This is a genomic window from Plantactinospora sp. DSM 117369 (assembly GCF_053764795.1).
In genome coordinates, this window is sequence record NZ_CM132446.1 from 9278821 (window position 1) to 9334964 (window position 56144).

Annotated in this window: 55 protein-coding genes, 1 pseudogene and 1 riboswitch (2 of these 57 only partly in view); of the genes and pseudogenes, 19 read left to right on the forward strand and 37 right to left on the reverse strand. The window is 72.9% G+C overall.

All coding sequences use genetic code 11. The features are described 5' to 3' along the window. Window positions 1–1302, reverse strand: the 5' portion of a protein-coding gene (locus ACSMXO_RS39785; protein ID WP_455415895.1) for a glycosyltransferase. The gene continues 717 nt to the left of window position 1, outside the view; the window shows 1302 of its 2019 coding nt (coding positions 1–1302); it begins with the start codon at window positions 1300–1302; the stop codon falls past the left edge of the window. A 155-nt stretch (window positions 1303–1457) separates the two neighbouring features. Here ACSMXO_RS39785 and ACSMXO_RS39790 point away from each other — a divergent pair, with 155 nt between their 5' ends. After that, window positions 1458–3110, forward strand: a complete 1653-nt coding sequence (locus tag ACSMXO_RS39790) for a glycosyltransferase (protein WP_455415896.1) — start codon at window positions 1458–1460, stop codon at window positions 3108–3110. Between the two features lie 78 nt (window positions 3111–3188). Here the strand turns inward: ACSMXO_RS39790 and ACSMXO_RS39795 are convergent, their stop codons facing one another. Beyond that, entirely contained in the window at window positions 3189–3956 is a 768-nt protein-coding gene (locus ACSMXO_RS39795) for an SDR family oxidoreductase (RefSeq protein ID WP_455415897.1), read from the reverse strand. A 134-nt stretch (window positions 3957–4090) separates the two neighbouring features. On the opposite strand from ACSMXO_RS39795, the gene ACSMXO_RS39800 reads away from it, so the two are divergent. Both ACSMXO_RS39800 and ACSMXO_RS39805 read left to right on the forward strand, forming a co-directional pair. Beyond that, a complete protein-coding gene (locus tag ACSMXO_RS39800; RefSeq protein WP_455415898.1) occupies window positions 4091–4264 on the forward strand; it encodes a hypothetical protein in 174 nt (57 codons plus the stop codon). Next, window positions 4261–5184, forward strand: coding sequence for an RNA polymerase sigma-70 factor (locus ACSMXO_RS39805; protein ID WP_346257175.1), 924 nt, complete (start codon window positions 4261–4263; stop codon window positions 5182–5184). Before ACSMXO_RS39800 ends, ACSMXO_RS39805 begins: the two co-directional genes overlap by 4 nt. A gap of 174 nt (window positions 5185–5358) precedes the next feature. Here ACSMXO_RS39805 and ACSMXO_RS39810 read toward each other — a convergent pair whose 3' ends face one another. Further along, window positions 5359–6462, reverse strand: coding sequence for an NAD(P)/FAD-dependent oxidoreductase (locus tag ACSMXO_RS39810; RefSeq protein WP_346257174.1), 1104 nt, complete (start codon window positions 6460–6462; stop codon window positions 5359–5361). Between the two features lie 87 nt (window positions 6463–6549). Here ACSMXO_RS39810 and ACSMXO_RS39815 point away from each other — a divergent pair, with 87 nt between their 5' ends. Continuing rightward, complete coding sequence (locus ACSMXO_RS39815; RefSeq protein WP_346257173.1) at window positions 6550–6921, forward strand: winged helix-turn-helix transcriptional regulator; 372 nt, start codon at window positions 6550–6552, stop codon at window positions 6919–6921. On the opposite strand, the gene ACSMXO_RS39820 is transcribed toward ACSMXO_RS39815, so the two are convergent. The 5 genes from ACSMXO_RS39820 to ACSMXO_RS39840 form a co-directional block, all read right to left on the reverse strand. Continuing rightward, the gene (locus ACSMXO_RS39820; RefSeq protein WP_455415899.1) at window positions 6918–9248 is read right to left on the reverse strand and encodes a bifunctional glycosyltransferase/CDP-glycerol:glycerophosphate glycerophosphotransferase; all 2331 of its coding nucleotides are present in this window, start codon (window positions 9246–9248) and stop codon (window positions 6918–6920) included. The two genes, ACSMXO_RS39815 and ACSMXO_RS39820, sit on opposite strands and share 4 nt — an antisense overlap. Window positions 9249–9332: 84 nt before the next feature. Then, entirely contained in the window at window positions 9333–11486 is a 2154-nt protein-coding gene (locus ACSMXO_RS39825) for a DUF5941 domain-containing protein (protein WP_455419415.1), read from the reverse strand. Continuing rightward, the gene (locus tag ACSMXO_RS39830; protein WP_455419416.1) at window positions 11486–12220 is read right to left on the reverse strand and encodes an ABC transporter ATP-binding protein; all 735 of its coding nucleotides are present in this window, start codon (window positions 12218–12220) and stop codon (window positions 11486–11488) included. Before ACSMXO_RS39830 ends, ACSMXO_RS39825 begins: the two co-directional genes overlap by 1 nt. Window positions 12221–12231: 11 nt before the next feature. Beyond that, complete coding sequence (locus ACSMXO_RS39835) at window positions 12232–13059, reverse strand: ABC transporter permease (RefSeq protein ID WP_455415900.1); 828 nt, start codon at window positions 13057–13059, stop codon at window positions 12232–12234. 231 nt (window positions 13060–13290) lie between these two features. Beyond that, window positions 13291–14661, reverse strand: coding sequence for an L-serine ammonia-lyase (locus ACSMXO_RS39840; protein WP_346257169.1), 1371 nt, complete (start codon window positions 14659–14661; stop codon window positions 13291–13293). A gap of 330 nt (window positions 14662–14991) precedes the next feature. On the opposite strand from ACSMXO_RS39840, the gene ACSMXO_RS39845 reads away from it, so the two are divergent. Beyond that, window positions 14992–15198 (forward strand): PspC domain-containing protein, encoded by a 207-nt coding sequence (locus ACSMXO_RS39845; protein WP_331205850.1) that lies wholly within the window; start codon window positions 14992–14994, stop codon window positions 15196–15198. Between the two features lie 50 nt (window positions 15199–15248). Here ACSMXO_RS39845 and ACSMXO_RS39850 read toward each other — a convergent pair whose 3' ends face one another. Together ACSMXO_RS39850 and ACSMXO_RS39855 are read right to left on the reverse strand one after the other, a co-directional pair. Continuing rightward, entirely contained in the window at window positions 15249–16145 is an 897-nt protein-coding gene (locus ACSMXO_RS39850; protein ID WP_455415901.1) for a hypothetical protein, read from the reverse strand. Continuing rightward, window positions 16142–16960: a DUF4230 domain-containing protein gene (locus tag ACSMXO_RS39855; RefSeq protein WP_455415902.1), complete on the reverse strand. Its 819-nt coding sequence runs from the start codon at window positions 16958–16960 to the stop codon at window positions 16142–16144. The genes ACSMXO_RS39850 and ACSMXO_RS39855 overlap by 4 nt, the downstream gene beginning before the upstream one ends. Before the next feature lie 157 nt (window positions 16961–17117). After that, a riboswitch (ZMP/ZTP riboswitch) is annotated at window positions 17118–17205 on the forward strand. 24 nt (window positions 17206–17229) lie between these two features. On the opposite strand from ACSMXO_RS39855, the gene ACSMXO_RS39860 reads away from it, so the two are divergent. From ACSMXO_RS39860 to ACSMXO_RS39875, 4 genes are all read left to right on the forward strand, one after another. Beyond that, window positions 17230–18129 carry a bifunctional 5,10-methylenetetrahydrofolate dehydrogenase/5,10-methenyltetrahydrofolate cyclohydrolase gene (locus tag ACSMXO_RS39860; RefSeq protein WP_455415903.1) on the forward strand — a complete coding sequence of 300 codons (900 nt, stop codon included), beginning with the start codon at window positions 17230–17232 and terminating at the stop codon, window positions 18127–18129. A gap of 78 nt (window positions 18130–18207) precedes the next feature. Then, entirely contained in the window at window positions 18208–18711 is a 504-nt protein-coding gene (locus ACSMXO_RS39865; RefSeq protein WP_346257164.1) for an RNA polymerase sigma factor, read from the forward strand. After that, window positions 18704–20149 (forward strand): extracellular solute-binding protein, encoded by a 1446-nt coding sequence (locus ACSMXO_RS39870; RefSeq protein WP_455415904.1) that lies wholly within the window; start codon window positions 18704–18706, stop codon window positions 20147–20149. The genes ACSMXO_RS39865 and ACSMXO_RS39870 overlap by 8 nt, the downstream gene beginning before the upstream one ends. Window positions 20150–20362: 213 nt before the next feature. Continuing rightward, window positions 20363–21523: an endo-1,4-beta-xylanase gene (locus ACSMXO_RS39875; RefSeq protein ID WP_455415905.1), complete on the forward strand. Its 1161-nt coding sequence runs from the start codon at window positions 20363–20365 to the stop codon at window positions 21521–21523. Here the strand turns inward: ACSMXO_RS39875 and ACSMXO_RS39880 are convergent. From ACSMXO_RS39880 to pdxH, 11 genes and pseudogenes are all read right to left on the reverse strand, one after another. Continuing rightward, window positions 21520–21855, reverse strand: coding sequence for a hypothetical protein (locus tag ACSMXO_RS39880; protein ID WP_455415906.1), 336 nt, complete (start codon window positions 21853–21855; stop codon window positions 21520–21522). The two genes, ACSMXO_RS39875 and ACSMXO_RS39880, sit on opposite strands and share 4 nt — an antisense overlap. Beyond that, window positions 21852–22256 (reverse strand): DUF1622 domain-containing protein, encoded by a 405-nt coding sequence (locus ACSMXO_RS39885; RefSeq protein WP_455415907.1) that lies wholly within the window; start codon window positions 22254–22256, stop codon window positions 21852–21854. Before ACSMXO_RS39885 ends, ACSMXO_RS39880 begins: the two co-directional genes overlap by 4 nt. An 11-nt stretch (window positions 22257–22267) precedes the next feature. Next, window positions 22268–23038, reverse strand: coding sequence for a DUF427 domain-containing protein (locus ACSMXO_RS39890; protein ID WP_346257159.1), 771 nt, complete (start codon window positions 23036–23038; stop codon window positions 22268–22270). A 28-nt stretch (window positions 23039–23066) separates the two neighbouring features. Further along, window positions 23067–23846 (reverse strand): glucose 1-dehydrogenase, encoded by a 780-nt coding sequence (locus ACSMXO_RS39895; RefSeq protein WP_346257158.1) that lies wholly within the window; start codon window positions 23844–23846, stop codon window positions 23067–23069. After that, complete coding sequence (locus tag ACSMXO_RS39900; RefSeq protein ID WP_455415908.1) at window positions 23843–25645, reverse strand: glycoside hydrolase family 15 protein; 1803 nt, start codon at window positions 25643–25645, stop codon at window positions 23843–23845. The genes ACSMXO_RS39895 and ACSMXO_RS39900 overlap by 4 nt, the downstream gene beginning before the upstream one ends. Before the next feature lie 168 nt (window positions 25646–25813). After that, entirely contained in the window at window positions 25814–26998 is a 1185-nt protein-coding gene (locus tag ACSMXO_RS39905; protein WP_455415909.1) for an acyl-CoA dehydrogenase family protein, read from the reverse strand. 40 nt (window positions 26999–27038) lie between these two features. Then, window positions 27039–27338, reverse strand: a complete 300-nt coding sequence (locus tag ACSMXO_RS39910; protein WP_346257155.1) for a type II toxin-antitoxin system VapB family antitoxin — start codon at window positions 27336–27338, stop codon at window positions 27039–27041. Between the two features lie 193 nt (window positions 27339–27531). Continuing rightward, window positions 27532–28155, reverse strand: coding sequence for a nitroreductase family protein (locus ACSMXO_RS39915; protein ID WP_455415910.1), 624 nt, complete (start codon window positions 28153–28155; stop codon window positions 27532–27534). A 28-nt stretch (window positions 28156–28183) separates the two neighbouring features. After that, on the reverse strand, window positions 28184–29122 hold the full coding sequence (locus tag ACSMXO_RS39920; RefSeq protein ID WP_455415911.1) for an aldose 1-epimerase family protein: 939 nt from the start codon (window positions 29120–29122) through the stop codon (window positions 28184–28186). Between the two features lie 178 nt (window positions 29123–29300). Then, a pseudogene (locus ACSMXO_RS39925) lies at window positions 29301–30539 on the reverse strand (MFS transporter); the annotation flags it as partial. A gap of 149 nt (window positions 30540–30688) precedes the next feature. Further along, window positions 30689–31342 (reverse strand): pyridoxamine 5'-phosphate oxidase, encoded by a 654-nt coding sequence (gene pdxH / locus ACSMXO_RS39930; protein WP_455415912.1) that lies wholly within the window; start codon window positions 31340–31342, stop codon window positions 30689–30691. 246 nt (window positions 31343–31588) lie between these two features. On the opposite strand from pdxH, the gene ACSMXO_RS39935 reads away from it, so the two are divergent. From ACSMXO_RS39935 to ACSMXO_RS39950, 4 genes are all read left to right on the forward strand, one after another. Beyond that, on the forward strand, window positions 31589–32695 hold the full coding sequence (locus ACSMXO_RS39935) for a citrate synthase 2 (RefSeq protein ID WP_346257151.1): 1107 nt from the start codon (window positions 31589–31591) through the stop codon (window positions 32693–32695). Window positions 32696–32918: 223 nt separating this feature from the next. Further along, complete coding sequence (gene serC, locus ACSMXO_RS39940; RefSeq protein WP_455415913.1) at window positions 32919–34046, forward strand: phosphoserine transaminase; 1128 nt, start codon at window positions 32919–32921, stop codon at window positions 34044–34046. Window positions 34047–34235: 189 nt separating this feature from the next. Then, window positions 34236–35309, forward strand: coding sequence for a septation protein SepH (gene sepH, locus ACSMXO_RS39945; RefSeq protein ID WP_346257149.1), 1074 nt, complete (start codon window positions 34236–34238; stop codon window positions 35307–35309). Between the two features lie 44 nt (window positions 35310–35353). Beyond that, on the forward strand, window positions 35354–35734 hold the full coding sequence (locus ACSMXO_RS39950; protein ID WP_455415914.1) for a hypothetical protein: 381 nt from the start codon (window positions 35354–35356) through the stop codon (window positions 35732–35734). A gap of 104 nt (window positions 35735–35838) precedes the next feature. Here the strand turns inward: ACSMXO_RS39950 and ACSMXO_RS39955 are convergent, their stop codons facing one another. The 6 genes from ACSMXO_RS39955 to ACSMXO_RS39980 form a co-directional block, all read right to left on the reverse strand. Beyond that, on the reverse strand, window positions 35839–36480 hold the full coding sequence (locus ACSMXO_RS39955) for a 2'-5' RNA ligase family protein (RefSeq protein ID WP_455415915.1): 642 nt from the start codon (window positions 36478–36480) through the stop codon (window positions 35839–35841). Window positions 36481–36519: 39 nt separating this feature from the next. Beyond that, a complete protein-coding gene (locus tag ACSMXO_RS39960; protein ID WP_455415916.1) occupies window positions 36520–37029 on the reverse strand; it encodes a hypothetical protein in 510 nt (169 codons plus the stop codon). A gap of 151 nt (window positions 37030–37180) precedes the next feature. Then, a complete protein-coding gene (locus ACSMXO_RS39965; protein WP_455415917.1) occupies window positions 37181–38059 on the reverse strand; it encodes a maleylpyruvate isomerase N-terminal domain-containing protein in 879 nt (292 codons plus the stop codon). A gap of 105 nt (window positions 38060–38164) precedes the next feature. Next, window positions 38165–39451, reverse strand: coding sequence for an MFS transporter (locus ACSMXO_RS39970; protein ID WP_346257144.1), 1287 nt, complete (start codon window positions 39449–39451; stop codon window positions 38165–38167). A gap of 104 nt (window positions 39452–39555) precedes the next feature. After that, on the reverse strand, window positions 39556–40005 hold the full coding sequence (locus ACSMXO_RS39975; RefSeq protein ID WP_318398805.1) for a MarR family winged helix-turn-helix transcriptional regulator: 450 nt from the start codon (window positions 40003–40005) through the stop codon (window positions 39556–39558). Window positions 40006–40091: 86 nt separating this feature from the next. Continuing rightward, window positions 40092–41561 carry an NCS2 family permease gene (locus ACSMXO_RS39980; protein ID WP_455419417.1) on the reverse strand — a complete coding sequence of 490 codons (1470 nt, stop codon included), beginning with the start codon at window positions 41559–41561 and terminating at the stop codon, window positions 40092–40094. A 171-nt stretch (window positions 41562–41732) separates the two neighbouring features. Between ACSMXO_RS39980 and ACSMXO_RS39985 the strand changes: the two genes are divergently transcribed. Further along, a complete protein-coding gene (locus tag ACSMXO_RS39985; protein WP_346257330.1) occupies window positions 41733–41936 on the forward strand; it encodes a DUF2530 domain-containing protein in 204 nt (67 codons plus the stop codon). A gap of 27 nt (window positions 41937–41963) precedes the next feature. On the opposite strand, the gene ACSMXO_RS39990 is transcribed toward ACSMXO_RS39985, so the two are convergent. Continuing rightward, the gene (locus ACSMXO_RS39990; RefSeq protein ID WP_455415918.1) at window positions 41964–42785 is read right to left on the reverse strand and encodes a DUF3027 domain-containing protein; all 822 of its coding nucleotides are present in this window, start codon (window positions 42783–42785) and stop codon (window positions 41964–41966) included. 118 nt (window positions 42786–42903) lie between these two features. Between ACSMXO_RS39990 and ACSMXO_RS39995 the strand changes: the two genes are divergently transcribed. Together ACSMXO_RS39995 and ACSMXO_RS40000 are read left to right on the forward strand one after the other, a co-directional pair. Then, complete coding sequence (locus tag ACSMXO_RS39995; protein ID WP_455415919.1) at window positions 42904–44550, forward strand: MFS transporter; 1647 nt, start codon at window positions 42904–42906, stop codon at window positions 44548–44550. After that, complete coding sequence (locus ACSMXO_RS40000; protein WP_455415920.1) at window positions 44550–45194, forward strand: futalosine hydrolase; 645 nt, start codon at window positions 44550–44552, stop codon at window positions 45192–45194. Before ACSMXO_RS39995 ends, ACSMXO_RS40000 begins: the two co-directional genes overlap by 1 nt. A 64-nt stretch (window positions 45195–45258) precedes the next feature. On the opposite strand, the gene ACSMXO_RS40005 is transcribed toward ACSMXO_RS40000, so the two are convergent. Continuing rightward, window positions 45259–46062 carry a GNAT family N-acetyltransferase gene (locus tag ACSMXO_RS40005; protein WP_455415921.1) on the reverse strand — a complete coding sequence of 268 codons (804 nt, stop codon included), beginning with the start codon at window positions 46060–46062 and terminating at the stop codon, window positions 45259–45261. A 494-nt stretch (window positions 46063–46556) separates the two neighbouring features. On the opposite strand from ACSMXO_RS40005, the gene ACSMXO_RS40010 reads away from it, so the two are divergent. Next, the gene (locus tag ACSMXO_RS40010; protein ID WP_455415922.1) at window positions 46557–47399 is read left to right on the forward strand and encodes a 1,4-dihydroxy-6-naphthoate synthase; all 843 of its coding nucleotides are present in this window, start codon (window positions 46557–46559) and stop codon (window positions 47397–47399) included. On the opposite strand, the gene ACSMXO_RS40015 is transcribed toward ACSMXO_RS40010, so the two are convergent. Both ACSMXO_RS40015 and ACSMXO_RS40020 read right to left on the reverse strand, forming a co-directional pair. Next, window positions 47360–47746 (reverse strand): cold-shock protein, encoded by a 387-nt coding sequence (locus ACSMXO_RS40015; RefSeq protein ID WP_101368382.1) that lies wholly within the window; start codon window positions 47744–47746, stop codon window positions 47360–47362. The genes ACSMXO_RS40010 and ACSMXO_RS40015 overlap by 40 nt on opposite strands. Window positions 47747–47782: 36 nt before the next feature. After that, window positions 47783–48367: an HAD family hydrolase gene (locus ACSMXO_RS40020; RefSeq protein ID WP_455419418.1), complete on the reverse strand. Its 585-nt coding sequence runs from the start codon at window positions 48365–48367 to the stop codon at window positions 47783–47785. 128 nt (window positions 48368–48495) lie between these two features. Here ACSMXO_RS40020 and ACSMXO_RS40025 point away from each other — a divergent pair, with 128 nt between their 5' ends. Then, entirely contained in the window at window positions 48496–50955 is a 2460-nt protein-coding gene (locus ACSMXO_RS40025) for a helicase-associated domain-containing protein (protein WP_455415923.1), read from the forward strand. A gap of 15 nt (window positions 50956–50970) precedes the next feature. Here ACSMXO_RS40025 and ACSMXO_RS40030 read toward each other — a convergent pair whose 3' ends face one another. Together ACSMXO_RS40030 and ACSMXO_RS40035 are read right to left on the reverse strand one after the other, a co-directional pair. Further along, a complete protein-coding gene (locus ACSMXO_RS40030; protein ID WP_455415924.1) occupies window positions 50971–51225 on the reverse strand; it encodes a hypothetical protein in 255 nt (84 codons plus the stop codon). 88 nt (window positions 51226–51313) lie between these two features. Then, complete coding sequence (locus ACSMXO_RS40035; protein ID WP_455415925.1) at window positions 51314–52195, reverse strand: L,D-transpeptidase family protein; 882 nt, start codon at window positions 52193–52195, stop codon at window positions 51314–51316. Between the two features lie 150 nt (window positions 52196–52345). Here ACSMXO_RS40035 and ACSMXO_RS40040 point away from each other — a divergent pair, with 150 nt between their 5' ends. Then, a complete protein-coding gene (locus ACSMXO_RS40040) occupies window positions 52346–54025 on the forward strand; it encodes a DNA repair helicase XPB (protein ID WP_455415926.1) in 1680 nt (559 codons plus the stop codon). A 14-nt stretch (window positions 54026–54039) separates the two neighbouring features. Here ACSMXO_RS40040 and ACSMXO_RS40045 read toward each other — a convergent pair whose 3' ends face one another. The 4 genes from ACSMXO_RS40045 to ligD form a co-directional block, all read right to left on the reverse strand. Beyond that, window positions 54040–54408, reverse strand: a complete 369-nt coding sequence (locus ACSMXO_RS40045; protein ID WP_455415927.1) for a hypothetical protein — start codon at window positions 54406–54408, stop codon at window positions 54040–54042. A 13-nt stretch (window positions 54409–54421) separates the two neighbouring features. Continuing rightward, complete coding sequence (locus tag ACSMXO_RS40050) at window positions 54422–55177, reverse strand: WXG100 family type VII secretion target (protein WP_455415928.1); 756 nt, start codon at window positions 55175–55177, stop codon at window positions 54422–54424. A gap of 29 nt (window positions 55178–55206) precedes the next feature. Next, window positions 55207–55509, reverse strand: a complete 303-nt coding sequence (locus ACSMXO_RS40055) for a hypothetical protein (RefSeq protein WP_455415929.1) — start codon at window positions 55507–55509, stop codon at window positions 55207–55209. Between the two features lie 70 nt (window positions 55510–55579). Then, window positions 55580–56144 carry the 3' portion of a non-homologous end-joining DNA ligase gene (gene ligD / locus ACSMXO_RS40060; RefSeq protein WP_455415930.1) on the reverse strand. 353 nt of this gene lie beyond the right edge of the window, so only the last 565 of its 918 coding nucleotides appear in the window; the start codon falls outside the window, past its right edge; its stop codon occupies window positions 55580–55582.

Sequence of the window (56144 nt, forward strand, 5' to 3'; positions counted from 1 at the left end):
CAGCCGACGGGTCACCAGCAGCACCGAGACCGGCGGCAACGCGCCGAGGCCGGCAAAGGTGGCCGCCGCCAGCCGGGGCAGCGCGAAGCCCCGGGCGTGCCGGCGCAGTACCGCCCGGCGCTGGCGTACCGCCCGGGCCTCCCACTCCAGGTCGGTCTCCGGGTCGGGCCGGCCGGTCGGGCGGTCCGGCAGCGGGGCACGGAAGAGTTCGACCACCTCGTCGGCCAACTGCGCCCGGCAGGAGACCGGCAGGCCGGGTGCCCGGACCAGTACGCCGGCCAGCGCGAGGTGCAGCAGCAGGGCGGCCTCGGCCCGGGGCCGCAGCCCGGGCACCGCGCAGTCGAGCAGCCCGATCCCGGCCAGCGCCGACCGGGTCCGCTCGGTCAGCCACGGCCGGTCGAGCCGACCCTCACAGTCCAGCCCGTCCGGTCCCCGGATCCGCCAACTCCCGCCGTCCGGCCCCGGGGAGAAGTTCAGCTCGGCCCGGGGCGCGTCCGGCCCGAACGGCCCGTACCGGCCGACCGGGACGGCGTGTTCGGCGTCGAGCAGTACCGGCCCGGTCCGGCCGCCGTCCTCGGTGTCCGGCACGCCCAACCGGTCGACGGTCAGCCGGGCCCGGTACGCCGTACCGGCCGGGTCCCCGGCCACCGACGGGCTGGCGCCGTCCGGCCGGAGCACCAGGTCGTACGGCCGGACGGCCGGGTTGCCGGGCAGTTCCCCCGCGACGACGGCGAGGGTGGGTCCGGCGCCCAGCCAGCCGGGGAAGACATCCTGGGCGGTCACCTCCGGGCTGCCCGGGGTCGGCAGTGGACGGATCGGGGTGAGCAGCGGCAGCACGGCGGCCAGCACCGAGCGGAGCGGTACGGACCAGCGCAGCTCGATCTCGGCCGCCACCCGGCCCCGGTCGTGCCGGGGCAGCGTGATCCGCTGGGCGAGCAGGTGCGGCACCGGCCCCAGCCGGCCGGACCAGCCGCGCTGCGGGATCTCCCAGTCCTGCACGACGATGCTGATCCGGCGTACCCGAGTCAGCCCGACCGGGTGGTCGAGCAGGTGCCGCAGCCAGGTCACGGACCGGGCGGCGACGGCCATCCGGCCGACGAACATCCGGTGCCAGGCCGGTCCGGCACCGGCCGCCCGGTCCGCCGCCGGGCCCTGCCGGGGCACCCGGCTCGACGCGGGCGGGCCGGGTATCTCGGTCAGCCGGGAGCCGAGCGTGACCAGCGGCCACCGTCGCCGGCCGTCGGGTTCGCCGACGGCCACCCGCCAGCGGAGGTACTTCTCCGGGTCGTCCCTGCCTGGCACGCCGATCCCTTCGTCGGCCGACCACCGACGCCAACCTACGTGGCGCTATCGCGAAGGCACTTACGGTAGTCGACCGCGCGACTGATTTCGACCGAAACCCGCCACGCGGCGCGCAGATATCAGCTCTCGGCAACCGGATAGTTACACTGTGCCGCGTGTCCAGCCCTGCCCGGGCCACCACGGCCCATCCCCCGGTCCGGTTGTTCCGGAACGACTGGAGTCGACTCACCCCACCCGAGCTGGACGGCTGGCAGCCGACCCGGTCGGTTTCGCTGATCATCCCGGCCCACGACTGCCAGCCCTCCCTCGACCTCACCCTGGCCGCGTTGCGCGCCCAGACGTACCCGTCGGGGTTGCTGGAGGTGGTGGTGGTCGACGACGGCAGCGACCCGCCGCTGGTCCTGCCCCGGATCCGCCCCGACAACTGCCGGCTGCTCCGGGTCGCCGACCACGCGAGCGGCTGGGGCCGGTCGACCGCGCTGCACGTCGGCGCGGAGCAGAGCGAGGGCGAGATCCTGCACTGGCTCGACGCCGACATGGTGGTCTTCCCGGAGCATGTGGCGGCGCAGGCCCGCTGGCAACACGTCAGCGACGAGGTGGTCACCCTCGGCTACAAGCGCTTCGTCGACGCCGACTGGCCCACCCCGGAACAGGTCGCCGAGAGCTGCGCGGCCGGCACCGCCGACCGGCTCTTCCGGCTCGACGACTCCGAGCCGCACGAGTACGTCGAACGCCTCATCGACGACACCGACCAGCTCCGCGGCGGTGACCACCTGAACTTCCGGGCGCACGTCGGCGCCACCGCCGCACTGGCCCGCAGCCTCTATGCCGAGACCGGGGGGCTCAACCCCGACCTGCGGCTCGGCGAGGACACCGAGTTCGGCTACCGGCTGGCCCAGGCGGGTGCGGTCTTCGTGCCCGAGCCGCGGGCCCGGAGCTGGCACCTCGGGCGGTCCCACATGATGGCCCGGGGCGAGGCGTTGCGCCGGTACAACCGGCCGTTCCTGGCCGACCTGATGCCGCAGCCCCGCTACCTGCGCTCCGCCGCGCACCGGAGCTGGGCCGTACCGCTGGTGGTGGCGGTGGTCCGGGCCGACGGGCCGTACGAGATGGTCCGCACCTGCGTCGACCGGCTGCTCGCCGGCGACCAGACCGACCTGCGGGTGGCGCTGGTGGCGGACTGGGCCGAACTCACCGATCACCGCCGCTCGGTACTGGCCGACCCGCTGCTGGACCTGCGACTGCTCGCCGCGACGTACCGTTCCGAGCCCCGGGTGGAGTTGGCCGGGCAGCCCCCGACGACCGCGTACCCGGCGCCGTACCTGCTGGAACTCGGGTCGCACCTGGGAGTGGACGCGGACACCGTACGCCGGCTGGTGACGGCCGCCGACCAGTGGCAGGTCGGTCTGGTCCGGCTGCTGCCGATCGGGGCGACGGCACCGGACGACGGGCTGTCGCTCTGGCGCACCTCCGCGCTCAGCCGCGCCTTCCGGGTACGCCGGCCCGACGAGTCCCTGGACGAGGTGGTCGCCGAGGTGGCCGGGCGGCGCTGGGTCAGCGGCGACGACTTCGGGGTGATCGACCTGCGGCTGCTGCCGGAGAACAAGTGGTCCTCGCCCCGGCCCCGGCTGGTGGTCCGGCCGGACAAGCGGGCCCGGCGGGCGGCACTGGCCGGGGTGGAGACGATCCCGGTCGGCGGGATCCGGTCGCTCGCCTCCGCCACCCGGTTCGTCGCCGGCCGGTACGCCGGACTCGCCGCCGACCGGGTCCGACAGCGGGTACGCCGCCCGTCCGCGGTCGACCGATGATCCGCCGTCGTACACATGTTCTATCCACAGGCTGTGGACAGAACATGTGTACGAACGACAGGTGACCGGGCTGAACGCCTACCAGGGCACCGGGCCGCCCTCGCCGAAGAACCCGGCGGTGGGTCCGTCGGCGTCGAGCGTGGCCAGCCGCACCACGGCGGCGGCGCCCTGCGCCGTGCTGAGGTACCCGGTGTGGTTGTTGATGTCCGTGTCGACGAAGCCGGGGTCGGCGGCGTTGACCAGGATGCCGTCCTTCCGCAGCTCGTTCGCGTACTGCACGGTCAGCGCGTTCAGCGCGGACTTGGAGGGCGAGTACGCGGCGGACGCCAGCAGCCCGGCGAGCGGGCCGTCCGGGTCGCTGGCGAGGGTCAGCGACCCGGCGGCACTGCTGACGTTGACGATGCGCGGCGCCGGCGACCGCCGCAGCAGCGGGAGCAGGGCGTTGGTCACCGCGATGACCCCGAAGACATTCGTCCCGAAGACCGCCCGGACCATGTCCAGGTCGACGGAGCTCGGGACCTGGTCATGGGCGTCCTCGGGCGAGACCTGCCCGGAACCGGTGATGGCGGCGTTGTTGATCAGGACGTCAAGGTGGCCGAAGCGCTCCTCGACCCACCTCGCGGCCGCGCGGACGGTGGCCGGGTCGGTGACGTCCAGGATGACCGCGTGCGCGTCGCCGCCCGCCCTGCGCACCGCCGCGGCGGCCTCCTCGCCACGTCGCGGATTCCTGGCGCCGATCAGGACCGTCATGCCCAGCGCGGCGAGCTGCTCGGCGGTCGCGCGGCCGATCCCCTTGTTCGCCCCGGTGATCAGCGCGACCTTCTGGTGTGTGGTGTGCTCGTTCATGCCCAAGCTCCTGTCCGAGAGGCTGTCTCGCCCGAGACGAGACAGCCCGGCCGTTCCGTGACATGTCACAGAACCGGCGGGCTGTCTCGTCTTGAGTAGCGGATACCGGGACGGATGTCGGGAAGGTGCTGGTCATGAGGGTGTTCGTGGCGGGCGGGGCCGGGGTGTTGGGGCGGCGGCCGGTGCCGCCGCTGGACCCGACGAGTACAGGCGGGCGCGGCTTCTCCACCGCCAAGGCCACCCGGGAGCTCGGCTGGCGGCTGCGCTGCCCCTCCTGGCGGCAGGGCTTCAAGGAGGAGCTGGCGTGACCCGGGCCGAGGAGTTCGAGGAGCTGCGGCCGCTGCTGTTCTCGATCGCCTACCGGATTCTCGGCAGCGTGAGCGAGGCCGAGGACGCGGTCCAGGAGACCTGGCTGCGCTACGCGGGCTCCTCGACACAACCCAGGTCGGCCAAGGCGTTCCTGTCGGCCACGGTGTCCCGGATCGCGATCGACGTGCTGCGCTCGGCGCGGGTACGGCGGGAGGAGTACGCCGGGCAGTGGTTCCCGGAGCCACTGCTGACCGACCCGTACGAGGACCCGGAGCGGTCGGCGGAGCTGGCCGACTCGGTGTCGATGGCGGCCCTGTTGCTGCTGGAGCGGCTCAGCCCGCTCGAACGGGCGGTCTTCGTACTGCGGGAGGTCTTCGGGTTCGACTTCCGCGAGATCGCCTCGGCGGTGCGCCGTTCCGAGGCGGCGTGCCGCCAGCTCGCGGTGCGGGCGCGCCGGCACATGGACGCGGGCCGGCCCCGCTTCGAGGCCGACCGAGGGGAGCGTGAGGAGCTCGCCGGGCGATTCTTCGACGCCTTCCGGGAGGGGGACCTGGATGGGCTGCGGGAGTTGCTCGCCGCCGACGCGCAGATGACCGGCGACAGCGGGGGCAAGGCCCCGCTGTGGGGCAAGGGCGTCTTCGGCGCCGAGAACGTCGCCCGGTTGCTGGCCGCGACCATCGCGCCGTTCTTCCGGATCGGCGGGGTCATGGAATCACACGAGGTGAACGGCGAGCCAGGCGCGATCTTCCGGGACCGGGACGGCAGGGTCGTCAACACCTGCGCGCTCGACATCCTCGACGGGCGGATCCAGGCGATCCGTGTGGTGCTCAACCCCGACAAGCTCGGACACCTGGGCCCGGTGGCGGACGCTTGGGACGTGGTTCGCGAGGTGAACCAGGCCCGCCGGAAGATGGACTGACCGGCAGAGTCGCCAGCACAGCCCTCGTCGGCCCGGGTCGCCGTGCGCGGCCACCGCGGCGGCCGCGCACGGCGACCCGGCGGCCGCGCACGGCCACTCCACAACGGCGCAGAGCGCCGGCCCGGACGGGCGGCCGCGTCGTGCGGTACCCGACCCGGACCGCGTCGCCACCGCTCAGCCCGAGGTCGGGGCGGCGTCGAAGAGCGCCGAGTACATCTCGACCAGCATGCTCCGGCCCTTGATCCCGGCGGCTGCCTCCGGGCCCTTGACGCCGTCGGGCATCTGCCCGGCGCCGCCCTCCGGGCCGAGCGGCACGACGATCACCGGCGGCATCGGCTGGTAGTCGGCGGGCTCGCCCTCCCCGGTGATCATGGCGCGGATGTTCGCCGCGATCAGCTTGCCCTGCATGCCCGCCCGACCGGCCATGTTGAGGTCGGCGTCGGCCATGTCGCCGATCGCGAAGACCCGGTCCTGGCCGGCGACCCGCAACTGGCCGTCGACCCGCAGGTAGCCCCGCTCGTCGCGGGCCTGGGCGAGCGCGCCGCGCAGGTAGCCGGTGGCCGGGCTGACCCCGAAGCAGCGGTACCAGACGTCGGCGGTCAGCTCGTCGCCGTCTCCGGTGCGGACCGAGATCGCAGCCCGGGTGGCCGGTTCGGCGGTCGGCAGGTCCAGCGGGCTGCCGAGCCGCAGCTCGACGCCGAGTTTGTCGAGCTGGCGGTGCAGCTCCTCGCGGAGTTCCGGCGCGTACGGCCCGGGGAGGATGTCGGGGGCGACGTCCGCGACGGTCACATGCTTCTCCGGGAAGTACGCCTTGATCTCGCCGGCCAGTTCCAGCCCGGATGGGCCGGCACCGACCAGCAGCACCCGCTCGGCGTCGCGCAGCACCCCGTGCGCGTTCCGGATCCGGTCCCGCGTGGTGGCCAGGTCGGGCTCGTCCACCTTCGCCGGGAACGGGTACGACGATCCGGTCGCCAGCACCAGGTAGTCCGGGGTGAGGCGCTCGCCGGAGTCGAGGATGACCTCCCGGCCGTCGGCCGCCACCACCCGGTCCCGGACGAAGCGCCCACGCTTGAGCAGGTGCTCGTAGGGGAAGAAGATCCGGTCCAGCCATTCCGGCTCGACCAGCGCCCGCCAGGCCGCCACGTTGTGCGTGAACGCCTCGGTCGGGTCGACCAGGGTCACCTCGGCGACGTCGTCCAGCGCCTTCGCCGCGTTGATCCCGGCATATCCGCCACCCACCACCAGCACGCTCGGCCGCGGGTCAGTCTGCTCGCTCATTGTGCTCCCAGGAAGAGTTAGAAGTTGCGCTTCATATGCTAGCCGCTTCTGAAATGCTAGCGCCATCGGAAGCGATAGTATTCCGGTATGCCGCCAACCAGGCAGACCCCCGAGGTACCCAGCCCGGAGCGCTGTGCCCGCGCGGACGCGGCGCTGGCCCGGGCCTTCGCGGTGCTCGGCAAGCGGTGGACCGCACCGGTGCTCGGCAGCCTGCGCTCCGGCCCGGCCGGCTTCCGCGAGGTCTCCCGGGCCGTGGGCAAGGTCAGCGACTCGGTGCTCTCCGACCGGCTGGCCGAACTGACCGAACACGGCCTGATCGTCCGGACCGTCCAGGAGGGGCCGCCGATCGCGGTCTCCTACCGGTTGACCGAACGGGGTCAGGCGCTGATGCCCGCCCTGGAGCAGATCTCCCGCTGGGCCGCCCAGCACCTGCCCGGCGACGACGACTCCGGGTCCTAGGCCGGTCCCGCGTCCCGCCTGGAGTCGGGCTCGCCGAGGAGGACCTGCCGGACCACCCGCTCGGCCGCCCGGCCGTCGTCCAGCGCACAGAAGCGGCGCCGGAAACGTTCCCGGGCCAGGGTGGCCGGCACGCCCTCCACCGCACCGGTCCGGAACGCCGTCAGCAGCTCCGGAAACTCCGTCACCGCCACCCCCGGCGCCTCGGCGCGCACGTCCAGATAGACCCCGCGCTCGCGCCGGTACTCGGCCCAGTCCGGTGCGTAGACCACGATCGGCCGGTCCAGCGTGGCGTAGTCGAACATCGCGGACGAGTAGTCGGTGACCAGTACGTCGGCGGCGAGGTAGAGGTCCTCCACCGAGGGATGGTCCGTGACGTCCCGTACCCGGTCCGGCCCGGCCGGCGTCGTAGGCCCGCCGGTCGGCAGCACCGCCGCACCGGTCGGGGTGCCGACGGCGGCCGGGGTTTCCGGGGCGGGGCAGGCGTCCGGGTCGAGATAGTGGCCCCGGACCAGCAGCCGGCCCGCCGGACCGAGTACCTCCAGCAGCGCACCGGGGTCGAACGGTGGTGAGTACCCCGGCCGGTGCTCCCGGTGGGTCGGCGCGTACAGCACCACCCGCTCGCCGGGGCGGATGCCGAGCCGGCGCCGGACGGCCTCGACCTCGGCGGGCCCGGCGTTCACCAGCCGGTCGTTACGCGGATAGCCGACCTCCAGGGTCCGGTACTCCGCCGGATAGGCCCGTTCCCACATCTGGGTGGAGAAGGTGTTGGCGCTGAGGCTGTAGTCCCAGCGGTCGATCCGGCGCAGCAGTCCGGGGAAGTCCAGCCCGGCCGCGCCGCGCGGATAGCGCTGCTGGTCCAGCCCCATCACCTTCACCGGGGTGCCGTGGTGGGTCTGCAGGTGCACCGAGCCGGGCCGCTTGACCACGTAGTCCGGGAAGTTCACGTTGTTGACCAGCCACCTCGCCCGGGCCAGCGCCCGGAAGTACGGCCGGGTGCCGGGCACCACGTACGGCACCCCGGGCGGCAGGCTGGAGACCAGGTCCCGGCGTACCACCCAGACGCCCCGGATCCACGGGGCCAGCTCGCGGGCCTTCTCGTAGACCGCCGCCGGATTGCAGGCGTAGCCGCGGTACCAATAGGCGGCGTAGAGCGCCAGCGCCGGATCGAGCGGACGGCGCAACTGCGCGTGGTAGTACACCCGGAGCAGCCCGTCCCGGATCAGCCGGGCGGCCCCGGGCAGCACGGCCGGCAGCCGGGCCGACCCGGCCGGGGACGCCGGGCGGCGCGAGCGCGACGACGGCAGCGACGGCAGCGACCGGTCGGCCAGTCGCCGGACCCCGCCCCGCCGGGAGTGGTGCAGCGCGCGCAGCACCGCGTACGTCCGCCAGTGGCCGCCGGCCACCAGCCGGTGCTTCAGCCCGTCGACCCCGCCCGGCAGCCGGTAACCGCCCGGCGGCAGCCAGCGCCGGTAGTCCGCCACCACCTGGTCGAAGAAGCTCCGGCGCAGTTCCGGGGAGAGCCGCCGCCCGTTGCCCAGCACGATCAGGTAGTGCCAGATCATCCGCTCGAAGATCAGGGGCCGGAGGTCGTCGTATTCCGGCCCCCAGCGCGCCATCAGCTCGAAGACCCGGTGCCAGTGCGGAAACACCTCGAAGTGCCGGTCGTCCCGGGTCCGGGTGATGGCCCCGGAGCGCCGCTGCCGGTAGTTGACGCAGACCGCGTCCAGCACGCTGATCCGGCCGGCGGCGAGCAGCACCGGATAGCTGAACGACACGTCCTCGTACCAGCCGGGGCCGAACCGCAGGTCGGAGTCGACCAGGAAACGGCGGCGTACCACCTTGTTCCAGGCGGTGTGCAGCAGGTCGAGCACCTCCGGCCGGTCCCGGACGGCGAAGACCTCCGCGCCGGAGTCCGGCACCGTCCGGTCCAGGCCGCTGCCGAGCGTCCGGTGGTTCCAGTACGCCCGCACGTGATCGACGAGCAGCACCTCCGGCCCGACCCGGCGCAGCCGTTCCGCCACCGCCGGAAGGCAGCCGTCGACCAGCCAGTCGTCGCTGTCCAGGAACCAGACGTACTCGCCGGTGGCCAGGTCGAGGCCGATGTTGCGGGCCTCGCCCAGCCCGACGTTCCGGTCCAGGGTCACCACCCGGACCCGGTCGTCCCGGGCGGCGTACTCGGCGATGATCTCGCCGCAGCTGTCCGGCGAGCAGTCGTCGACCACCACCACCTCGACGTCGGCCACCGGCTGGTCCAGGATCGAGTCGAGGCACTCCCGCAGGTAGCCCTGCACCCGGTAGACCGGTACGACAAAACTGATCAGCGCCATCGGCGCCGTACCCCCGCTGGCAGCGTCATCCGTCCCTTTCCGCCGCGCCGCCCGGGCAGGTGCCCGGTCATCCCGCCGGCGGCGTCATCCGTCCCACTCCCGCCGCTCCGGCGTACCGGTCCGGTCCGGTCGCCCCGGGGTCGCGGCGTGGCCCTCCCCCGCCCCGGCGGTCGCGAACGTGTCGGAGGCGGCGGGGTGGCCACCGGACCCGACGGCGGCGTCGGCCGGCTGTCGTGGCGCGGGAATGTCCCTGGGTACCCAGCCACGGAGCGCGTTCACTACGAAAATCGCCGATAGGTAGCCGGTGAGCACCAGCAGCGCCACCCGGCCGGCGACCGGGCCGGCGAGTACGGCGACGGCGAGCAGGATCAACCGGCCGTCCCAGCCCAGGCCGAGCGCGTGCATCAGCGGCGCGCGCTCCCGCTTCTCCAGCCGGGCGGTGAGGTCGTAGTGCCGCAGCGCCAGCACGAAGAGCAGCGCGAAGATCACCGCACCGTCCGCCCGTACCAGCAGCCCGGCCCCGATCACCAGCAGGTACTCCGCGGCCCGCAGCGCGGCCGGCACCAGCCAGTCCAGCGCACCGCCGTGCGGTGTCGCCGCCGGCAGCCCGGCGACCAGCACGACCAGCACCGCGAGCGGCACCAGCCAGCGCGCCGGCCCGGTGCCGAGCCCGGCCAGGCCGGCGCCGAGCAGGGCCAGCCCGGCCGCCACCCCGAGCAGGGCCAGCGGCAGCGGCCCGGGCAGCCCGGCACTCCTGCCGAGCGCGGCGAGCCAGCGCACCGCCGGCCCGTCGTCGCGGTGCAGGGTGGTGTCGACCCCGGTCAGCACCGCCACCCGCATCGACCGGGCCCGCAGGGTACGCAGCGCCAGCGTGTACAGCGCCGCCAGCCCGCCCCAGACCAGTACCGCGACCAGGCTGACCAGCGGATTGAAGATCGCCACGGTCAGCGCGATCAGGGCCCACCGCTCGCCGATCGGAAAGACCACGGTGCGCTTCGCCCAGTACGTCAGCGAGCCGGTGTCGGCCTGGACCCGGTTCGACGCCTGGCTGAGCCGGTCGCCGAGCCCGCCCGAGCCGGTCTGCTTGGGCCGCTTGGCCGCCTCGTCGTGCAGCGCGCCGTACCAGGTGTCGGTCATGTGCCGGACGGTCTGCAGGGTGATCGCGGCGATCGCGAGCGCCCAGCCGGGGCCGCCGGCCCGTTCGACCCCGATGCCGAGGCCGGCGTAGACCAGGTATTCCTTGGCCCGGTCGGCGATGGTGTCCAGCCAGCCGCCCCACGGGCTGAAGTGCCGGGTGTACCGGGCCAACTGCCCGTCCACGCAGTCGAGCACGAAGCCGAGGTAGAGCAGGATCGCCCCGCCGACCAGGGCCGGCCGGCCGCCGACGGCGAAGAGCACCGCCGCCGCCAGCGCGAAGGCGACCGAGATCGCGGTGACCCCGGTCGGGGTGAGCCGGAGCCGGGCACAGAGCTTGGTCACCTTCGGCGACCAGGTGCTGACGAAGTAGGTGGTGAAGAAGTCGTCCTTCTCCTTGACCGAGAGCCGCAGCTCGGCCCGGTCGGAGTCGACCGCCGCCACCGCCGCCTCGGCCTCGGCCAGCGCCGCCGGATCGGCGACCCGGCGGGCGACGAGCAGGCGTGCCCGGTGGGCGAAGATGGTGATGCCGGTGCCGGATACCGGTCCGGGGCGGGTCAGCGCGGCGAGCAGCCGGTCCAGCAGCGGGACCGGATCGGCGGGCGCCTCGGCGACGGCCCGGGCCGCGGCGACGTTGCCGTCGGGCAGGTCGGCGACAGCCCGGGCCGCGGCGACCAGGGCGGGCAGGTCGGACACGCCGACGCGTACCGCTCCGCCGGAGGCACCGGTCGGCGCGGCGGTCAGCGTCCCGACGGAGCCGGCCTCCCCGGCCGGGCCGGCGGCGACCACCTGGTTGCGGTCCTCGACCACGCCGACCGGGCCGGCGCCCGGCTCGGGCAGCACCAGGGCGACCGTGCCGGGCATCGGACTGCTGGCCAGGTGCCGGAGTACGGCGGTGTGCGCGACCAGGTCGCCGGAGCAGAGCAGTACCGGTTCCCGGGCGGTGCCGGCGAGCACGGCGACCTCGCCCGGATCGTCGGTGCTGACCACGTCCCGGGCGCCGGCCGCGCGCAACTGCTCCCGGAGTGCGGCGGCCAGCGGCATGCCGTCTGGACGGGTCAGCGGCGTACCCGGCCGGGTGGGGGTGAGCAGGATCGCCAGCATCACGGCCTGACCACGTCGTGGTATGCGTCAAGAGCCTCGCGTATGGTGCCGTCCACCCGCAATCGTCCTCCGTCGAAGTAGAGTCCCCGGCTACAGAACCGGGTGAGATCGTTTTCGTTGTGCGAGACCAGCATCACGGTACGGCCCTCGGCGATCAGCCGGTCGATGGTGTCGTAGCACTTCTTCCGGAAGTCGGCGTCACCGACCGCCGTCACCTCGTCCATCAGCAGCACCGGGTGCTGGAGCTGGGCGATCACCGAGAAGCCCAGCCGCACCTTCATCCCGGACGAGTAGTGCCGGACCGGCGTGTCGATGGCCTTCGCGATCTGTTCGCCGGCGAACTCGATGATCTCGTCGAAGTGCCGACGCAGGAAGCTCGGGCTGAGCCCGTGCAGCGAGCCGACCAGGTGGACGTTCTCCCGCCCGGTCAGGTCGTTGGAGAAGCCGGCGGAGAGTTCCAGCAGCGGTGCGACCGCGCCGCCGACCCGGATCCGCCCCTCGTCGGGGATCAGCACCCCGGCGATCAGCCGGAGCAGGGTGCTCTTGCCGGTGCCGTTGCGGCCGATGATCCCGACGGTGTCGCCGGGCGCCACCGAGAACGAGACGTTGCGCAGCGGCCAGAAGACCCCGGCGGCGGGCTGCCGGCCGCCCCGGTGGATGAACATCTCCCGCAGCCGCAGGTTGCGTCGCCGGTTCCGGACGAACCGGATCCCCAGCTCCTCCGCCTGCACCATCGCCCCGGCCACTACAGCTCCTTCAGGACGGCGGGTTCGAGGCGGCGGAACACCCACCAGCCGGCGAGCAGCACGAGCAGGCTGCCACCGACCGCCACCCCGAGCAGCCGGGCGTCGGGGAACTCGTCCGGGTACCAGACCGCGTGGTGGAGCTGGAAGATCCCGACCAGCGGGTTCAGCTCGTACACGATCTTGACCCAGTCCGGCAGCGAGGAGTCCCGGACCAGGGTGAGCGGGTAGATGATCGGGGTGGCGTAGAAGAGCACCCGGGTGACCAGCCGCATCAGCCGCTCGATGTCCCGCATCAGCACGTTCAGCGAGGAGAGCAGCAGCGCGATCCCGACCAGCAGGGTCGCCTGGATCAGCACCGCCAGCGGCAGCGCCAGCAGCGACCAGCTGAACTCGATCCGGTCGAGCGAGGCGTAGACGATAGCGACGGCGACCAGGATCGGCAGCCCGGCGAGGTACTCGGCGAACCGGCCGGCGACCCGGCCGATCGGGAAGACCTCCCGGGGCAGGTTCATCGTGGTGATCAACCGGGCCTGCCCGGTGAGCGCGGCGGTCGCCTCGCCGATCGCCGAACTGGTCCACATCCAGGCGAAGATGCCGGTGATCAGGAAGAGCGGGTACGAGTCGGCGGCGTCACCGAGGTGCCGGTCGGTGGCCGACCGGTAGAGCACCCCGAAGACGAAGAAGTAGATGACGCCCATGCCGAGCGGCTCGATCAGCGACCAGAGGTAGCCCAGCACCGACTGCTGGTATTTCACCGCCAGGTCCCGCCGGACGAGCAGCCGCAGCGTGTTGCGGTGCGACCACACCGCCACCACGCCAGACGTCACAGCCGCCTCCCGCTCGTCACGGTCCGATCAGTCGAGCCCGACATAGGGTAGCAGTCGGGAAAATCGCCCCAAATAAGGATCGACCCGGCCACGGCATCTTCCCGGACAACATGCCAACGCTACCCGACGGCCGTCCGCACGCCACCTCGGAGACGCCCGCCGTACACCGGACGGCCGGCTGCTACCAACCCGGCGGCCGAGCAGCCACCTGGGAGCCGGTCAGCCGGCGACTCAGCACTCGATGACGTTGACCGCGAGCCCGCCCCGGGCGGTCTCCTTGTACTTGACCTTCATGTCCGCGCCGGTCTCCCGCATCGTCTTGATCACCTTGTCCAGCGAGACGGCGTGCTTCCCGTCGCCGCGCAGCGCCAGCCGGGCCGCCGTGATCGCCTTGATGCTGGCCACCGCGTTCCGCTCGATGCAGGGGATCTGCACCAGGCCACCGACCGGATCGCAGGTCAGCCCCAGGTTGTGCTCCATGCCGATCTCGGCGGCGTTCTCCACCTGGGCCGGCGTACCGCCCAGCGCCTCGGCCAGCCCGGCGGCCGCCATCGAGCAGGCGGAGCCGACCTCGCCCTGGCAGCCGACCTCGGCGCCGGAGATCGAGGCGTTCTCCTTGAACAGCACGCCGATCGCGGCGGCGGCGAGCAGGAAGCGCAGTACGCCCTCCTCGGACGCCCCCGGCACGAACCGGGTGTAGTAGTGCAGCACCGCCGGGATGATTCCGGCCGCACCGTTCGTCGGGGCGGTCACCACCCGGCCGCCGGCCGCGTTCTCCTCGTTGACCGCGAGCGCGAAGAGCGTCACCCAGTCCATCACCCGCAGCGGGTCGGCCGAACCGGGGTCCGCCTCCAGGCTCCGCCGCAGCTCGGCGGCGCGGCGCCGGACCCGCAACCCGCCCGGCAGCGTCCCGTCCCGCCGGCTGCCCCGGTCGACGCACTCCCGCATCACCCGCCAGATCTCCAGCAGGCCGGCGCGGATCTCCGACTCGCTCCGCCACGACCGCTCGTTGGCGAGCATGATCCCGCTGATCGGCAGCCCGGTCTCGGCGGTCAGGGCCAGCAACTCGGCCCCGGTGCCGAAGGGGTGCCGGACCCGGGTGCTGTCCGGCTTGATCCGGTCCGCGCCGGTCGCGGTCTCGTCCACCACGAACCCGCCGCCCACCGAGTAGTAGGTCCGGGCCCGCAGCGGTCCACCCGCCGGGTCGTACGCGGTGAAGGTCATCCCGTTCGGATGGAACGGCAACGACCGGCGGCGGTGCAGCACCAGGTCCCGGTCCGCGTCGAAGTCCACCTCGTGCGCACCGAGTACGCCCAGCCGGCCACTGGCCCGGATCCCGGCAACGGTCTCGGCGACCCGGTCCGGGTCGACCGTCTCCGGCGCCTCCCCGAGCAGCCCCAGCAGTACGGCCGGCCCACTGCCGTGCCCGTGCCCGGTGGCACCGAGCGAGCCGAAGAGTTCGGCGCGTATCCGGGCGGTCTCCGCGAGCAGCCCGTCGGCCTTGAGCCCGGCCGCGAAGGTCCGGGCGGCCCGCATCGGACCGACGGTGTGCGAACTGGACGGCCCGATCCCGACCGTGAACAGGTCGAAAGCGCTGATCATCGAAACTCCTCCCGGGCCGGCCCCGTTGCCGACCCCTGGCCCCCGGGCGGTCGCCGCTGTTCCCCAAGCATGCCCCTGAGCTGCCGGTCCGCGAGCCTACCCGGCCCCGGCCCGGGCCGCGTGGGTCACCCGGGGCCGGCGGGCGGGACAGCCTGCGGAGACCCCCCGCCCCCGGTCGCCGGCACCGGGCCCGGGTGTCCGCCGGCCCCGCCCGGGTAAGTACCTACGGGTACCTGGTGTCCGGATCCGCCTGGAGACCGAGGGCGGCGCAGCCCCCCGTTCCTACCGTGGAATCAGCCGCCCGTTCCACCGTTACCAGAGGAGACGTCGATGAGCCGCAAGCTCACCCGCCCCCGGGACAACCGCATGATCGCCGGTGTCTGCGCCGGCCTGGCCCGCCGCTTCGGCATGTCCGCCGGAATGATGCGGCTGCTCTTCATCCTCTCGCTGCTGCTGCCCGGCACGCAGGTGGTGATCTACCTGGCGCTCTGGATCATCATGCCGAACGAGGACCGCCACTACGTCGCGGCGCACTGACCCGGCAGCACCGGCCCGGCTCAGCCGCGCCGGTGCTGCCGGCCGGGCGGTCAGCCCCGCCGACGCTGCCGGCCGGGCAGGTCGGCCGGACCGCTGCCCAGGCCCAGCCGCTGTTCCGTGATGCGTCGCCGGATGCCACCGGCGGTCGCCTCGACCTCGTCGGCGAGTAGGGCGGACCGGTATCGGCTCCGCCGACGCAGCACGGCCAGCAGCCCGGCCTGGATGCCGAGGACCACCACCGCGAACCCGGTGACGACCGCGGCGATCCGCCCCGGCCGGTCGTACCGGGAGGCGAGGGCGACCCCGACGGCTCCGACGGTGAGCGCACTCCACCCGCCGAGTCCCACGGCGACCACCAGATGGTCGCGCAGCCACCGCCGCAGCCCGCGGTCGCGTCGGGCGTGCAGCGCCGGCACCGTCTCGTCGGAGAGTTTCGTCACCAGCGCGCCGAGCCGGTCGAGATCCCCGGCCGGCATCCCGGCGAGCCGTTCCGCCTCGGCGCGTACCCGCCGAAGCACGTAGCGGACCTTTACCCGGTCCTCGACCGGTATCGACTCCGGCGGCCACGCCTGCGCGAAATCGGCCTGGCGTACCGCCCGGACACCGGCCCAGATGACCATGGCCAGCGGCAGCGGCAGCGCCATCAGCAGGCCCAGGTATGCCAGCGGGGAGTCACCGTCCCCGGTGACGATGTTGATGCCGTACCCGCTGGTGGCCGCGACGATCACGGCGGCGGCCGGCCCCCGGACGTGGGTGAGGTAGACGTCCTGCCGGGCCCCCTCGACCAGCCGGTCGAGGGGGCCGACCCAGTTCCGCAGCAGGTGTACGACCAGGTTGGCGACGAGGACGACCGCCATGACCAGGATGGACCAGATCGCGGCCCCGAACAGCAGTGGTGGCTCGTCGGCCGACGGTGCCGCCGGCACGCTCAGGGCCGCGGCGGTCACGGCTGGACGTAGGTGATGGTCACCTGCTCGTAGCCGAGTGACCGGAGCATCTGGTCCAGCATCTTCCGGGTGTTCTCCTGGGCGCGCTCGCCGAGCCCGCTGCTCTTGGCCGCGTCGGCGATCTTCTGCTCGGCCTTGAGATAGACCTCGCGCTGCCGGTTCGGGTCGCTGCCGAAGACCTCGCCGAGCTGGCTGAGGATGCCGCGCTTCTCGGCGAAGACGTAGCTCCGGTCCAGGTCGAGGTTGACCTGACCGAGCTGCGGCGCCGGCAGCTTGATCTCCACCGACTTCCGGTCGGCGGAGACCACCACCGCGTCGTCGCGGAGCGCTCCGAAGTCGACGTACGCGTCGACGGTGCCGGCCCCGACGAAGAGGGTGCGCTCACCGAGCAGGAAGTCCGGAACGTACTTCCGGTTGCGTTCCAGGTCGACGACGACCTCGAAGTTGCCCTCGGCCGCGACGTACCGGCTGAGGTCCTGGATCGACTTCAGCAGCGGCGGTTGGCTGCGGTCGGTCTCCTCCTTGGCGAACGGGTTGCGCCAGTCCGGCAGGATCCCGCTGACCTGCACGCCGAGCACCAGCACGGCGACCACGCCGATGATGCCGACCAGGACGAACAGGCCACGGCCCCACCGGCTGCCGCCGGTCGGCTCCAGTTCGGACCGGTCCGGCCGGGCCTCGTCTGCGTCGAGCGGCCGGGTGCCGTCCGCCGTGCCGTCGGACCAGGGGTCGGCCGGGTCGGGCGGGGTGGCCTGCCCCTTCGCATAGCCGGGGAACTCACGCGTGGGCTGGTTGACATCGCCTTCTCGGGACATCCGCCCTCACCGTCCTTTTCGAGGAGCACCTGAGGAAAACGGTACGGCCCCGGTACGACAGCCGCGAGTCGAGCCGGACCGACCCGGACCGGCCTCGCGTTTGCCCAGCTCAGGACGGCAACACCGGCAGCGGCGGGACAGCCGGAGGTAGGCTCGCCGTGGCGGTCGTGACTGGCGTCGGGTGGAGCACCACCGGGAAGCGACCGCCGGGCTCGACTCCGTCGCCGTACGCCTGGGTGCCGGGGCTTTCCACGTCGAGAGGAAGCCCCGTGACCGTGTCCGAGACCCGTGCCCCCGAGGTCCACACTGCCCGGCTGCTGCCCGGTGGTCCCGTCGCCGAGGCGGTCTTCGCCGAGGTCACCGCCCGGGTCGCCGCGCTGCGCCGGGCCGGTGTCGTGCCGAGCCTGGCGACGATCCTGGTCGGCGACGACTCCGCCAGCGCCGGCTACATCCGGATGAAGCAGCAGCGCGCCGCCGACCTCGGCTTCGCGTCGCCGCACGTCCACCTGCCCGGCACCGCCGGCCAGGTTGACCTGGTCCGGGCGATCCACGAGTTCAACGAGGACCCTGGGGTGCACGCCATCCTGGTGCAGCACCCCATTGCCCACCTCGACTATCCGGCGGCGATCGGCGCGATCGACCCGGCCAAGGACGTCGACGGGCTGCACCCGGAGAGCCTCGGCCGGCTCGCCGCCGGGCTGCCCGGCCCGGTCCCGTGCACCCCGGCCGGGATCGAGGCGCTGCTCGCCTTCCACGAGATCCCGGTCGCCGGTCGGGACGTGGTGATCCTCGGTCGCGGTACGACCCTGGGCCGCCCGCTGTCGCTGCTGCTCGGCCAGAAACGACCCACCGCCGACGCGGCGGTGACCGTGCTGCACACCGGGGTACCCGACTGGGCGCGGCACACCCGGCGGGCCGACATCGTGGTCGCCGCGGTGGGCGTACCCGGAATCGTGCGGCCGGAGCACCTGCGGCCCGGCGCGGTCGCGATCGGCGGCGGGGTTCGCTACCAGGGACGGCGGCTGCTGCCCGACCTCGACGAGTCGTGCGCGTCGGTCGCCGGGGCGATCACACCCCGGGTCGGCGGGGTCGGCCCGACCACCGTGGCGATGCTGTTCCGCAACGCCGTCGAACTGGCCGAGCGGGCAGTCCACCACTTCGACGGGTGACCCGGAACACCTCGACCGATAGGTTCGCGGTGCAGCAAATCGACGGCGGCCGGCGTTTAGGAGCCCGGAGGAGGACCCTTGGCCCACGGTGCGTTCAGCGACGCCGAGGAGTTCGCTCGGGCGCGGCTGGACGCTTTGCGGCGGTTCGCGTACCTGATCAGCGGCAGCGCGGCCGAGGCGGACGACCTGGCCCAGATCGCGGTGGTCGAGGTGTGGCAGCGGTGGCCGAAGGCCGGCCAGAACCCCGAGGCGTACGCCCGGCAGGTGATCGTGACCCGCAACGTGAGCCGGTGGCGGCGGTGGCGCCGGGAGGTGCTGACCGACGACGTCGAGCACCGGCCCGACGACCCGGCCGCCACCGCGGTGGGCAACGGCGCGCTGTGGCAGGCGTTGCAGCAGCTCGACAAGGCGGAACGGACGGTCGTGGTGTTGCACGTGCTGTACCGGTACACGTTCAGCGAGATCGCCGGCATCTGCGACGAGCCTCCGGGCACGGTTTCCAGCCGGTACGCGAGAGCCAAGCGCGCGCTGCGGGCGCACCTGGCCCCCGCCCAGTCGACGATTCGGAGCGGACGTGGTTGACGAGGAAGGTCCGGTGGACGACCGGCTCGCCCAGGAGCTGGCCGCCACCCTGACCCAGGCACAGGACGCCCTGCCGGCGGCCGCTCCCGGGGCGATCGTCGCGATCCGCCAGCGCTACCGGCGGAAACGGCGGCAGCGGACCGGGCTGGCCAGCCTCGCGGTGGCGGTCCTGGTCCTGGCGGTGACCCTGACCGGCGCCCAACTGACCCCGGGAGTGCCGTCGGTGCCACCGGCCGGCGAGGGGGCGCGGGGGACGATCCGGGTCTGGGCGATCACCCAGCCGGGCGCCGAGCCGGCGCTGCGGAAGCTGGTGAACCGGTACAACCGGAGCGCCGAGGTCGACGTGGATCTCAGTACCTTCGGCAACGAGGAGTACAAGGCGAAGCTGCGGGAGGTCGGCTCGCCGGAGGGTCCGGACGTCTTCGCCAGCTGGGGCGGCGCGAACCTGACCGGGCTGGCCCGGGACGGGCTGCTCGCCGACCTGACCCCGCTGCGGGACGAGCCCGGGGTCGCCGGCCGGTTCCTGCCCAGCGCACTGGCCGGCGGCGTGGTGGACGGCCGGCAGTACGGCATCCCGATGGGCGGCACCCACCCGGTGGTGCTCTTCTACCACCGGGGCGTCTTCGCCGACGCCGGAGTGCAACCGCCACGCAGCTACGCCGAGCTGCTCTCCCTGGTGGAGACGTTCAAGGCCCGGAGCATCACCCCGATCTCCCTGGGCGGCGCCCACGGGTGGACCGAGCTGATGTGGGTGATGTACCTGGCCGAGCGGATCGGTGGCCCCGGCACCACCGCCGACATCATCGCCGGCCACCCCGGCGCCTGGTCGAAGCCGGCGGTGGTGCAGGCGCTACGGGAGGCGCGGGCACTCGCCGCCAGCGGCGCCTTCGGCGCCGACTTCGACTCGACCAGCTACGACGACGGCGCCGCCTCCGGGCGGCTGGCCGGCGGCCACGCCGCGATGCAGCTGATGGGGACCTGGGAATACCCGACCCAGCTCGCCCGGAACCCGGACTTCGTGGCCGACGGCGACCTGGCCTTCGTGCCGTTTCCCACGGTCGCCGGTGGGGTCGGGGACCCGGCCGACCTGGTCGGGGTGCCGACCCACTACTTCTCGGTGCTGGCCGGCGGCCGGCATCGGGAGGCCGCCCTGGGGTTCGTCCGGGCGGTCGCGTCGGACGACTACCTGGACGACCTGGCCGCCGACGGCGAGGTGCCGCCGGTGACCGACGCGGCCGACCGGCTGCGCGGTACGGAGCACGCCGGGTTCGGTACCTCGGTGCACGAACTGGTCACCCGGGCCCCGTCGTACGGGCTGGCCTGGGACCAGGCGCTGGAGCCGGCGGCCGCCACGGCACTCCTCGACAACCTGCGCCGACTGTTCCGGGCGGAACTCACCCCGGAGCAGTTCGCGGCGGCGATGGCGGAGGCCGGCTGAGCACAGCCGCCGATCCACATGGCATCTCCGACGACTCTCCGGGAATGTCGATCCGCCGCCGCAAAGTGTCGGATCTCTGACAGTTGATGCGGCAGCAAAGCCGGGTCCGGCTCGCGTTCCGGTAGGGATCGACGCGCATGCGTCCCCGCGCGCCGCCCCCGCCGGTTCCGGCCGGCGGCTGATGTCGAACCACACCCTGGAGGCCTTGTCTCGATGAGAAAACTTCGGATAGCCCTGGTCGGCGTACTCGCGGCCGGCGCGCTCTACCCGGTCGGGCCGTCGACCGCCACCGCGGCCCCGACCCACGCGCCGCTCGGCGTCGCGCAGGCCAAGGGCGGCTCCGCCGCACACGTACCCGGCGGGACGGCCACGGACCTTCCGCTGCGGGTACTGGCCAGGAAGCACGGCCTCGGCATCGGTACCGCGATCGACATGAACGCGCTGGAGACCGACGCACCGTACCGGGAGCGGGCGGCCCGGGAGTTCTCCGCGGTCACCGCCGAGAACGTGATGAAGTGGTCGGAGCTGGAGCCGACCCGGGGCCAGTACAACTGGGGCCCGGCCGACAAGCTGATCGAGTTCGCCCGACGCAACGGCCAGCAGGTGCACGGCCACACGCTGCTCTGGCACAGCCAGCTCCCCGCCTGGCTGAGCGACGGGGTCGCCGACGGCTCGATCGACTCCGCCGAACTGCGCGACATCGTGCGCAACCACATCAGCACGGTGGTGAAGCACTTCCGGGGCAAGGTCCGGGCCTGGGACGTGGTCAACGAGGCGTTCACCGACGGCGACGCCCCGGTGCTCCGGGACACCATCTTCCGCCAGCACCTCGGCCCGGACTACATCGCCGACGCGCTGCGCTGGGCGCACGCGGCCGACCCGCGGGCCAAGCTCTTCCTCAACGACTACGCGATCGACAACGTCAACCCGAAGAGCACCGCCTACTACGAGCTGGCCAAGCAGCTCCGCAAGCAGCGGGTGCCGCTGCACGGGATGGGTTTCCAGGGCCACCTGGACCTCCAGTACCCGCTGCCGATCGACGCCCCGCAGAACCTGGCGCGGTTCGACAAGCTCGGCCTGGAGACCGCGTTCACCGAAGTCGACGTGCGGTTCTTCCTGCCGGTCGACACCTACAAGGAGGCCGGGCAGGTGGGTAGCTTCAACACCCTCCTGACCGCCTGCCTGCTCACCCCGCGCTGTGTGATGTTCACCGTGTGGGGCTTCACCGACAAGTACTCCTGGGTCCCCGGCTTCTTCGACGGCCAGGGCTCGGCCACCCCGCTGGACGAGAACCTCCAGCCGAAGGCCGCCTACCGGGGCCTCCAGCAGGTACTCGCCGTCGCCTCCGACCCGAACAGCAGGCGCGGCTTCTAGGAGGTCGGTCGGGAGCGGGTCCGGCCCGTGCCCGTTCCCGGCCACCTCACCCTCGACCATCCCACCACCACCCGGTCTCCGGCCGGTCCGGCCCCACCGCCGGGCCGGCCGGAGCCGAGCAGGGCCGCCGAGACGAGCTGGCGGAGCGCGACGACGATCGCGGCGCCGGCGAGATCCGTCCAGCTCTCCAGGGTGGCCAGCCGGACCAGACTGGCCGCCACCAGCAGGTCGAGCAGCACCCGCAGCGCCGTACGCCACGAGCCGGTGGTCAGCAGGGTCACCGCCGCCACCGCCAGGGCGAGCGCGGTGAGCAGGGTGCCGAGTTCCCTCACCGCCGCCCCGTCCCCTCGCCGGCCGGTCCGGCCCGCTCCGCCGGAACACCACCGTCCGGGGTGCCGAGCTGGCGCTGCTCCTGCCGGATCTCCCGGCCGAGGAAGTAGTTCAACGCCGTCCGGATGGTGGCGATGGCGGCCAGCCGGCCGAGCTGGCCGAAGGTCGGCGAGACGGCGGTACGCAGGATGTCGGCGGCGAGCTGGAACTCCAGCCCCAGGGTGAGGAACCGGCCCAGCGACAGCCGGATCGGGGTGAACACGGCGGCCGACCGGTGCCGGATCCCGGCCACCACGAACCGGCCTGCGGTCCAGACCGCGCCGACGAAGATCACTGCCGCCCCCACCGCCTCGACGACGGTGACCAGCACCTGGACGACGCGAGCCAGCAGTTCCTCGGGCAATCCGGCGACCCCTACTCCGGCGACCAGCGGGTGTTCGGCCGGGGCACCGGCTCACCGTCGACGAACAGGTCGACCTTCTCGTTGAAGAACGCCACCATCCCGGCGATCGGCTGTATCAGGTGGGTGGGGAAGTCGTACGCCCAGGCCACGTCGGTGTGCGTGGTGTCGCCGACCCGGACCGACCAGTAGTTGCTGGTCCGGCCCTTGTACGGGCAGGCGGTCTCCGTCTCGGTGGGAATCAGCCGGCCGAGGTCCACCTCGGCCCGGTTCAGGTAGTACCGGGTGGGCACGCCGGTCTCGAAGACCAGCACCGGCGAGCCCGTCTCGGCCAGCACCTCGCCGTCGATCTCGACCCGGACCCGCCGGGTCGACCGCAGCGCGTCCACCCGGGCGTACGGGTCACGCGGGTGCACGAAGACCTCCTCGTCCTCCTCGAACCAGGTGTCCAGGGTGTCCCACTCGAAGCGCACCATGTCGGCCAGCCCCTCGACCGACTTCTCGGTGTGTACCCGGACGCAGCCCGAGTGGTAGGTGTTTCCCACCCGGATGCCGTACTGCCGGGCCGTACCGACGCTGTACTGCTCCAGGTCGTGCTCGTCGACCAGCAGGTCCTGGCGGACGTCCCGGATCGGGATGTAGTAGTGCGGGTAGTGCTGCGCCTCCCAGACGTACCGGGCGTTGGTGGTGTCGAAGACCCACTCGCCGTTGAGCACGCCGCGGATCCGCCGGGCGCAGGGTTCGACGTGGTCGATCGGTACGATCGCGCGTGGATAGTGGGACACGGCTTCTCCTCCGCGGTTCGGGGTCTGGTCAGGCCCCCTGACCCTGGTTCTGCATCAGGCCACCGTCCACGAAGTACGTCGACCCGGTGACGTAGTCGGCGTCGGAGCTGGCCAGGAAGACCGCCACCCGACCGATCTCGACCGGCTCCGCGGCTCGCTTGAACGGGATGCTCTGCACCTGCTCCTCCAGGTACTTCGGGTCGTCGATGGCCCGTTGGTTGAACGGGGTGAGCACCATGCCCGGCCCGATGTTGTTGACGTTGATCCCCATCGGCGCCAGTTCCAGCGCCATGCTCTTGGCGAGGTTGAGCAGCGCGCCCTTGCTGGTGTCGTAGTCCGAACCGCCGGCCCGGGCCACCTCCTGGTGGATCGAGGTGATGTTGATGATCTTGCCCTTGCCGCCCTGGTCCCGACGGTGCCGGGCGAACCGCCGCGAGCAGAAGAAGGCGCCGTAGACGTTGATCCGGATCGCCCGGTCCCAGGTCTCGGTGTCCAGGTCGATCACCGGGATGCCCGAGGCGTCCACCCCGGCGTCGTTGATCAGCACGTTCAGCTCGCCGAACTCGGCCAGCGCGGTGTCGAACATCGCCTCCACCTGGTCCTCTTCGCTGATGTCGCCGCGCACCACGACGGCCCGCCGGCCGGCCTGCTCCACCTGCTGCCGGGTGTGCTGTGCGCCGTCGTGGTCGTGCAGGTAGTGCACCACCACGTCGGCGCCCTCCTTGGCGAACTCGATCGCGGTGGCCTGACCGATTCCGGAATCCGAACCGGTGATCAGCGCCGTCGTTCCTTCGAGCCGTCCAGTCATCGGCTTCCTCCCCCTGTCGGCACCGTCTCGTCCGAGGCGGTGGTGAGTTCCCAGGCCGCGCTGATCAGTCCGATGTGCGAGAACGCCTGCGGGAAGTTCCCGAGCTGCTCCCCGGTGTGCGGGTCGACCTGCTCGGCGAGCAGCCCGAGGTCGTTGGCGACGCCCGCCACGTTCTCGAACATCGCCGCCGCCCGGTCCCGTTCGCCGGCCAGCACCAGGCACTGCACCAGCCAGAAGGAGCAGATCGTGAACGCCGCCGGATCGCCCGCCCAGCGCCGGACCAGACCACCCCGGGAGAGCCGCTCCTCGATCAGCCGGATGGTGGCCCGCATCCGGTCGTCGGTGGCGGGGAGGAAGCCGGCGAGCGGCATGAGCAGCACGCTGGCGTCGAGCTGCTCCGAGCCGAAGGCGCCGGTGTAGGCACCGACCTGCGCGTTCCAGCCCTCCCGGAGTACCGTCTCCCGGATCTCGTCCCGGGCCGCCACCCAGCGGGCCAGGTCGTCCGGGTCGGCCAGCCGGTCGCCGAACCGCACCGCCCGGTCCAGCGCCACCCAGCAGCCCACCTTGGACGACACATAGTGCCGGGCGACGTCCCGGGCCTCCCACATCCCGGCATCCGGCTCCCGCCACCTCGTCACCGTCTGGTCGGCGAGGCTGCGCAGCAGGTCGCGGACCTCCGCACGCATCGGGTCGAGGTAGTCCCGCAGCCGCCAGGCCGCGTCCAGCACCTCGCCCGGCACGTCGAGCTGATGCTGCCGCCACGCCTCGTTGCCGACCCAGACAGGGGAGCTGTTGGCGTAGCCGCGCAGCGTCTCGATCCGGCGCTCGGTCAGGTCCCGCTCCCCCTCCACACCGAACATGATCGGCACCGGCTGGCCGTCGATCCGGCCGACCGCCGAGGCGACCCAGCCGAAGAGCCGGTTCGCCTCCGTCGGGCAGGCCGCGACCCAGAGCGCCCGCAGCGTCAGGCTGAAGTCGCGCAGCCAGGCGTACCGGTAGTCGTAGTTGCGGTCACCGCCTAGCTCCTCCGGCAGCGAGGTGGTCGCGGCGGCCACCACCGCGCCGCTCGGCACGTAGGTGAGCCCCTGCAACACCAGGGCGTTGCGCCGGACCAGTTCCGGATAGCGGCCCTGGTAGTCGTGGTGTGCCGCCCAGGACCGCCAGCCGGAGACCGTGTCGCCGAACGCGTCCGTCTCGTCCACCGGGTGCGGCGCCGTCTCGTGGAAGGTCGGCCGGTAGGCGAGGACGAAGGTGTCCCGCTGCCCGGCACCGACGGTGAACCGGGCCGCCGCCTCGGACCCCTGCACCGTCAGCGGCATCGGGGCGGTCATCGCCAGCGTCGTCGGCCCGGAGGTCGCGGTCAGTTCGCCGTCCCGCCACACCAGGTACGCGGTCCGCCGGCCGTACTCGAACCGGGGGTGATAGGACAGCTCCATCGGAACGGCCCCGGAGAGGCCCTCCACCACCCGGACCAGGACTCCGGGGGACTTACGGCCGATTCCGTGTCCCCGGGCGCCCGCCTCCAGCAGCAGCCCGTCGGTCAGCGACACCTCGCCGTGCTCGGTCCGGAACACCGTACGCAGCACCAGGGTGTCGGGCAGGTAGTTCCGGCGGACCTCGAAGCGCTCGACCGGCCGGATCCACCAGTGCCCACCGGTGACGTCGAGCAGGCGGCAGAAGACCGAGGGCGCGTCGAAGCGCTCCGGGCACCACCAGTTGACCGAGCCCGAGCGGTCGACCAGCGCGGCACTGCGCCCGTCGGCCAGCAGTCCGTGCTCGGCGATTCCTCCGGCCTCCACGCGGCGGGCTACCCCCGGCCGGCGGCTCTAATCCCGCAGGTCAGCCAGGGCGGGCGGGGTACCCGCGACTTGACAACACGAACTTAGGTCAGGCTAACCTACTACACCTGGCCGGCGCGCTCCGCTCCGCCCGCAAGGTGGCCTGACGTAGCCGCCCGGCGTGCCGGGTCAGCCGCCGAACGCGGACAGCCCGGTGAGCCGCTGCCCGATCACCAACTGGTGGATCTCCGAGGTGCCCTCGTAGGTCAGCACGCTCTCCAGGTTGTTGGCGTGCCGGAGCACCGGATATTCCCCGCTGATGCCGTTCGCGCCGAGGATGGTCCGGCACTGCCGGGCGATGGCGATCGCCTCCCGGACGTTGTTCAGCTTGCCGACGCTGACCTGCTCCGGCCGGAGCCGGCCGGCGTCGGCCAGCCGGCCCAGGTGCAGGGCCAGCAGATAGCCCTTCTGCAACTCGACCGCCATGTCGGCCAGCTTGGCCTGGGTGAGCTGGAAACCGGCGATCGGCCGGCCGAACTGCTCGCGGCTGGTGGCGTAGTCGATCGCGGCGTGCAGGCAGTCCCGGGCGGCGCCGAGCGCACCCCAGACGATGCCGTACCGCGCCTCGGTCAGGCAGCTCAGCGGGGCCCGCAGCCCGGTCGCGGCCGGCAGTTGGGCGTCGGCCGGCAGCCGGACCTCGTCGAGCAGGATCTCCCCGGTCGAGGAGGCGCGCAGCGACATCTTCTGCCGGATCTCCCGCGCCGTCACCCCGGGCGTCTGCATGGGTACGACGAAACCCCGCACTCCCTCGTCGGTACGCGCCCAGACGACGGCGAGATCGGCGACCGGCGCATTGGTGATCCACATCTTGCCGCCGGTCAGCACCCAGTCGGAGCCGTCCCGGCGGGCCCGGGTCGTCATCGAGGCGGGGTCGGAGCCGTGGTCCGGCTCGGTCAGCCCGAAGCAGCCGATCAGCTCGCCGGCCGCCATCCGGGGCAGCCAGTGCTGCTTCTGCTCCTCGGAGCCGTACCGCCAGATGGCGTACATGGCCAGCGATCCCTGCACCGAGACCAGCGACCGTACCCCGGAGTCGCCGGCCTCCAGTTCCAGGCAGGCCAGCCCGTACGCGACGGCCGAGGCGCCGGCGCAGCCGTACCCGGTCAGGTGCATGCCGAGCAGGCCGACCTTGCCGAACTCCACGGCCAGCTCCCGCACCGGGGCCTGGCCGGTCTCGTACCAGCCGGCGACGTGCGGGCGTACCCGGGTCGCCACGAGCTGGCCCACCACGGACCGGATCTGCCGGTCCTCCTCGGTCAGCGAACCGTCCAGGTCGAGCAGGTCCAGCGGGGGTGTCCGGTGCGTCGCCTCGGTCATGACCGCCACCCTAACGGCCGGTCATCGGGCGCCCTCGGGCTCAGGCTGCCGGCAGCACCAGGACCCGGGCGTGGATCTGGTTGCGCTGCTGGAGCGCGGCGCGCAGCGCGCGGTGCAGCCCGTCCTCCAGATAGAGACCGCCGCTCCACTGCACGACGTGTGGGAAGAGGTCGCCGTAGAAGGTGGAGTCCTCGGCGAGCAGCTTGTCCAGCGCGAGTTCCCGCTTGGTCGTGATGAGCTGGTCGAGGCGCAGCGGGCGTGGCGGGATCTCTGCCCACTGCTTCAACGTGAGCCCGTGGTCCGGGTAGGGACGCCCGTCCCGAACCGCTTTGAAGATCACGACGGCACGCTCCTCCCCATGGCCGTGCTGGCCCGACCCCTTGCTGCTACTCCGGCGGCCCGCCACCTGCGCGAGCCGCATCGTACCGATGACGCCCGTCAGCCTAGCGACCTCCGACGAGCTCTTGGTTTGTCCACGGATGTCAGTTTCGTTACTACCTCCGGCGGCATCCTGACCCGCATCGGTCAGGATGTCAGCCCCAGCGTCCTCGGTGCACCACCGTCTCCAGCGGCCGGCGACCACGTCGCAACGACGGCGATCGATAATCCGCTGCCGGATAACCGATGCTGAGCGCGCCGATCGGGGTGAGGCCCTCCGGCACTCCGAACGCCTCCCGGAACGGGCCGGTCCGCTCCGGCGGAATGCCGAAGAAGCACGCGCCGAGCCCGGAGTCCACCGCGGTCAACAGCATCAGCAGCGCCGCGAAGCCGGTGTCGATGTACCAGTACGGCACCGGCCAGCGGGCCTCGTCGCGGTCCGTCCACCCCTTGTCCGGCTCGGCGTACCGGTCGAGGTAGGCGGAGCGGTCGGCCAGCGGTACGACGATCAGCGGTGCCCGCCGCATCCCGGTCAGCCACCGGCTCTGCCCCTCGGCGGCCGGGTCGCGCCGGGCGCCCTCCGGGGTGGTCGCCGTCCAGAACAGCTCGCGGTCCGCCGGCTCGGTCAGCACCAGGAACGCCCAGCCCTGGGAGAACCCGGCCGACGGGGCCCGGACGGCGTGCTCCAGCAACCGGTCCACCAACTCCGGCGGTACCGGCCGGTCCGGGTCGTAGTTGCGCACCATCCGTCGCCGCCGGACGACCGTCGAGAACTCCATCGCGCCCCTCCACGCTCTCGCCGAGGCGTCAGGCGCCGGGCCGGATGCCCCAGCTCCCCTGCCAGGTCTGTCCCGGTTCGAGGACGATCACGTCCCGGCCGGAGCGGAACGCGTCCGGCGGGCAGGTCATCGGCTCGACCGCCACCGACCGCCGGTAGCGGTCGCCGAGCAGGGTGTCCCCGGTGAAGACCTGCCACCAGCCGAACGACGGGTCGGCCCAGATGCTCACCGCCGCCTCCGGGTCCGGGCCGGAGAGCGTGACGCTGGAACCCCAGTCGTGCGTCAGCGCCGGGTCGAGGTCACCGAAGGCCAGGTCGAGGACGGCCCGGCCGATCCGGCGCGGCTCGGTGAAGTCGTACTCCCCGCCGGTCACCTTGGCCGCGCCGATCGGCAGCAGCCGGCCGTCCAGCAGCAGCCGGCTGCGACCCGGTACCCGCAGCCGCAGGTCGTCCACGGCGACCCCGGGCAGCCGCAGGTAGGGATGCACCGAGAAGCCGAACGGGCAGGGCGCCGTGCCGACGTTGGTCGCCTCGTGGCGTACCCGCAGCCCGTCGGCGCCGACCCGCCACTGGGCGCGCAGCGACAGCGGCCACGGGTAGCCGACCTGGGCCGGCATCTCGCAGCCCACCACCACCGCGTCCGGGCGCTGCTCGACCAGCCGCCACGGCAGCCAGTTGACCAGACCGTGGATCGCGGTGTGCCGCTGCGGCTCGGTCAGCGGAAGCTGCAACTCCTGGCCGGCGAAGGTGTACTGGCCGTCGCGGATCCGGTTCGGCCACGGGGCGAGCACCTGACCCGCGCTGCCGGCCGGCAGCTCGTCCTCCGCGTACCCGTCGAGGTAGTCGACGCCGTTCGCCCGGTACGCCCGCAGCCCTCCACCGACCTCGACCACCACGGCCTCCTGGCCGGCGGCCGAAATCGTCCACTGTGCACCAGAGAGCGGCCGGGCCGCCTTGACGTTGTCCATGCCGGGACGATAGCCGTTACCCGGCGGCGGCGCCCGGCTGGCCGGACGCCGCGCCGCTGCCCGAGCCGGAACCGGCGGCCGCAGCGGCCGGCCCGGAACCGGCGGACCCGGAACCGGCCGGCCCGGAACCGGCGGACCCGGAACCGCCCGGCTCGGAACCGGCGGGTGCGCCCGGCTCGGCATCCTCGTCCTCCGGCTGCGGCGCCCGGTAGCGCGCCAGCGCCGGGAAGAAGATCCCCAGCAGCAGCGCGAGTACGGCCGCGACCACCCCGCCGCCGACCCAGGCGAAGCCGACCCCGAAGGCGGCGGCGGTGGTTCCGGCGCGCAGGTCACCCAGCCGGGGGCCACCCGCGACCACCGTGATGTTCACGCCCTGCAACCGGCCGCGCAGCCGGTCCGGGGCGTAGACCTGCAACATCGACTGCCGGAAGACCGCGCTGACCAGGTCGGCCGCCCCGGCCACCGCGAGCAGCAGGACGGCCAGCCAGAGCTGCCGGGCCAGCCCGGCGGCGGCGATCGCCAGCCCCCAGCCGACCACCGCGCAGACCAGGGCCAACCCCTGCCGCCGGACCCGGCTGATCCAGCCCGAGGTGAGCCCGCCGAGCACCGACCCGATCGCGATCGCGCTGAACAGCCAGCCGACCGCCGAACCGCCGCCGAACCGCTCCTGCGCCACCTCGGGGAAGAGCGCCCGGGGCATCGCCAGCACCATCGCGATGATGTCGACGGCGAAGGAGAGCAGCAGTACCGGAGTGGTGGCCAGGTAGCGGAACCCGTCCACCACGCTGGCCAGGCCGACCCGCCGGGGAGGCCCGCCGTCGTCCAGGGGCGGCATCGAGGGGAGCCGGTAGGTGGCCCAGAGCGAGACGGTGAAGAGCAGCGCGTCCACCCCGTACGCCACCGGCAGCACCACCTCGACCGGTCCGGCCGAGAAGACCAGGCCGGCGGCGAGCGGACCGAGTACCCCACCGGCGGTGGAGGTGGTGTAGCCGAGCGTGTTCGCGGCCGGCACCAGCGAGGTGGGTACCAGCCGGGCGATGATCGCCTGTCGGGCCGGCGAGCTGATCGCGAACGCGGTGGTCTGCACCGCGACCAGCACCAGCAGCAGGACCGGGCTGCCGACCCGAAACAGCGCCTGGAGCAGCAGCCCTCCGGTGGAGAGCCACATCAGCATCGAGCTGGCCAGCAGCAGCTTGCGGCGGTCCACCGCGTCGGCGACCGCGCCGCCCCAGAGGCCGAAGACCAGCAACGGGACGAATCCGGCGATGCCCAGCAGCCCGACCCAGAGCGACTTCTCGGTCAGCGCGAACATCTCCACCGGTACCGCGACCGCGGTGAGCTGGAAGCCGAACATCGAGACGCCGTTGCCGATCCAGAGCCGCCGGTACGCCGGCACCCGCAGCGGGCGTACGTCCATCGCCCACCGGGCGAACCGGCCCGATCGCGCCTTCCCGACGGCGGCCGGCTCGGCGGTCTCGCCCGGCCCCGGTGCGGGGGATTCGGCGACCGTCCCGCCGTCCGGCGCCGGGTCGCCGCCGACCCGGTCGGCGTCCGGGTCAACTCCGGTCAAGGCGCCAGCCGCTCAATGATCCAATCGTCCGCACCGGTCAGACGGTAGCGCAGTCGATCGTGCAGCCTGCTGGCCCGTCCCTGCCAGAACTCCACCGTCGCCGGCACCACCCGCAGGCCACCCCAGTGCGGTGGTGGCGGCACCGGTACGCCGTCGGGAAACCGCTCGGCGGCGACCCGGAACCGGTCATCCAGCGCGGCCCGGTCGGAAAGCACCTCCGACTGCGGGCTCGCCCAGGCCCCGAGCTGCGACCCGCGCGGCCGGCTGGCGAAGTACGCCTCCGTCTCGGCCCGGTCGACCGGCCCGATCGTGCCGCAGATCACCACCTGGCGCTGGATCGGATACCACGGCAGCAGCAGGCTGGCGTACGGGTTGACCCTCGCCTCGGTGCCCTTGCGCGACCCGTAGTTGGTGTAGAAGACCAGCCCGCGCTCGTCGTACCCCTTCAGCAGGACGGTCCGGGTGCTGGGCCGGCCCTCGGCGTCGGCGGTGGCCACCACCATCGCGTTCGGCTCGGGGAGCCCGGCCGCGACCGCGTCGAGGAACCAGCGGTGGAACTGCGTCCACCAGTCGGGCGCCAGGTCCGCCTCGGCGAGCCCGTCGGCCGACCCGTACTCCCGGCGCAGTTCGGCCGGCGGTGTGTCCCGCATCACGTCACATCCCTGTTCGTCAATCGAAAGCGGAGGACCGGCGCCGACCCGGCCGAGCCGGCGGGCGACCCCGGGGCCGGCCCGTCCTTGCCGCGTTGTGTCGCGCGTAGCACAACCGTGACCTCTCGCAAAGTTAGTTACCCAGCAGGCAAGATGGCACGAATACATCGCTGAGTTCGCCAAGGGTTCGCGCCGGGTACCGCCGGGTGGGCCCTGAATGCACGGACGACCGATCCAGGAGCGCGCATGTCCGACTTCAAACCGGGGCTGGAAGGCGTGATCGCCTTCGAGACCGCCATCGCCGAGCCTGACAAGGAAGGAGGGGCGCTGCGCTATCGCGGGGTCGACATCGAGGACCTGATCGGCCAGGTCTCCTTCGGCAACGTCTGGGCCCTGCTCGTGGACGGCCGGTTCGGTCCCGGCCTGCCCCCGGCCGAACCGTTCCCGGTACCGGTGCACTCCGGCGACATCCGGGTCGACGTGCAGTCCGCGGTGGCGATGCTGGCGCCGTACTGGGGGCTCTCCCAGTTCCTCGACATCTCCGACGAGCAGGCCCGGGAGGACCTGGCCCGGGTCTCGGTGACGGCGCTCTCCTTCGTCGCCCAGTCGGCGCGCGGGCTCGGCCTGCCGGCCGTACCGCAGAAGGAGATCGACAAGGCGGAGACCATCGTCGAGCGGTTCATGAAGCGCTGGCGGGGCGAACCCGACCCCCGGCACGTCAAGGCCGTCGACGCCTACTTCATCTCCGCCGCCGAGCACGGCCTGAACGCCTCCACCTTCACCGCCCGGATCGTCGCCTCGACCGGTGCGGACGCCGCCGCCTGCATCTCGTCGGGCATCGGCGCGCTCTCCGGCCCGCTGCACGGCGGCGCACCGTCCCGGGTACTGCACATGATCGAGGCGGTGGAGCGCAGCGGCGACGCCGAGGGGTACGTCAAGGGCGTACTCGACCGGGGCGAGCGGCTGATGGGCTTCGGGCACCGGATCTACCGGGCCGAGGACCCGCGCGCCCGGGTGCTCCGGCGTACCGCCAAGGAGCTGGGCGCGCCCCGCTTCGAGATCGCCGAGGCGCTGGAGAAGGCCGCCCTGGAGGAGCTGCACAACCGCAAGCCGGACCGGGTACTCGCCACCAACGTCGAGTTCTGGTCGGCCGTGGTGCTCGACTTCGCCGAGGTACCGGCGCACATGTTCACCTCGATGTTCACCTGTGCCCGGATGGGCGGCTGGAGCGCGCACATCCTGGAGCAGAAGAAGCTGAAGCGGCTGGTCCGGCCGGCCGCCCGGTACACCGGCCCGGGGCCGCGCAAGCCCACCGAGGTGGAGGGCTGGGACGCCGTCCCGCACAACGCCTGAGCTGCGCTAAGGGCCCCACTCCGACCGCCGCCGCGGACCGGGGAGGGGCCCTTCGTCGTCTCCGGTCCGGCGCCGGGACGGATGTGGGGCAGACCTCAGTCGCCGCGGTGGGATCGTCCCCCGGGCCGCGCGACCAAGGTGCGAGGATGGGGTGGCGGCAGCGTCGCCGGATCAACCGCTCGGCTCACGGGCCTCTCGGCCCACCGGAAGGATCTTCGTAACCGTGGCTGACGTATCGACCATTCGGATTCCCGACGAGATCAAACCCGCTGACGGCCGGTTCGGCTGCGGCCCCTCCAAGGTGCGTCCGGCGGCGGTCTCCGCGCTGGCCGACGTCGCCACGACGTACCTCGGCACCTCGCACCGGCAGAAGACCGTACGCGACCAGGTCGCCCGGCTGCGCCACGGCATCGCCGAGTTCTTCTCCCTGCCGGAGGGCTACGAGGTGGTGCTCGGCAACGGCGGCACCACCGCCTTCTGGGAGGTGGCCACCTTCGGGCTGGTCCGGGACCGGGCCCAGTTCGCCAGCTTCGGCGAGTTCGGCGCCAAGTTCGCCAAGTCGGTCAAGGACGCGCCGTTCCTCGGCGAACCCACCGTGCGCAAGTCCGACCCGGGTACCGCGCCGTCGCTGGTCGCCGAGGCCGGCGTCGACGTCTACGCCACCCCGCACAACGAGACCTCCACCGGTGTCGCGGTGCCGATCCGCCGGGTGGCCGGTGCCGACGACGACGCGCTGCTGCTGGTCGACGCGACCTCCGGGGCGGGCGGCCTGGAGGTGGACGTCCGGGAGACCGACGTCTACTACTTCGCCCCGCAGAAGTGCTTCGGCTCCGACGGCGGGATCTTCCTCGCCCTGATGTCGCCGGCCGCGCTGGCCCGGGCGACCGAGATCAAGTCCTCGGGGCGCTACATCCCGGCCTTCCTCGACCTGGTCACCGCGATCGACAACTCGCGGCTGGAGCAGACGTACAACACTCCGGCGCTGGCCACCATCTTCCTGGCCGCCGAGCAGACCGACTGGATGAACGCGCAGGGCGGGCTGGCCTGGGCGGCCAAGCGCACCGCCGAGAGCGCCGCCATCGTGTACGGCTGGGCCGAGCGCTCCGCCGTGGCGACACCCTTCGTGACCGATCCGGCGCTGCGCTCCAATGTGGTGGCCACGGTCGACTTCGCCGACGGTGTCGACGCGACCGCGATCGCCAAGGCGCTGCGGGCGAACGGGATCGTCGACACCGAGCCGTACCGCAAGCTCGGCCGCAACCAGCTCCGGATCGCGCTCTTCCCGGCGGTCGAGCCCAGCGACGTGGAAGCCCTCACCACCTGCGTGGACTACGTGGTGGACCGACTCTGAGTCGAACCGTCCCTCGGGTCGGGCCGGTCGGCCGGACCGCCCGACCCGAGTGATCGATTTCTCCAGCTCACCCGCGACATGCGGGCGCGCCTCTCCCCAACGGGTGACGGACCGGCGTACCGTGTGACGAGGACGCCCGGGTGGCTGACCTGTGGCGTGGGGCCAGCGAGGCGGGACGGAGGCAACGCGATGCGGCCAGTACGCTTCGTCGCCCTCTCCGAGGACGGCCAAGCTATGGTGCTCACCGACGAGGTGGGCCGTCTTCTCGCGCTGCCGATCGACGAGCGGGTCGCGACCGTCCTGCACAACGAGCCCGGCAGCGCGCCACTGGCCGCGGTCGGTTCCGGCACCGAGCCGGCACCCTCGCTGTCGCCCCGGGACATCCAGGCCCGGATCCGCTCCGGCGAGTCCGCCGAGGACGTGGCCCGGATCGCCGGGGTTCCGGTCGACCGGGTGCTGCGCTACGCCGGCCCGGTGCTCCAGGAGCGGGCGATGCTCGCCCAGCACGCCCGGCGGACCCGGCTGAAGAACGCGGAAAACCAGGCGCCGCTCGCCGAGATCGTCGACGGCCGGCTCTCCCAGCACGGCATCGACACCGAGAAGATCTCCTGGGACGCCTACCGGCGCGACGACGGCACCTGGCGGATCATCGCGACCTGGCCCTCCGGCAAGGCCACCGCCCAGGCGATCTGGGATCTCGACAAGGCGCGCCAGGCGGTGACGCCGCACGACGACATGGCGCAATACCTCTGCGCCGAGCGCCCTGCGCCGCTACTCGGCCAGGAGCCCGCGCCGGAACGCGGCGGCCACGCCCTGCCCGGTCCGTCCCGGGTGGAGCCGGGTCGTGGCGGGCACGGCCTGCCGGCGGCGGCCGGCGACCACGCCCGGCCCGGCCGGGATCCGATCCGCGCCGGCCGGGACGCGCTGCTCGCCGGGCTCGACCGGCCGCTCGGCTCGACCGCCGGGCGCGGCCTCGACCCGGCCGCGTCGATGGCGTCGCCGGACGCGCCCCGGCAGCGTCCGGTCTCCGGTGGCGCCGCCGCACTGCTCGGCGGCGGCTCCGGCTCCGCGTTCGACGACGACGCCGACGCGCCGAAGGAGGTCCCGGCGGTACCGTCGTTGGCGGTGCTCCGGCCACGCCGCGCCGCCACCGGGCCGGGCTCCGGTGAGTCCGGTGACGCCTCCGGCAAGCCGCGCAAGCGCCTGCCGAGCTGGGACGACGTCCTCTTCGGCAGCGGCCCCGCCGCCCGCGAAACCTCCTGACGACATAGTCGTTCCGGCCCGGGGTCTGCGGTACCGTCGCGGCCATGCGGACACGGCATGCCGGACGGCTCTCGTTGCAGCTCGACGCGATCTACTGCGCGGTGGCGGCGGTGTCGCTGATCCTGCTCGTCAATCCGGTGTCCGAGCGGTTGACCATGCCACCGGCGGTGACCATCGCGATCGCGGTCGGTGTCGGCGGTTGGGCGTTCGCGCTCCACCGCGTCGCCCGGCGTCCCAGGCTCCGCCCGTGGCTGGTGGCGGTGCTCACCGCCAACGTCGTAGCGGCCACCCTGCTCGCTGCGTTCGCGGCGGTCCGGCCGTGGGACGGTGCGTTCACCGTGCTCCTCGCCGCAGTGGCCGTCGAGGTCGCAGCCTTCGCGGTCAGCCAGGCCGTGGCCCTGCGAAAAGCAGTCACGGACGGCTGAGGAAGCTGGGCGCCGCCAGATCATCCGCCACGTTGACCTGGACGCGCCAGTTCAGCCCGAAAGGGAAGGGACAAGTCTGGGCGCACCCACCGGAGCCGGAGCCGCTACAGCGGCCAGGTCGCCAGCCGGTCGTACGTCGGCCGGGGGCCGAGATGACTGCGTACCAGCACCAGCTCGGTCGCCGGCCAGGACGGCCCGAGATACCCGTCGAGGGTACGCAGGTCCTCGTCGAGGCTTTCCCGGTCCAGCCGGTCGCCGGGGCGGGCCAGGGTGAGGTGCGGCCGCAACGGCCGGAAGTCGAACGGGATCCTGGACCGGCGCAACTCCCGCCGGACCGTCGCGGCCAGCCGGTGCAGCGCGTCGACCTCGCCGAGCAGCCCGACCCAGAGCACGGTGAACCGCCCCCGCCCGAACCGCCCACCGCCGCCGAGCTGGAGCCGGGGCGCCCGCCGCCCACCGCCCGCCTCCGGCTCGACGGATCCGGTCCGACGGTCGGCCGCGCGCCGGCGCCGGACCGGCGGGTGCCGCCACAGGTCAACGGCCCGGGAGAGCGCCTCCTCCACTGTGCACAACCGGTCGTCCGGCACCTCGCCGAGGAACGCGACGGTCACGTGCAGGGTCGACCGGGCGGTCAGCCGTACGTTGATCCCGGCGTCGGCCGCCGCGCCGATCCGGAGCCGGTGCGTCTGCGCGACGATGTCGTCCAGCGCCTCCGGCGGCGGATAGACGGCCACGAAGAGTCGCACCTCAGCGCCGCTTCCGGCAGCGGGTCGCCGGTCGGCGGGTCAACCGCTGCCCTGGCGCGGCCCGGCGTGCGGGGACGGCAGGATCAGGCCGGCGGCCTGCAACTCGCCCTCGACGCGTACCCGCTCGATCTCCAGGTCGACGCCGTCGAGGTCGCCGAGGTGCTCGGCCACGCCCAGGCACCGGCTGGCCAGGCGCAGCCGGTCGTCGTACGCCTCCAGCACCGCGTCCTGCCAGAGCCGGGAGCGCCCGGCGAGGCTCAGCCGCTGGTCGCCCAGCCGGCGCAGGTCGGCGGCGATCCGCTCGATCGCCGGGTGGTCCACCCGGTCGAACTCGGTGAGGTCGACCTCGCGGGCGAGCGCGTCCACTTCGAACGCCCGGTCGAGGCGGTCTATCGCCCGGCGCAACCGGCGGCTGTCCCGGCGGTCGGCGAACCAGCAGGCGAACCGGTCGATCAGCTCGTCGGCGCAGATCAGCGCGGCCACGGCGGCCGGCAGGCCGGCTACGGCAAGGAGGGCCAGCGGCAGCGCGAAAGCATGCACGATGGCCACATCCTCCGACGCTAACCGGCGGCACCCCGGCCCGCCACCGGTTTTGCAATCAACGAATATTGCACCTTTGTCAACCTCCCTTGCGGTCCGCCGTGGCCGCAGGTGGAGAGTCGGGGCGGACCCGCCGCGCTGTTCAGGGTGGAAGGTTCATTCATCGGGTCGCCGGGGCGAGTGCCAGGCGCAGCCGCTCGACCGCCGCCCGGTCGCCGGCCCAACTGACGGCGTCGTCGGCCGAGCGCCGCCAGAGCCAGAGCAGCAACCGCTCCGGACTCGCGCTGATGGTCGCCGCCGGCCCGACCTCGGCCGGCGGGCCTTCTCCCGCCCCGGAGGCTCTGCCGCCGGCCGCGCCGGCACCGGCCGGCTTCCGGACCGGTGCCGCGTCCGGCCGGCCGTTCTGCACCGGCACCGCCGCTCCGCTCCGGGCGACCGATGCCCGGTCGGACGCGACCGTCGCACCGTCCGGGCCGAGCCGGACCAGCCAGCTCGCCGGCCCGGCGGTGGCCAGGACCTGGACCGCGGGATCGGGGAGAACGTCGGTGAAGTCCTCGGGCCACCGCCGCGTGCCGTATCCCAGGAGGATCCGCAGCAGCTCGTCGATGCCGTCGGCGGCGAGGTCGGCGGGGATCTCCGCGACCGGCTGGGCGGTCGCCAGTTCCGCGTCCACCCGGTGGATGACCGTCTCCTGCGCCATCCGCCGGAGCCAGAAGCCGACGGTCTGGTCCGGGTCGTACCAGGTGGGTGCGAGCGCGGCCGGATCCCGGCTGTCGAACTCGGCGCGCAGCGCGAGGCACGCCCGGTCGAGCAGCGCCAACGGCTCCTCCGCGGACAGCTCGGGCGGCCACGACGAGGGGATCCGCCCGGTCCGCATGCACTCCACCTTGTGCAGATAGACCACTGCGACGTGCCGGACCAGGTCGGCGACGGTCCAGTCCGGACAGCTCGGCACGGCCGCAGCCAGATCGGCGGACGCGACCTGACGCAGCCGGGCCTGGTCGGCGGCCAGGCACTCCAGTAGTCGCACACGCAGCATGAGGTCAGCTAACCAGAGGGGTCCGACGCCCGCAGGGTGCCGCGCCATCGACGCGCGACGGTCGACGGCGCGGCCCCGGGGCGCCGGACACCTCCGCCGGGTGCCTCACATGTCGGCGGGATGCACCACGTAGAAGCGGGGCAACGGGAGGATGCGCAGCCGGAGCCGGGTACCGGTACGGTGCAACTGCCAGATCAGTGCCGTACCGGCGGCGGTCAGCGAGATCAGACCGCCGATCCAGATACTCGCGCCGGCACCGAAGCGCTCGGCGATCCAGCCGATGATCGGCGCGCCGACCGGGTTGGTGCCGAGGAAGACCAGTACCCAGAGCGACATCACCCGGCCCCGGAACGCCGCGTCGACACCGAGCTGCACCCGCTGGTTGGACGCCTGGGCGAAGAAGACCATGAAGAACCCGGTCAGCGGCAGCAAGGCCACCACCAGCCAGTACGTCGGGGCGAGTCCGACCAGGGTGCCGCAGGCGCCGGTCGCCACGGCGGCGCCCAGCACCACCCAGACCGACGGCCGGCTGCGCCGGCCGCTGCCGGCCAGCGCCCCGGCCAGGGCGCCCACCGCGAGCGCGGTGGTGAACAGGCCGAACGAGGCGGCGCCGGTGTTGAAGGTGGTCTTGGCCAGCGCCGAGAGGGTGAGCTGGAAGTTGAACAGGGCCAGCCCCATCACCGACATCAGCACCATCGGCAGCACCAGGTCGGACCGGCGGGCGACGTACCGGAGGCCGTCGATCACCCGGGCGGAGCCGCGCTCGGCGAGCGGCGGCAGCTCGTCGCGGTGCAGCTCGGCCGAGCGCATCAGCACCACGAAGACCACCGGGGCGACCGAGCTCAGCGCGCTGACCAGGAAGACCGGGCCGACGTCGAAGAGCGCGATCCCCACGCCGGCCACCGCCGGGCCGATGATCCGGGCCGAGTTGAAGGTGGCGGCGGAGAGCGCCAGCGCGTTGGGCAGCAGCGGGGTGCCGACGAGTTCGGAGACGAAGGACTGGCGTACCGGAGTCTCGACCGCGTTCGCCACCCCGAGCAGCGCGGCGAAGACGAAGACGTGCCAGAGCTGCACGACACCGGTGATCACCAGCACGCTCATGCCGAGCGCCAGGAGACTCCAGGTGCAGTTGGCGACGAAGAGGAGCACGCGCTTGTCGTACCGGTCGGCGAGGCGGCCGGAGAGCAGGGTCAGCAGGAGCACCGGGGTGAACTGGAGGGCGATGACCACGCCGAGCGCGGAGGCCGAGTTGTCCGAGAGGTCCAGGACGAGCCAGTCCTGCGTGGTGAACATCATCCACACGCCGATCAGCTTGATGAGCTGACCGGTGGCGAAGAGCCGGTAGTTGCGAACCGTCAGGGACTGGAAGGTGGTGCTCAGCTTTGCCCGCACTCGGGGTGCGCCTCCTCGGGTCGTACGCGTCATCCCGACCTCCGGCCTCGACATTGCGGCCGGAAGGTCCTAGCGGACGAAGCGGACCCGGTCCTCTGCGGCGCTCAGTCGCGCGCCACCTTCTGCAGGATCTCCGCGGCGCGCTGGAGCGCGTCGCGGTCCTCCGGGGTCAGCTCGGCGAGCCGGCCGGCCAGCCACTCGTTGCGGGCCCGGTCGAACTGGGCGAGCATCGCGCGGCCGGTGTCGGTGGCCGAGAGGATGACCTGTCGGCCGTCGGTCGGATGGGGGGTGCGCTGCACGAGGCCGCGCTCCTCCAGCTTCGCGACGATCTTGGTCATCGTCGGCGGCTGGACCCGTTCGGTGTCGGCCAGTTCGCGGGGCGTCAGCGCACCGGCCAGCTCCAGGCTGGTCAGGGCGGAGAGCTGGGTCCCCGTGAGATCGCCGACCGGCCGGGTCTGCCGTACCCGTCGGTTGAGTCTGGTGATCGCATCGCGCAGCAACGTCGCAAGCTGCGCCGGTGGCATGCGCTTCGCCATCACCGTCCACTCCGTCACGGTCGTTAGCCTAACTAATAAGCTAGGCTAACGACCACCGATTATGACCACTGTCACCGAGACCCGGCGCCGTGCTGTTCCACAGGCTAGAACAGCACGGTCTCGATCGGGCCGCGCAGGAAGTAGACCACGAAGAGCGCGGCCACCCCGTAGAGCAGCGGGTGCACCTCCCGTGCCTTGCCCCGGGCCAGCTTGACCAGCACGAAGGTGATCACGCCGGCCCCGATGCCGTTCGAGATCGAGTAGGTGAACGGCATCAGCACGATGGTGAGGAACGCCGGGATGGCGATCTCGTAGTCGTTCCAGTCGATGGTCCGCACCGCGGTCATCATCAGGAACCCGACGATCACCAGTGCCACGGAGGCGGCCTCGAAGGGCACCACCACGACCAGCGGGGCCAGGAACATCGCCAGCAGGAACAACCCACCGGTGACCAGGTTGGCTGCCCCGGTCCGGGCGCCCTCCGCGACCCCGGCGGCACTCTCGATGTACGACGTGTTGCTCGACGTACTCGCCACACCGCCGGCCGCCGCGGCCACCGAGTCCACCAGCAGGATCTCCCGGGTACGCGGCGGCATCTTCTGCTCGTCGAGCAGCCCGCCCTCCTGGCCGACCGCCACCATCGTGCCCATGGTGTCGAAGAAGTCCGTGATCAGCAGCGTGAAGACGAACATCAGCGCGACCAGTACGCCGGCCCGCTGCCAGGAGCCGAGCAGGTCGAAGTGACCCAGCAGGGAAAGGTCCGGGGTGTCCACCACCCGCTCCGGCAGCGCCGGCACGTTCAGCGACCAGCCGGCCGGGTTGGGCTTCCCGTCCACCACCGACGGACCGACCTTGGCGATCGCCTCCACCACGATCGCCAGCACGGTCGAGGTGAGGATGCCGATCAGGATCGCGCCCTTGACCCGGCGTACCACCAGGACCAGCGTGACCAGCAGCCCGAGTACGAAGACCAGCGCCGGCCAGGTCACCAGCTTGCCGCCGATGCCGAGCCCGACCGGCACCGTGGTGTTGGCGGCGTCCGGGATCCGCCGGACGAACCCGGCGTCGACCAGCCCGATGATCGTCAGGAACAGTCCGATGCCCACCCCGATCGCGGTCTTGAGCTGCGTCGGCACCGCCCGGAACACGGCGGTACGCAGCCCGGTCAGCACCAGGACCGCGATGATCACACCCTCGATCACCACCAGGCCCATCGCGTCGGCCCAGGTCATCTGCGGGGCGATCTCGAACGCCACCAGCGCGTTGACGCCGAGCCCGGCGGCCAGGGCCAGCGGGAACCGGCCGACCACACCCATCAGGATCGTCATCACCCCGGCCACCAGGGCGGTCGCGGCGGCCAGCGCCGGGATGGCCAGCCTGGCGCCGTCGGAGTCGACCGCGTTGCCCAGGATCAGCGGGTTGAGCACCACGATGTAGGCCATCGTGAAGAACGTGGCGAGCCCACCGCGCACCTCCCGGCCCAGCGTCGAGCCGCGCGCCGTGATCTCGAAGTACCGGTCGAAGGCGTTACCGGCGCCGGACCGGCCGGCCGGCTTCGTCGGGGCGTTGTCCATCGGATCCTCGCAGGGGGTGTACGAGAGTGATCGGGGCATCGTTGATCGGGGCATCGTCCCAGATCACCGGTTACCGGCAAAGTCCTTCCCGGTTACCAACCCCCACCAGCACGGCCGTACGCTGGAGCGGTGCCCGAGGAGGAGCCGCGGATCGAGCCGCTCGACCCGCCGATGGTCCCGTTCGCCGTCGCCGGGATCGTGGTCTGGGCGGTCGTCGGGCTGGTGCTACTGGTCTTCTTCCGGGACTGGCTCGCCGACACCGGCCGCGAGCACTGGCTCTGGACCTGCCTGGCCGGTTTCCTCGCGGGCTTCCCCGGGCTGGCCGTGATGCTCCGGCACGACGCCAACCGCCGTCGCCGTCGCGCCGGCGGCTGAGGGAGTCCCCGTCGCGGGAGTCCTCGGTCAGCCGTGCCCGTACGGCTCCGGGGGCTCGGTGGCCCCGACCGAGCCGGGTGCCCGGCTGACCGCGACCGCCTCGACCTCACTGTCGTCGTAGATGGTCGGCAGCTCCTCGACCGGCGTCTCGGCCGACTCGACCAGCGTCTCGGAGTGCGCCCCGCAGCCGTGGTCGGCGCTGACCGCCCGGCCGTCGTCCGGGGCGAAGAAGTTTCCGCAGACGCCGAAGGACTGCCGCAGCGCGCCGGCCAGCGGGAGATAGAAGCCACAGGTGCCGCAGCGGGCGGCCCGCGGTGCGGCGACCGCGATCGGCGCGCTCGGCCCGTGATCGCCGTCGTACCACCGCTGGGCGGTCTCGATCCGGCCCTCCCGGGACATCACCCGGGGCCGCCCGAGGCCCAGCTCCCAGGCCGTCTCCTCCACCGCCGGATCGTCCGAGAGCAGGTAGCCGGGGGCGAGCCGCTCGTCGTCCGGCGGGGTGGGCAGCAGGTCGCCGACCCCGAGGTCGCCCGGCTGGAGCCGCTCCTGCCAGGGCAGCCAACTCGGCGCGAGCAACGCGTCCGGGCCGGGCAGCAGGAACGTCTCGCAGATCGTGACGTGCCGGCTGCGCGGCACCCGGGTCACCGTCACGGCCCACCGCCAGCCCTGGTAGCCGGCCATCTTGCACTCGAAGAGATGCGTCACGAGGCGGTCGCCCTCGGCGATCGCCCCCTGGTGGTCGCCGACGTCAGCCGGGTCGACCTCGGTGATGCCCTCCCGCGCCACGTCGACGGCACTGGCGCAGACCTGGTCGAGACGGACGGCTCTGGCCGCGGTGCTCCTGGTCACTCACCCATTCTTGCCTATCCTTGACGGCGGGTCGGCGGCACTCCCCGGCACTTTTCACCGCAGAGATATCTCGGCACAGATCCGACGGTCGTCGACCGGATGGGCGAGGATGATGCTCATGCCGTTGTTCACCCGCTCTGGGCGATCGGTCCCCGGGCGTGTCGTCGGTACGGCGATCCGGGCCGTGAGGCTGCTCTTCCGGGGTTCGCTCGGCAGCGCCCGCTGGACGACCCGCCGGGTCGCCCGGGTACGCGCCAAGGGCGCCGGCGGCGAGACCGGGATGGTCCGGCTCTTCGACCTGCACGCCGCCTCGTGTGCCGGCGACACGCTGATCACGATCGGCCTGGCCGGGACGATCTTTTTCAACGCCCCGCTGGGCGAGGCACGGAGCAAGGTCGCGCTCTACCTGTTGATCACCATGGTGCCGTTCGCGCTGCTCGCCCCGGTGGTGGGGCCGCTGCTCGATCACTTCCGGCACGGGCGCCGCTACGCCCTGGCCGCCACCATGCTCGGGCGGGCCTTCCTGGCTTGGCTGATCTCGGACTACATCCACGGCTTCGGCCTCTATCCGGCCGCCTTCGGCGTACTGGCGCTGTCCCGGGCGTACGGGGTGGCCCGGTCGGCGGCGGTGCCCCGGCTGCTGCCGGAGGGGATCGGACTCTCCCAGGCCGGCGCCCGGGCCAGCGTGTACGGCTCGATCGCCGGCGGCGTGGTCTTGCCGATCGGGTTGGCCGCGTTCTGGTTCGGTCCACAGTGGCCGCTCCGGGTCGCCTCGGTGATCTTCCTGGTCGGCATGGTGATCGCGTTGCGCCTGCCACCCCGGGCCGACTCCGACCCGCCGGAGACGGTGCCCAGGGCCTTCCAGGCGCTCCGCCCCGGCCGGAACGGGCGGGAACGGGCACTCAGCCGCAGCGGCCCCGGCGGCCGGCTGGTGATCAGTGCCCTGGTCGGCAGCGCCGTCCTGCGCGGCGTCTACGGCTTCCTGCTGCTCTTCCTCGCCTTCGCGATCAAGGCCGGCGACCTGGACACCGAACTCTTCGGCCGCCAGCACGGCGCGGAGGTCGCGCTCGGGGTGGTCGGCGCCGGTCTCGGCATCGGGACGTTCCTGGCCACCGCCCTGGGTACCCGGCTGCGCATCCACCGCCCGGTCGTGCTCCAGGCCGCCGGCCTGGTGGCGGTGACCGGGGTCGGGGTACTGGCCACACTGCGGTTCTCGCTGCTGCTGGTCGCCCTGCTCTGCCTGGTCACCGCCGTGATCAGCGGCATCGCGAAGCTGGCCGTCGACGCCTCGATCCAGGAACGGGTCCCGGAGCGGCTCCGGGCCACCGGGTTCGCGCACTCCGAGACGGTGCTGATGCTGGCCTTCGTGGCCGGCGGCGGGCTCGGCCTGGTACCGCTGGACGGCCGGCTCGGGGTCGGCCTGCTCACCGGCCTCGCCGCCGTCGGTACCGTCTGGGCGTTCGTCGTCGCCACCCGGCTGCGCGGCGAGCGGCTGTCCGGACGGGCGATGGCCGAGGGCGAACAGCCCGACGACCGGCGATCCGGCGAGGACCCGGCGCCCACCGGCGACCACTCGGCGCCCACCTCCCCGGCCCCCGTGGCCCACCGTCCCGAAGCCGACGAGCCGGCCAGCGACGTAGCGGCGGAGAGCGACGAGGACGCGCAGCTCGCGCCCCCCGGCTACCACATCTACCGGCCGTCGTCCGCCGTACCCGGCTCCGGACCGGGCGAGGAGGGCTCGCGCCGGGAAACCCGGGGGAAGTAGTGGGCGAGGCGATACTCGTGGTCACGGCCGTCGCGGCCGAGGCCGAGGCGGTACGTGCCGGCCTGGTCGCCGACGCGGTCACCGTCGAGCCGGTGGGGGTTGGCCCGGCCGCGGCCGCCGCCGGCACCGCCCGGCTGATCGCGCTGGCCGAGGCGGCCGGGAGACCGTACCGGGGAGTGCTCAGCGCCGGCATCGGCGGCGGCTTTCCCGGCCGGGCTCCGGTCGGCGGGATCGTGGTCGCGACCCGCAGCGTCGCGGCCGACCTCGGCGCCGAATCGCCGGACGGTTTCCTCACCCTCGACGAGCTGGGTTTCGGCACCACCACCCTGCCTGCCGACCCGGCTCTGCTGGACGTGCTCCGGTCCGGGCTGCCGCAGGCGGTCACCGGCGCGGTCCTCACCCTGAACACCGTGACCGGCACCACCGCGACCACCGCCGCCCTACTGGCCCGGCACCCGGACGCGGTGGCCGAGGCTATGGAGGGGTACGGGGTGGCCACCGCCGCCGTCACCGCCGGACTCCCCTTCGCCGAGCTGCGTACGATCTCCAACCCGATCGGGCCCCGGGACCGCTCCGCGTGGCGGATCGGCGACGCCTTCGCCGCCCTGACCGCCGCCTTCGCCACGGTCGGCCCGAAGCTCTGAGCCGACCGTGGCGCCGGGCTGGACCGGTTGCGCCGGCCCGGATCGGTTGCGCCGACGCTCCTCGTCAGTCAGGGCGGTGCAGGGTCAGCCGCACTGGCCGGCTCGACTCGGGCCGGAACCCGCAGCGGACCAGGAACTCCACGCCGTCGAACTCGGTGATGGCCTGGGCGACCCGGATCCCGGCCCGATCCATCTCGGCCAGCAGTTCGGTGACGAGTCGACGCCCGATGCCCAGCCCCCGGCACTCCGCGACGACCACTATCCCGTCCAGCACCACCTCCCGGTCTGGCTCGGCCAGGGAGCAGAGTTCGACCGGATGCCGCCCGCGCAGGTGGGCCCGCAGCTCACCGACCAGCCCGCCGTCGGGCAACTCGGCCACCCACTGCCAGCCACCGGGCGGGAGGCCCTCGGTCACCGGACGCAGCCGCACCAGACGGCGTACCTCCTCGCGCCAGCGTCGCCGGTCGCGCCGATCCCGGCACAGGTCGAAGGTCGCCTCCGGCACCCTGAGCGGCCATCGCTCGGGCGGCAGCGTGTACCAGTGCGCCCACCAGGCTCCCGGCCAGTCCTTCGGCCCGTACACGTCCCGCACGTCGAGGTGGGCGGGATAGCGCCGGCCACCCTGGTCGCGGCGGTGCTCGTGCGGATGCGGAGGCAAGCCGTCCAGCCCGAACGTGCCGCCGGCGGCCAGCACCAGCCGCTCGACCGTGCGGAACTTCGGATCACGGGCCCGCCCCGCCTCGATCCGCGAGATGGTGCTCTTCGGCACCCCCGCCAGGACCGCAAGCTCACGCTGGCTGAGATCGGCCTGCCGGCGGAGCTGCCGGAGCAGTCCGCCCAGGTCGACCGGGTCACCCTGCCCCGTCATGGGCATCGATAATTCCGGCACCCGGTCGAGTCCGCCAGCCCGCATCGTCGACCTGTGGATAACGGCACCAGGTTGTGGATAAACCCGTGGACAGCTGGTTGATCCGGACCCAGCACCGGACCAGTGCTATGTCGTTCCGCAGACTGTCGAGCTGCCCCGCCTGTGCACCCGGGGTCCACCGCCGCACCGACCACCACCGGTTCGCCGAGACCACCCGCCCCGTCTGTGCACCCAGCTCGACAGCTCCCACACCAACCACCCACCAGGGCCCAGACCCCACCGCCCCGCTCATGCACCCAGCTCGACAGCCCCCACACCAACCACCCACCAGGGCCCAGACCCCACCGCCCCGCTCATGCACCCAGCTCGACAGTCTCCGGGCGAGGGTGTTCAGGGGGCGGCGGCGGACGTGAGCTAACCAAGCGGACGTGAGCTAGCCAACCGGTCGCGGACGGCCGGATGGCGGCGGGAGCGGCCGGGTTAGCGTGGGACCCGTGCCGCTCTCCCTGGCGATCTCGCCCTGCCCCAACGACACCTTCGTGTTCCACGCCCTGGTGCACGGGCTGGTGCCCGACGCCCCGGCGGTCAACGTGACCTACGCCGACGTGGACGTCACCAACACCGCCGCCGAACGCGGGGCGTACGACCTGGTCAAGGTGAGTTACGCGGCGTTGCCCTGGCTGCTCGACGACTACCACCTGCTGCCCTGCGGCGGGGCGTTGGGCCGTGGCTGCGGACCGCTGGTGCTGACCCGGGGAGACCGGACGGGCCGCAGCGCCGACCTGACCGGGGCGACCGTGGCGGTGCCCGGCGACCGGACCACGGCGTACCTGCTGTTCCGGCTCTGGTCGGCGCAGCGACCACCGGCGCGGATCGAGGTGGTCCCGTTCCACGAGATCATGCCGGGCGTGGCAGCCGGCCGGTACGACGCCGGGCTGGTCATCCACGAGGCGCGGTTCACGTACCCCCGGCACGGGTTGACCGCCCTGGTCGACCTCGGCGAGTGGTGGGAGGCCGACACCGGCCTGCCGATCCCGCTCGGCGCGATCCTGGCCCGCAAGGGCTCCGTCGACCCGGCCGAGGCAACCGGCTGGATCCGCGACTCGGTACGCCGGGCCTGGGCCGACCCGGCCGGCACCGAGGAGTACGTGCTCGCGCACGCCCAGGAGATGGAGCGCGACGTGGTCGACCGGCACATCGCGCTCTACGTCAACGAGTTCACCGCCGAGCTGGGCGCCGAGGGCCAGGCCGCGGTCGACGCCCTGCTCGGCCGCGCGTCGGCCGCCGGACTGACTCCTCAGATCTCCAGTTCGCGGGCGACCGCGTGGACGAGCTGAGCCACCGTCTGCGCGGTCTTCCGGTCGGGGAACCGGCCCCGGCGCAGGTCCGGCTGGACCTTCGCCTCCAGTACCTTGATCATGTCTTCGACCAGGCCGTGCAGCTCCTCCGCCGGCCGGCGGCGAAGCTCCGCCATGGACGGTGGCGCGTCCAGCAGCTTCACCCCGAGCGCCTGCGCGCCCCGGCGGCTGTCCACGACGCCGAACTCGACCCGCTGGCCGCCCTTCAGGTCGGTGACACCAGCCGGCAGCGCGCCCTTCGGCAGGAATACGTCGCCACCCTCGTCACTGGTGACGAACCCGTATCCCTTGGCCGCGTCGTACCACTTCACTCGACCCGTCGGCACCTGAAGACCTCGACTCCCCTGATGAGATTTCTGTCCTCACAAGGCTAGCCGCATCAACCGCCGGAGCGCCTGCGGGAATCCGGTAAGGTCCGCGAGCACCAGGTCGGCGCCGGCCGCCCGCAGCTCGTCGCCGTCGTGCGAGCCGGTGGTGACACCGAGTCCGGGGATGCCGGCGGTCCGCGCCGCGAGCATGTCGGCGACGTGGTCACCGACATAGAGTTCCGCGCCGTGCGTGGTCAGCGCGGTCGCCTTCTCCGCCGCGAAGAGCTCGCCGACCAACTCGTCGACCTGCATGCCGAGGTGTTCCAGGTGCAGCCGGGCCAGCGGGCCGTACTTGCCGGTGACCACCACCACCCGCAGGCCCACCGCCCGTACCTCGGCCAGCGCCTCGACCGCGCCGGGCAGCGGCCGGGACATCGTGATCGCGTACTCCGCATAGAGCGACCGGTAGAGCTCGACGGCCTCCTCCAGCCGCTCCGCCGGAAACCAGTTCCGCAGTTCGGTGCGGAGCAGCGGGCCGAGCCGGGAGACCGCGGCGTCGGCGTCGACGTACACCCCGGTGGCGGCGGTCAGCGCCCGGTAGGCGGCGGCGATCCCGGGCCGGGTGTCGATCAGGGTCATGTCGAGGTCGAACCCGACCGCTGCGGCAGTCACGCCGCCATGATCGCACGCTCGGCGGAAACCACCCTCGGCTCCGCTCGGCGTCCGGCGCGCACGACGGGCGCCTGGCCGGATAGCGTGGAAAGACGATGACCACACTCGCCGACCACCTGCGGGCGCTGCCCGACGAGGCGCTGGCCGCCCTGTTCCGGCTGCGTCCGGACCTCGTCGTGCCGGTACCGACCGATCTGTCCGCCCTGGCGGTCCGCGCCCAGTCCCGGGTGTCGGTGGCCCGGGCCCTGGACGGGCTCGACGAGTTCACCCTGCGGATCCTGGACGCGGCCCGGCTCACCCGTGACCCAGATCATGGCGAGACCGCCACGGAGACGATCCTCACTCTGGTCGCCGGGACCGGCCGCCGGGTGGACCGGGCCGCGATCCGGTCGGCGGTCGACCGGCTCCGGGCGCTCTTCCTGCTGTACGGGCCGGAGGAGTCCCTGCGGATCGTGCCGGGCGTGGACGAGGTCTGCTCGCCGTACCCGGCGGGGCTCGGCCGGCCGGCGGCGGAGCTGGACCCGGAGACGGCGGCGCTGGTCGCGGACCCGGCCCGGTTGCGCCGGACCCTACTGGCCGCGCCGCCGCCGGCCCGGGCGATCCTGGACCGGCTCGCCGCCGGGCCCCCGGTGGGCACGCTGCCGGCCGCCGCCCCGCCCGGCGAGGGCGCCGCCGCCCCGGTCTCCTGGCTGGTCGACAACCGCCTGCTGGTGCCGATCACCGAGCCCAGCGGCCTGGCCGGCAAGCCGACCGCCGTCGAACTGCCCCGGGAGATCGGCCTGCTGCTGCGCCGCGAGTCCGGCCCGCTCGGCCCGCTCCGTCCCACCCCGCCGACGGTGGCCGGGACGGCCCGGGAGCCGAAGGCCGCCGACTCCGCCGGGGCCGGCCAGGCGATGGAGGCGGTACGGCACGCCGAGGCGCTGCTCGAACAGCTCGCCGCCGAACCCGCCCCGGTGCTCCGCTCCGGTGGGCTCGGGGTACGCGACCTGCGCCGGCTGACCCGGGCCACCGGGCTGGACGAGTCGACCGCCGCACTGCTGCTGGAGGTGGCGTACGCGGCGGGCCTGCTCGGCGAGTTGGACCTGCCCGGTGCCACCACCCGCAACGGCGCGGACCAGCAGATGCTGCCGGCCGCCGGCTACGAGGGCTGGCGGGACGGCTCGCTGGCACACCGCTGGGAGCACCTGGCCCGGGCCTGGCTCACCATGACCCGCCAGGTGGGGCTGGTCGGCCAGCGCGACGACCGGGACCGGCCGATCACCGTACTCTCCGCCGAGGCGGAGCGGGCCGGGGTACCGGCGGTGCGTCGGGCCGTCCTGGACGTCCTCGGTGACCTGGAACCCGGGGCGGCGCCGAGCGTCGACGAGGTGGTCGACCTGCTCGCCTGGCGCTCACCCCGGCGCAGCCTGGGCCGGGAGGCCGGGCAGCGGGAGGTACTGGCCGAGGCGGCACTGCTCGGCGTCACCGGGCTCGGCGCGCTCACCACGTACGGCCGGCTGCTGCTGGCCCAGTGGACCGCCGGGGAGACCCGGCCCGGCGAGCCCGGCGACGATCCGCTCGGCGTACGGCCGGACGCGGACGGTGCGGCCGGGGGCGGCTCCGCCGCGGTCCGGGCCCTGGACGCGCTGCTGCCGGCGCCGGTCGACCACTTCCTGGTGCAGGCCGACCTGACCGTGGTGGTGCCGGGGCCGCCGGAGCCGACCGTCGCGGCCGAACTGGCGACGGTGGCCGAGCACGAGTCGGCCGGCGGGGCCAGCGTGTACCGGGTCACCGGGGCGAGCGTGCGCCGGGCGCTGGACGCCGGGTACGCGGCCGAGGACCTGCACGCGCTCTTCACGCGCCGGTCCCGGACGCCGGTACCGCAGGGGCTGACGTACCTGATCGACGACGTGGCCCGCAAGCACGGCGGGCTCCGGGTCGGCTCGGCCGGGGCGTACCTGCGCAGTGACGACGAGGCGCTGCTGACCGAGGTACTCGCCGACCGCCGGCTCGCCCCGATGTCGCTGCGCCGGCTGGCGCCGACCGTACTCACCACCCCGCACCTGGTGGGGCGGCTGCTCGCCGCGCTGCGCGAGGCCGGGTACGCGCCGGTCTCCGAGGACGCCACCGGTGCGACGGTGCTGACCCGGCCGAAGGTACGCCGGGCGCCGGCCCGAGGCTCGGTCGCCAACCGGGTCGCCGATCCACTGGCGACGCCGAGACTGAGCCCGCCCCGGCTGCTCGGCATCGTGGAGCAGATCCGCCGGGGTGACGCCGCGGCCCGGGCAGCGCGGCGGGCGCCGAGCACGGTCCGAGGCGCAGGGCAGCCGGGCGGGGCGGGTCCGGGGATGCCGACCGCGCACGCGCACACCCAGGCGCTGGCCGTACTCCAGCAGGCGGTCCGGGACAAGGCGCTGGTCTGGGTGGGGTACGTCGACGCGCACGGCGCCACCGCGTCCCGGCTGGTCCGGCCGGTCTCCATCGGCGCCGGCTACCTGCGCGCCGAGGACGAGCGGACCGAGATGCTGCACACCTTCGCGCTGCACCGGATCACGGCGGCGGTGCTGGACGAGTGACCCGTCCGGCGTGACTCAGTCGCGGCGGTGCTGCCGGACCGAGCCGACCACGGAGACGATGAGCAGCAGGGTGAAGGCGGCGCCGAGCCCCTCGCCGAGCGAGTCGACGAAGCCCTGCTGCTGCACCAGCCAGCCGAAGAGCACCCAACTGGCCAGCAGCACCGCCACGGTGGCGTACGCCAGCACGGTGGCCCGGGAGACGGGCGCCGGGACGGGTGGAGGGGCGGTCGGGGGGTCTGTCTCGGACCTCACCTCGCCGTCGACCGTCATCTGCGAACCTCCCACCACCGCGGTCTGCCCGAGAGTCCAGACTCGCACCTGGCCGGCGGTTATGACAGGTTCACCGGCCGAAGTCGCGTCAGGTGCCCGGCCGGCGACCGATCACGTGCACCCGGGTCCCCACCTTGCCGAGTTGCCACATCCGGCGGGCGTCACCCGGCAGCAGGTTGACGCAGCCGTGTGAGCCGATCGCCTTGTTGTGCAGGTACGTCGTCGTCTCGTGGAAACCGATCCCGCCGACGAAGCGCTGCCAGTACGGCAGCCACACCTCGTACGGGTCCGACCACTCCTTGGTGTTCCGGAAGTTGATGCTGTAGGTGCCGGCCGGCGTGGCGTACCCGGACATGCCGGTGCGGGTGACGGTGGGCGGCATCACCACCTTGCCGCCGCGCATCGCCCAGACGGTCTGCAGGGTCAGGTCGACGCAGAAGGTCGTACCGCTGCCGGTCTTGCACCTGCCGGTGTCGGTGCGGGCCAGTCGCCGGGCCACGTCGGCGGTGGTCGGGCCGGCCCGGCCCTCGGCCGGCCGGATGTCGTAGCGGCGCTGGAACTTCTTGATCGCGGCGCAGTCGGCGGCCGACTGCCGGCCGTCGACGGTGACCTCGCCGAACCCGCCCAGCCGGGCCAGATAGCCCTCGACCTCGCGCTGCCGCTCCCCCTGCGGGCAGCCGGCCGGCGGCTTCGGCGAACCGCTGCGGGCCGGCTTCTTCGTCGGCGTCTTCGTGCGCGGCGACGTCGTCGGCGCGGGCTTGCCCCGGGTGGTACGCGGGCTGGGGGTGGCTGCTCCCTGATCCGGCGCGGGCGGCGCGCTCGCCCCCGTTGCGTCCTCCGCCCCGACCGGCGTGAGCCCCCCGGCGGCTCCCGACTGGTCCGACTGCGGATCAAACGCGCACGCACCGGCGCCGAACAGGGCGACTGCCACTAGAGTGATCAGACCGGTGCCGAGACGCGCCAGTACCATCTGCCCTCCCCAGAAGCCGTCGACAGCTAGACGCACGGGAGTACCGCTTCGGTTGCGCCAGGTGAAGAATTTTTCCGGTTCGTTATCCATCGTGCAAGACTGGAGGGTCGGCGCGTGGGACGCCCGACCTGGAACGGAAGGGCGTGCAGCGTGAGCGGCGGACCACTGATCGTGCAGTCGGACAAGACCCTGCTGCTGGAGGTCGACCACCCGGACGCGCTGGCCTGCCGGATGGCGATCGCGCCCTTCGCCGAGCTGGAGCGCTCGCCGGAGCACGTGCACACCTACCGGCTGACCCCGCTGGGCCTGTGGAACGCCCGGGCGGCCGGGCACGACGCCGAGGGCGTGGTCGACGCGCTGCTGCGGTTCTCCCGCTATCCGGTGCCGCACGCGCTGCTGGTCGACGTCGCCGAGACGATGGACCGGTACGGCCGGCTGCAACTCGTCGCGCATCCCACGCACGGCCTGGTGCTGCGGGCGGTGGACCGGATGGTGCTGATCGAGGTCGCCAAGAGCAAGAAGCTCGCCGGCATGCTCGGCGCGAAGGTGGACGACGACACCATGGTGGTGCACCCGTCCGAGCGGGGCCGGCTCAAGCAGGCGCTACTCAAGCTCGGCTGGCCGGCCGAGGACCTGGCCGGCTACGTGGACGGCGAGGCGCACCCGATCGAGCTGGCCACCGAGGGCACCGACGGGCGGCCTGCCTGGGAGCTGCGGTCGTACCAGCGGGAGGCGGTGCAGACCTTCTGGGCCGGTGGGTCGGGCGTGGTGGTGCTGCCCTGCGGGGCCGGCAAGACCCTGGTCGGGGCCGCCGCGATGGCCGAGGCGAAGGCGACCACGCTGATCCTGGTCACCAACACCGTCGCCGGCCGGCAGTGGAAGCGGGAGCTGATCGCCCGCACCTCGCTGACCGAGGAGGAGATCGGGGAATACTCCGGCGAGCGCAAGGAGATCCGTCCGGTCACCATCGCGACGTACCAGGTGCTGACCGCACGGCGCGGCGGCGCCTTCACCCACCTGGACCTGTTCGGCGCCCGGGACTGGGGGCTGGTGATCTACGACGAGGTGCACCTGCTGCCGGCGCCGATCTTCCGGTTCACCGCCGACCTCCAGGCCCGGCGCCGGCTCGGCCTGACCGCCACCCTGGTCCGCGAGGACGGCCGGGAGGGCGACGTCTTCTCGCTGATCGGCCCGAAGCGGTACGACGCGCCGTGGAAGGACATCGAGGCGCAGGGCTGGATCGCCCCGGCGGACTGCACCGAGGTACGCGTCACGCTGACCGACGCCGAACGGATGACGTACGCGGTCGCCGAGCCGGAGGAGCGCTACCGGGTGGCGGCGACCGCCCGGACCAAGCTCCCGGTGGTGAAGGCCCTGGTCGACCGGCACTCCTCCGACCAGGTGCTGGTGATCGGCGGCTACATCGACCAGCTCCACGAGCTGGGCGAGGCGCTGGACGCGCCGATCGTGCAGGGCTCGACCACCAACAAGGAGCGGGAGCGGCTCTTCGACGCGTTCCGGGCCGGCGAGATCTCCACCCTGGTCATCTCCAAGGTCGGCAACTTCTCCATCGACCTGCCGGAGGCGGCGGTGGCGATCCAGGTCTCCGGCACCTTCGGGTCGCGGCAGGAGGAGGCGCAGCGGCTCGGCCGGGTACTCCGGCCGAAGGCGGACCGCCGGCAGGCGCACTTCTACACGGTGGTCTCCCGGGACACCATCGACACCGAGTACGCCGCGCACCGGCAGCGCTTCCTCGCCGAGCAGGGGTACGCGTACACGATCGTCGACGCCGACGACGTACTCGGCCCGCCGCTGCCCAGCGTCGACTGAGCGGGGCGGGAGGCTCAGTACCCGTCGGGGTGGTCGCGCCACCACCGTTCCCGGTCGCGGCGCTCCCGCGCCAACCGCTCCCGCAGCGCGGCGAGTTCCCGCTCGCCCTCTGCGGCCAGCTCGGCCTTCTCCTCCTCGGAGGTCTCCGCCCAGCGCCGCGCGAACTGCTCGACCCGGGGGTTGAGCGCCGAGGCGAAGACCGGCGAGGTCGCTGTGTCGCGCAGTCCGCGCCGGCCGGCCAGCACGTCGGCCACCAGCCGGCGGAACTCCGGGTCGTCGGTCCGTTCGCTGAGAATCTTCAGCGAGTCGCGTAGCCGGTGGGAGAGCGCCGGGTCGCCCCCGGCGACGTCGAGCAGCGGTTCGTCGTCCTTCGGTGGTCTCATCTGCGGCTCCGGCTCACTCGCGGTGGTGGGAGACGGGCGGTTCGGCCGGCGGTCGCACCGCGGGATGGTCGTACTCCCTGGACGGCAGGTGCGGCAGGCTGGTGTCGCTCACCTGGCCGAGCAGGCCGGCGACCACCCCACTGAACGCCTGCACGGCGTTCCAGATGGTGCTGTGCAAGCTCAGAATCTGATTCCACTTCGCCACGGCCTGACTGGCGGTGAACGCGATGCTGGCCCCGCCGAGGATCGGGCCGATGACGGTGGGCGCCGATGCCGCCGTCGCGGCCATCTCGATGCCGATCGCGATCAGCAGATCCACGAGCCCTTCCAACAGACCCTTCAGGGCGCCGGCCGTCTCGTAGACGCTGAACGCCGTCACGTCCAACTGCCAACCGAGCTGGACGAGAACGCTGATCTGGTCCCTGAGCACCTGCCCGACGCCGCTGAAGTACTCGTCGGCGGCGTCGCGGGCGTTGCCCTCCCAGCCGTAGCCGACGACGGCGACCGCGGAGTTGAGGGCGCTCGCGCACGCCTCGTTGAAGGCGGCCAAGGTCTGCACGGCCTTGCCGGCCGTCTGCACCGCCTGCCAGTCGCCGGTGAACTGCTCGGCGGCCCACTGGAACGGGTTGGTGCCGATGACGAGGTTCATCGCCTCGCCCAGCCAGTACGACGGGCTGATGTACTGGGAAACGCCGAGGTAGTTCTCCAGGCTGTCCGGGATCGGGTCCTCGACCTTAGGATCGATCAGTTCGTCCAGCGGATCGGCCATGCCAAGTTGTCCTTTCTCCCCGCCGACGCTCAGTAGGTCCGGTCGAGCTGTTCGGCCGCCGCCGCGTCCGTGGTCTCGTAGAAGTGCGCGACCCGCTCGACCTCCTCGGCGGAGAGTCGCAGGACGTTCTCGAGCTGGGCGTAGGAGAGGTACAACTGGTTCTTGATCCTGGTGACGGCGTCGAACACCGTCTGGAACAGCGGTCCGGACGAGCCGCTGATCTCCAGCCATTTGTCGTTGTACTGCTGTGCGCCCACCGAGTCGTTGACCAGGTCGGTGAGCGCGGCGCCGAACTCGCGGATGACCGCCGGATCGGCCTTGAAGGACGGCACGTTTCCCCCCCGTACGGTTGTGCGGCACACAGTCGCGTCGAGGGTGCCAGGCACCGGCTTCAGATCGGCTTCACCTCATCGGCAGCTCCGGGCCGCCGTCGAGCAGCTCGATCAGCAGGTCGCCGTACTCCTCGATCCGGTCCAGCACCTCGGCGGCGGGAAACTGGCGGACGGCGCCCGGCTCGCCCTCGGCGGCGGCCTCGACCTCGGCCCAGTGCAGCGGGGTGGAGGCGGACGGCACCGGCTGGGCCCGCAGCGAGTACGGCGCCACGGTCGTCTTCGCCGCGTTGTTCTGGCTCCAGTCGATGAAGACCTTGCCGGGGCGGAGTCGCTTCGCCATCTGCGCCGTGATCGACTTCGGCGCCTCCCGGGCCAGCTCGTCGGCGACCCGCCGGGCGTACCCGGAGACGGTGTCGGCGGACTGCCGGCCCGAGATCGGGCAGAGCAGTTGCATGCCCTTGCGGCCGGAGGTCTTCGGGTAGCTCTCGACGCCGTCGGCGGCCAGCCGCTCCCGGATCAGCAGGGCGACGCCGCAGCACTCGGCCAGCCCCGCCGGGGCACCCGGGTCGAGGTCCATCACCATCAGGTCCGGGTCGGCGTCGACCTTCCACTGTGGGGTGTGCAGCTCCAGTGCG

Bases quoted from the DNA above. Each gene is read 5' to 3' on its own strand.
- ACSMXO_RS39795 (WP_455415897.1), bottom strand. From the start codon at position 3,956: ATGAACGAGCACACCACACACCAGAAGGTCGCGCTGATCACCGGGGCG.
- ACSMXO_RS39800 (WP_455415898.1), top strand. From the start codon at position 4,091: ATGAGGGTGTTCGTGGCGGGCGGGGCCGGGGTGTTGGGGCGGCGGCCG.
- ACSMXO_RS39810 (WP_346257174.1), bottom strand. From the start codon at position 6,462: ATGAGCGAGCAGACTGACCCGCGGCCGAGCGTGCTGGTGGTGGGTGGC.
- ACSMXO_RS39815 (WP_346257173.1), top strand. From the start codon at position 6,550: ATGCCGCCAACCAGGCAGACCCCCGAGGTACCCAGCCCGGAGCGCTGT.
- ACSMXO_RS39820 (WP_455415899.1), bottom strand. From the start codon at position 9,248: ATGGCGCTGATCAGTTTTGTCGTACCGGTCTACCGGGTGCAGGGCTAC.
- ACSMXO_RS39825 (WP_455419415.1), bottom strand. From the start codon at position 11,486: ATGCTGGCGATCCTGCTCACCCCCACCCGGCCGGGTACGCCGCTGACC.
- ACSMXO_RS39830 (WP_455419416.1), bottom strand. From the start codon at position 12,220: ATGGTGCAGGCGGAGGAGCTGGGGATCCGGTTCGTCCGGAACCGGCGA.
- ACSMXO_RS39840 (WP_346257169.1), bottom strand. From the start codon at position 14,661: ATGATCAGCGCTTTCGACCTGTTCACGGTCGGGATCGGGCCGTCCAGT.
- ACSMXO_RS39845 (WP_331205850.1), top strand. From the start codon at position 14,992: ATGAGCCGCAAGCTCACCCGCCCCCGGGACAACCGCATGATCGCCGGT.
- ACSMXO_RS39855 (WP_455415902.1), bottom strand. From the start codon at position 16,960: ATGTCCCGAGAAGGCGATGTCAACCAGCCCACGCGTGAGTTCCCCGGC.
- ACSMXO_RS39875 (WP_455415905.1), top strand. From the start codon at position 20,363: ATGAGAAAACTTCGGATAGCCCTGGTCGGCGTACTCGCGGCCGGCGCG.
- ACSMXO_RS39895 (WP_346257158.1), bottom strand. From the start codon at position 23,846: ATGACTGGACGGCTCGAAGGAACGACGGCGCTGATCACCGGTTCGGAT.
- ACSMXO_RS39905 (WP_455415909.1), bottom strand. From the start codon at position 26,998: ATGACCGAGGCGACGCACCGGACACCCCCGCTGGACCTGCTCGACCTG.
- ACSMXO_RS39915 (WP_455415910.1), bottom strand. From the start codon at position 28,155: ATGGAGTTCTCGACGGTCGTCCGGCGGCGACGGATGGTGCGCAACTAC.
- ACSMXO_RS39920 (WP_455415911.1), bottom strand. From the start codon at position 29,122: ATGGACAACGTCAAGGCGGCCCGGCCGCTCTCTGGTGCACAGTGGACG.
- pdxH (WP_455415912.1), bottom strand. From the start codon at position 31,342: ATGCGGGACACACCGCCGGCCGAACTGCGCCGGGAGTACGGGTCGGCC.
- ACSMXO_RS39935 (WP_346257151.1), top strand. From the start codon at position 31,589: ATGTCCGACTTCAAACCGGGGCTGGAAGGCGTGATCGCCTTCGAGACC.
- sepH (WP_346257149.1), top strand. From the start codon at position 34,236: ATGCGGCCAGTACGCTTCGTCGCCCTCTCCGAGGACGGCCAAGCTATG.
- ACSMXO_RS39950 (WP_455415914.1), top strand. From the start codon at position 35,354: ATGCGGACACGGCATGCCGGACGGCTCTCGTTGCAGCTCGACGCGATC.
- ACSMXO_RS39965 (WP_455415917.1), bottom strand. From the start codon at position 38,059: ATGCTGCGTGTGCGACTACTGGAGTGCCTGGCCGCCGACCAGGCCCGG.
- ACSMXO_RS39980 (WP_455419417.1), bottom strand. From the start codon at position 41,561: ATGGACAACGCCCCGACGAAGCCGGCCGGCCGGTCCGGCGCCGGTAAC.
- ACSMXO_RS39985 (WP_346257330.1), top strand. From the start codon at position 41,733: ATGGTCCCGTTCGCCGTCGCCGGGATCGTGGTCTGGGCGGTCGTCGGG.
- ACSMXO_RS39995 (WP_455415919.1), top strand. From the start codon at position 42,904: ATGCCGTTGTTCACCCGCTCTGGGCGATCGGTCCCCGGGCGTGTCGTC.
- ACSMXO_RS40005 (WP_455415921.1), bottom strand. From the start codon at position 46,062: ATGACGGGGCAGGGTGACCCGGTCGACCTGGGCGGACTGCTCCGGCAG.
- ACSMXO_RS40020 (WP_455419418.1), bottom strand. From the start codon at position 48,367: ATGACCCTGATCGACACCCGGCCCGGGATCGCCGCCGCCTACCGGGCG.
- ACSMXO_RS40025 (WP_455415923.1), top strand. From the start codon at position 48,496: ATGACCACACTCGCCGACCACCTGCGGGCGCTGCCCGACGAGGCGCTG.
- ACSMXO_RS40030 (WP_455415924.1), bottom strand. From the start codon at position 51,225: ATGACGGTCGACGGCGAGGTGAGGTCCGAGACAGACCCCCCGACCGCC.
- ACSMXO_RS40035 (WP_455415925.1), bottom strand. From the start codon at position 52,195: ATGGTACTGGCGCGTCTCGGCACCGGTCTGATCACTCTAGTGGCAGTC.
- ACSMXO_RS40045 (WP_455415927.1), bottom strand. From the start codon at position 54,408: ATGAGACCACCGAAGGACGACGAACCGCTGCTCGACGTCGCCGGGGGC.
- ACSMXO_RS40050 (WP_455415928.1), bottom strand. From the start codon at position 55,177: ATGGCCGATCCGCTGGACGAACTGATCGATCCTAAGGTCGAGGACCCG.